At 40.4% G+C, this 57,671-nt stretch carries 48 protein-coding genes (2 of these 48 only partly in view); 35 read left to right on the top strand and 13 right to left on the bottom strand.

What is annotated here, in order from left to right; genetic code table 11:
* The 3 genes in view from H5186_RS01190 to H5186_RS01200 are tightly spaced (at most 14 nt apart) and all read left to right on the top strand, a layout consistent with a single transcriptional unit that may run on beyond the window.
* Window positions 1-467, top strand: the end of a protein-coding gene (locus tag H5186_RS01190; protein WP_182767642.1) for a RimK family protein. 928 nt of this gene lie to the left of the window's left edge; 467 of the gene's 1,395 nt are visible here — the last part of the coding sequence; its start codon lies beyond the left edge, outside the window; it ends in the stop codon at window positions 465-467.
* Window positions 467-1,573 (top strand): ribosomal protein S18-alanine N-acetyltransferase, encoded by a 1,107-nt coding sequence (gene rimI / locus H5186_RS01195; protein WP_149982527.1) that lies wholly within the window; start codon window positions 467-469, stop codon window positions 1,571-1,573. Before H5186_RS01190 ends, rimI begins: the two co-directional genes overlap by 1 nt.
* 14 nt (window positions 1,574-1,587) lie before the next feature.
* Entirely contained in the window at window positions 1,588-2,100 is a 513-nt protein-coding gene (locus tag H5186_RS01200; RefSeq protein ID WP_145233140.1) for an MgtC/SapB family protein, read from the top strand.
* Window positions 2,101-2,111: 11 nt separating this feature from the next.
* On the opposite strand, the gene H5186_RS01205 is transcribed toward H5186_RS01200, so the two are convergent.
* On the bottom strand, window positions 2,112-3,344 hold the full coding sequence (locus H5186_RS01205) for an EAL domain-containing protein (protein WP_182794021.1): 1,233 nt from the start codon (window positions 3,342-3,344) through the stop codon (window positions 2,112-2,114).
* Between the two features lie 358 nt (window positions 3,345-3,702).
* Between H5186_RS01205 and H5186_RS01210 the strand changes: the two genes are divergently transcribed.
* Complete coding sequence (locus H5186_RS01210; protein ID WP_182760903.1) at window positions 3,703-4,521, top strand: ABC transporter substrate-binding protein; 819 nt, start codon at window positions 3,703-3,705, stop codon at window positions 4,519-4,521.
* Between the two features lie 93 nt (window positions 4,522-4,614).
* Here the strand turns inward: H5186_RS01210 and H5186_RS01215 are convergent, their stop codons facing one another.
* Complete coding sequence (locus tag H5186_RS01215; RefSeq protein ID WP_182717418.1) at window positions 4,615-5,625, bottom strand: GlxA family transcriptional regulator; 1,011 nt, start codon at window positions 5,623-5,625, stop codon at window positions 4,615-4,617.
* A 126-nt stretch (window positions 5,626-5,751) separates the two neighbouring features.
* On the opposite strand from H5186_RS01215, the gene H5186_RS01220 reads away from it, so the two are divergent.
* The 8 genes from H5186_RS01220 to H5186_RS01255 all read left to right on the top strand — a co-directional run bounded on the left by H5186_RS01220 (window position 5,752) and on the right by H5186_RS01255 (window position 16,739).
* Complete coding sequence (locus tag H5186_RS01220) at window positions 5,752-7,659, top strand: beta-ketoacyl synthase (protein WP_182794022.1); 1,908 nt, start codon at window positions 5,752-5,754, stop codon at window positions 7,657-7,659.
* Between the two features lie 185 nt (window positions 7,660-7,844).
* Window positions 7,845-9,647, top strand: a complete 1,803-nt coding sequence (locus tag H5186_RS01225) for a M14 family metallopeptidase (protein ID WP_182794023.1) — start codon at window positions 7,845-7,847, stop codon at window positions 9,645-9,647.
* A gap of 3 nt (window positions 9,648-9,650) precedes the next feature.
* Window positions 9,651-10,292: an MBL fold metallo-hydrolase gene (locus H5186_RS01230; RefSeq protein ID WP_145233146.1), complete on the top strand. Its 642-nt coding sequence runs from the start codon at window positions 9,651-9,653 to the stop codon at window positions 10,290-10,292.
* A gap of 89 nt (window positions 10,293-10,381) precedes the next feature.
* On the top strand, window positions 10,382-10,840 hold the full coding sequence (locus H5186_RS01235) for an Lrp/AsnC family transcriptional regulator (RefSeq protein WP_016707271.1): 459 nt from the start codon (window positions 10,382-10,384) through the stop codon (window positions 10,838-10,840).
* A 123-nt stretch (window positions 10,841-10,963) separates the two neighbouring features.
* On the top strand, window positions 10,964-12,520 hold the full coding sequence (locus H5186_RS01240) for a SulP family inorganic anion transporter (RefSeq protein WP_145233147.1): 1,557 nt from the start codon (window positions 10,964-10,966) through the stop codon (window positions 12,518-12,520).
* A 268-nt stretch (window positions 12,521-12,788) separates the two neighbouring features.
* Entirely contained in the window at window positions 12,789-14,402 is a 1,614-nt protein-coding gene (locus tag H5186_RS01245; RefSeq protein WP_145233148.1) for an ABC-F family ATPase, read from the top strand.
* A 222-nt stretch (window positions 14,403-14,624) separates the two neighbouring features.
* Window positions 14,625-16,136, top strand: a complete 1,512-nt coding sequence (locus tag H5186_RS01250; protein ID WP_246175591.1) for a BCCT family transporter — start codon at window positions 14,625-14,627, stop codon at window positions 16,134-16,136.
* Between the two features lie 219 nt (window positions 16,137-16,355).
* Window positions 16,356-16,739, top strand: coding sequence for a hypothetical protein (locus tag H5186_RS01255; protein WP_182794024.1), 384 nt, complete (start codon window positions 16,356-16,358; stop codon window positions 16,737-16,739).
* Here H5186_RS01255 and fghA read toward each other — a convergent pair.
* Together fghA and H5186_RS01265 are read right to left on the bottom strand one after the other, a co-directional pair.
* Window positions 16,693-17,535 (bottom strand): S-formylglutathione hydrolase, encoded by an 843-nt coding sequence (gene fghA, locus H5186_RS01260; RefSeq protein WP_182794025.1) that lies wholly within the window; start codon window positions 17,533-17,535, stop codon window positions 16,693-16,695. The two genes, H5186_RS01255 and fghA, sit on opposite strands and share 47 nt — an antisense overlap.
* 59 nt (window positions 17,536-17,594) lie before the next feature.
* On the bottom strand, window positions 17,595-18,716 hold the full coding sequence (locus H5186_RS01265; protein WP_182739613.1) for an S-(hydroxymethyl)glutathione dehydrogenase/class III alcohol dehydrogenase: 1,122 nt from the start codon (window positions 18,714-18,716) through the stop codon (window positions 17,595-17,597).
* 117 nt (window positions 18,717-18,833) lie between these two features.
* On the opposite strand from H5186_RS01265, the gene H5186_RS01270 reads away from it, so the two are divergent.
* The 5 genes from H5186_RS01270 to H5186_RS01290 all read left to right on the top strand — a co-directional run bounded on the left by H5186_RS01270 (window position 18,834) and on the right by H5186_RS01290 (window position 23,526).
* On the top strand, window positions 18,834-19,703 hold the full coding sequence (locus H5186_RS01270; RefSeq protein ID WP_182739612.1) for a LysR family transcriptional regulator: 870 nt from the start codon (window positions 18,834-18,836) through the stop codon (window positions 19,701-19,703).
* 137 nt (window positions 19,704-19,840) lie between these two features.
* Window positions 19,841-21,058, top strand: coding sequence for a lipoprotein-releasing ABC transporter permease subunit (locus tag H5186_RS01275; protein ID WP_145233153.1), 1,218 nt, complete (start codon window positions 19,841-19,843; stop codon window positions 21,056-21,058).
* Window positions 21,051-21,749: a lipoprotein-releasing ABC transporter ATP-binding protein LolD gene (lolD, locus tag H5186_RS01280; RefSeq protein WP_182794026.1), complete on the top strand. Its 699-nt coding sequence runs from the start codon at window positions 21,051-21,053 to the stop codon at window positions 21,747-21,749. Before H5186_RS01275 ends, lolD begins: the two co-directional genes overlap by 8 nt.
* The gene (locus H5186_RS01285) at window positions 21,739-22,983 is read left to right on the top strand and encodes a lipoprotein-releasing ABC transporter permease subunit (protein WP_182730617.1); all 1,245 of its coding nucleotides are present in this window, start codon (window positions 21,739-21,741) and stop codon (window positions 22,981-22,983) included. Before lolD ends, H5186_RS01285 begins: the two co-directional genes overlap by 11 nt.
* Before the next feature lie 9 nt (window positions 22,984-22,992).
* A complete protein-coding gene (locus tag H5186_RS01290; protein ID WP_182717426.1) occupies window positions 22,993-23,526 on the top strand; it encodes a DUF924 family protein in 534 nt (177 codons plus the stop codon).
* Here the strand turns inward: H5186_RS01290 and H5186_RS01295 are convergent.
* A complete protein-coding gene (locus H5186_RS01295; protein WP_182794027.1) occupies window positions 23,523-24,287 on the bottom strand; it encodes a spermidine synthase in 765 nt (254 codons plus the stop codon). The genes H5186_RS01290 and H5186_RS01295 overlap by 4 nt on opposite strands.
* Window positions 24,288-24,422: 135 nt before the next feature.
* Here H5186_RS01295 and H5186_RS01300 point away from each other — a divergent pair, with 135 nt between their 5' ends.
* The 5 genes from H5186_RS01300 (at window position 24,423) to H5186_RS01320 (ending at window position 29,313) form a co-directional block, all read left to right on the top strand.
* Window positions 24,423-24,896, top strand: a complete 474-nt coding sequence (locus tag H5186_RS01300) for a DUF1456 family protein (RefSeq protein WP_182783613.1) — start codon at window positions 24,423-24,425, stop codon at window positions 24,894-24,896.
* Between the two features lie 334 nt (window positions 24,897-25,230).
* Window positions 25,231-26,583: an NADP-specific glutamate dehydrogenase gene (gene gdhA / locus H5186_RS01305; RefSeq protein WP_182794028.1), complete on the top strand. Its 1,353-nt coding sequence runs from the start codon at window positions 25,231-25,233 to the stop codon at window positions 26,581-26,583.
* Window positions 26,584-26,786: 203 nt separating this feature from the next.
* Entirely contained in the window at window positions 26,787-28,184 is a 1,398-nt protein-coding gene (locus tag H5186_RS01310) for a M28 family peptidase (RefSeq protein WP_182760911.1), read from the top strand.
* A gap of 216 nt (window positions 28,185-28,400) precedes the next feature.
* Entirely contained in the window at window positions 28,401-28,703 is a 303-nt protein-coding gene (locus H5186_RS01315) for a hypothetical protein (protein WP_310736219.1), read from the top strand.
* A 139-nt stretch (window positions 28,704-28,842) separates the two neighbouring features.
* Window positions 28,843-29,313 (top strand): hypothetical protein, encoded by a 471-nt coding sequence (locus H5186_RS01320; protein ID WP_182717431.1) that lies wholly within the window; start codon window positions 28,843-28,845, stop codon window positions 29,311-29,313.
* A gap of 147 nt (window positions 29,314-29,460) precedes the next feature.
* Here H5186_RS01320 and H5186_RS01325 read toward each other — a convergent pair whose 3' ends face one another.
* Entirely contained in the window at window positions 29,461-30,636 is a 1,176-nt protein-coding gene (locus tag H5186_RS01325) for a putative zinc-binding metallopeptidase (RefSeq protein ID WP_182739607.1), read from the bottom strand.
* A gap of 129 nt (window positions 30,637-30,765) precedes the next feature.
* The gene (locus tag H5186_RS01330; RefSeq protein ID WP_182717432.1) at window positions 30,766-31,566 is read right to left on the bottom strand and encodes an SHOCT domain-containing protein; all 801 of its coding nucleotides are present in this window, start codon (window positions 31,564-31,566) and stop codon (window positions 30,766-30,768) included.
* Between the two features lie 575 nt (window positions 31,567-32,141).
* On the opposite strand from H5186_RS01330, the gene H5186_RS01335 reads away from it, so the two are divergent.
* The 5 genes from H5186_RS01335 to H5186_RS01355 all read left to right on the top strand — a co-directional run bounded on the left by H5186_RS01335 (window position 32,142) and on the right by H5186_RS01355 (window position 41,423).
* A complete protein-coding gene (locus tag H5186_RS01335) occupies window positions 32,142-35,453 on the top strand; it encodes a DUF2126 domain-containing protein (protein ID WP_145233164.1) in 3,312 nt (1,103 codons plus the stop codon).
* Between the two features lie 146 nt (window positions 35,454-35,599).
* Window positions 35,600-38,119 carry a circularly permuted type 2 ATP-grasp protein gene (locus H5186_RS01340; RefSeq protein WP_182717434.1) on the top strand — a complete coding sequence of 840 codons (2,520 nt, stop codon included), beginning with the start codon at window positions 35,600-35,602 and terminating at the stop codon, window positions 38,117-38,119.
* On the top strand, window positions 38,116-38,994 hold the full coding sequence (locus H5186_RS01345) for a transglutaminase family protein (RefSeq protein WP_145233166.1): 879 nt from the start codon (window positions 38,116-38,118) through the stop codon (window positions 38,992-38,994). The genes H5186_RS01340 and H5186_RS01345 overlap by 4 nt, the downstream gene beginning before the upstream one ends.
* A 43-nt stretch (window positions 38,995-39,037) precedes the next feature.
* Entirely contained in the window at window positions 39,038-40,492 is a 1,455-nt protein-coding gene (locus H5186_RS01350) for a circularly permuted type 2 ATP-grasp protein (protein ID WP_182717435.1), read from the top strand.
* 1 nt (window position 40,493) lies between these two features.
* Window positions 40,494-41,423, top strand: a complete 930-nt coding sequence (locus H5186_RS01355) for an alpha-E domain-containing protein (RefSeq protein WP_145233168.1) — start codon at window positions 40,494-40,496, stop codon at window positions 41,421-41,423.
* 82 nt (window positions 41,424-41,505) lie between these two features.
* On the opposite strand, the gene H5186_RS01360 is transcribed toward H5186_RS01355, so the two are convergent.
* The 3 genes from H5186_RS01360 to H5186_RS01370 all read right to left on the bottom strand — a co-directional run bounded on the left by H5186_RS01360 (window position 41,506) and on the right by H5186_RS01370 (window position 44,979).
* Entirely contained in the window at window positions 41,506-43,251 is a 1,746-nt protein-coding gene (locus H5186_RS01360) for an AMP-binding protein (protein WP_182794029.1), read from the bottom strand.
* Window positions 43,252-43,452: 201 nt separating this feature from the next.
* Window positions 43,453-43,899 (bottom strand): DUF3010 family protein, encoded by a 447-nt coding sequence (locus H5186_RS01365; protein ID WP_145233170.1) that lies wholly within the window; start codon window positions 43,897-43,899, stop codon window positions 43,453-43,455.
* Window positions 43,900-43,965: 66 nt separating this feature from the next.
* On the bottom strand, window positions 43,966-44,979 hold the full coding sequence (locus H5186_RS01370; protein ID WP_182794030.1) for an endonuclease/exonuclease/phosphatase family protein: 1,014 nt from the start codon (window positions 44,977-44,979) through the stop codon (window positions 43,966-43,968).
* Between the two features lie 258 nt (window positions 44,980-45,237).
* On the opposite strand from H5186_RS01370, the gene thrS reads away from it, so the two are divergent.
* From thrS to H5186_RS01400, 6 genes are all read left to right on the top strand, one after another.
* The gene (gene thrS / locus H5186_RS01375; protein ID WP_145233174.1) at window positions 45,238-47,148 is read left to right on the top strand and encodes a threonine--tRNA ligase; all 1,911 of its coding nucleotides are present in this window, start codon (window positions 45,238-45,240) and stop codon (window positions 47,146-47,148) included.
* A 59-nt stretch (window positions 47,149-47,207) separates the two neighbouring features.
* The gene (gene infC, locus H5186_RS01380; RefSeq protein ID WP_145233176.1) at window positions 47,208-47,771 is read left to right on the top strand and encodes a translation initiation factor IF-3; all 564 of its coding nucleotides are present in this window, start codon (window positions 47,208-47,210) and stop codon (window positions 47,769-47,771) included.
* Between the two features lie 208 nt (window positions 47,772-47,979).
* Complete coding sequence (gene rpmI / locus H5186_RS01385) at window positions 47,980-48,180, top strand: 50S ribosomal protein L35 (RefSeq protein ID WP_004587840.1); 201 nt, start codon at window positions 47,980-47,982, stop codon at window positions 48,178-48,180.
* 15 nt (window positions 48,181-48,195) lie between these two features.
* Entirely contained in the window at window positions 48,196-48,558 is a 363-nt protein-coding gene (gene rplT / locus H5186_RS01390; RefSeq protein WP_008110477.1) for a 50S ribosomal protein L20, read from the top strand.
* 173 nt (window positions 48,559-48,731) lie between these two features.
* Window positions 48,732-49,805 (top strand): sensor histidine kinase, encoded by a 1,074-nt coding sequence (locus tag H5186_RS01395; RefSeq protein WP_145233178.1) that lies wholly within the window; start codon window positions 48,732-48,734, stop codon window positions 49,803-49,805.
* Complete coding sequence (locus tag H5186_RS01400) at window positions 49,802-50,626, top strand: LytTR family DNA-binding domain-containing protein (protein WP_145233180.1); 825 nt, start codon at window positions 49,802-49,804, stop codon at window positions 50,624-50,626. The genes H5186_RS01395 and H5186_RS01400 overlap by 4 nt, the downstream gene beginning before the upstream one ends.
* 105 nt (window positions 50,627-50,731) lie before the next feature.
* On the opposite strand, the gene pyk is transcribed toward H5186_RS01400, so the two are convergent.
* Window positions 50,732-52,168, bottom strand: coding sequence for a pyruvate kinase (gene pyk, locus H5186_RS01405; protein WP_182730606.1), 1,437 nt, complete (start codon window positions 52,166-52,168; stop codon window positions 50,732-50,734).
* A 404-nt stretch (window positions 52,169-52,572) separates the two neighbouring features.
* Here pyk and gndA point away from each other — a divergent pair, with 404 nt between their 5' ends.
* The gene (gene gndA / locus H5186_RS01410; RefSeq protein WP_182717440.1) at window positions 52,573-53,946 is read left to right on the top strand and encodes an NADP-dependent phosphogluconate dehydrogenase; all 1,374 of its coding nucleotides are present in this window, start codon (window positions 52,573-52,575) and stop codon (window positions 53,944-53,946) included.
* A gap of 84 nt (window positions 53,947-54,030) precedes the next feature.
* On the opposite strand, the gene ansA is transcribed toward gndA, so the two are convergent.
* Together ansA and sppA are read right to left on the bottom strand one after the other, a co-directional pair.
* Window positions 54,031-55,041, bottom strand: coding sequence for an asparaginase (gene ansA, locus H5186_RS01415; RefSeq protein ID WP_149982498.1), 1,011 nt, complete (start codon window positions 55,039-55,041; stop codon window positions 54,031-54,033).
* 70 nt (window positions 55,042-55,111) lie between these two features.
* Window positions 55,112-56,977 carry a signal peptide peptidase SppA gene (gene sppA, locus H5186_RS01420; RefSeq protein WP_182794031.1) on the bottom strand — a complete coding sequence of 622 codons (1,866 nt, stop codon included), beginning with the start codon at window positions 56,975-56,977 and terminating at the stop codon, window positions 55,112-55,114.
* A gap of 218 nt (window positions 56,978-57,195) precedes the next feature.
* Between sppA and H5186_RS01425 the strand changes: the two genes are divergently transcribed.
* A protein-coding gene (locus H5186_RS01425) for an FAD-dependent oxidoreductase (protein WP_145233192.1) crosses the window boundary here: on the top strand, window positions 57,196-57,671 show its start. It continues 1,486 nt past the right edge of the window; 476 of the gene's 1,962 nt are visible here — the first part of the coding sequence; its start codon is at window positions 57,196-57,198; the stop codon falls past the right edge of the window.

The following is a 57,671-nucleotide window of genomic DNA, read 5'->3' on the forward strand; positions in this document are numbered from 1 at the left end:
GTGTCTACAAAGTAACTGATCGCAATGAGCTGGCAGCAAAATTGGCTGAGCTATTTGAATTTAGCGCTTTAGTTCTAGCCCAAGAATATATGTACACAGAATACGATTGGCGAGTAGGGGTACTAAATGGTCGTGCTATCTATGCATGCCGTTATTTAATGGCTCGCAATCATTGGCAAATTTATAATCATGATGCAAAACGGTTTTTCTCTGGTGGTTTTGAAACACTGCCTACTTTTGAGTTGCCAAAAGCAGTTTTAGATGCGGCATTAAAAGCATGTAAAACTGTAGGCAAAGGGCTCTATGGTGTGGATGTTAAAGAACACCAAGGCCGTGCATATGTGCTTGAAGTAAACGATAACCCAAGTATTGACCATAAAGTAGAAGATGGTTACTTAGGTGATGAACTCTATATGATCATTATGGAAGAATTTAAACAACGCCTCGAAGCACGAGGCCGGAGTTAATGACCGAGCATAGTGTGGCAGTTCGCGCTGCCACAGATAGCGATTTAAAAGCGTTACTTGAGATAGAGCAGCAAAGTTTTAATCAAGATAGATTAAGTGCGCGTAGCTTGAAGCGCTGGATTGCAGCCAAACATGGTATTTTAATGGTTGCAGAGTTAGATCAACAGATACTCGGCTATGGCTTAGTGTGGTGTCATAAAGGCACTCGTTTAGCACGTTTATATTCGCTAGCAGTTGCACCAAATGCACAAGGCAAAGGCATTGCTCAGCAGCTTTTGAAAGCACTAGAAAGAGCAACGGCTGAACGCGGGCGGTTATTTATGCGTCTTGAAGTGGCGGTAAATAATAAAGCTGCAATCGCACTTTATGAAAAGCTTGGCTATCGGGTATTTGGGCAATACAGTGACTATTATGATGATCATAGTGATGCCTTGCGGATGCAAAAAAACATTCGTAAAACTAATGAGCTTGAGTTTTCGCGTGTAACGCCTTGGTATCAACAAACAACCGAATTTACTTGCGGGCCAGCGGCATTATTAATGGCAATGTCATCAATAAAAAAAGCGATTATTTCACAAGTGAATGAGCTTGATATTTGGCGTGAAGCAACCACTATTTTTATGACCTCTGGTCATGGTGGTTGTCATCCATTAGGACTTGCTTTAGCTGCCAATAAACGCGGTTTTACAGCCGATGTGATTATTAATACACGTGATACATTGTTTGTTGATGGCGTAAGAAGTGACAAGAAGAAAGCGATTTTACATACGGTTCATAATCAATTTGTGGTTGAGGCAATTAATCACAAACTAGATGTGAAGTATCAAGACTTAACCCTTGAGCACATAGAGCGCTGGTTAGCAGCCAAAATGGCCGTGGTGCTATTGATCAGTACGTATCGCTTTGATGGTAAAAAGTCACCGCATTGGGTGTGTGTAACGCATTTAGATGAGCATTGTCTATATGTTCATGACCCTTTTTGTGAAAGCGATAAACAGCTGGCGATTGATTGTCAACACGTACCCATCGCTAAGAGTGATTTTTTAAAAATGGCCAGTTTCGGTAGTTCTCGTTTGAGTACGGCACTGGCTATACACATGCAGTAATTTTAGGATTTTGAGTGACTTTTTTTGAATTAGTAGATATCGCCCCCTATTCGTGGTCGGCAATAGGCAGTGCTGCATTTTGTGGCGCTTTGATTGGTATGGAACGCCAGTTACGGGGCAAACCAGTAGGAATAAGAACCTCAGTACTGATTATATTAGGTACTTATTTGTTTTTAGCCACGGCGTTTATGCTCCATGGTGATGTGATTGACCACTCGCGCGTGGTTGGTCAAATTATTACTGGCATCGGCTTTTTAGGTGCTGGAGTTATGCTCGCTAAAGATGGTGCTGTGGTTGGGGTAACATCGGCGGCAACTATCTGGGTTTTGGCATCTATTGGTGTAGTGATTGCAACCGATAATTTATTGGCAGCTATTAAACTATCCATTTTAGTGGTGGGTATTTTATATGGTGTAGATGTCCTTGAAGCTAAGTTTAAAAGCTTAAGTAAAGGTGTACACGCTAAAGTTAAAAGTTATCACAAACGATACTATCGAAAAGAAATTAACGAGTCAGAACGTCACTAAGAGTGGCGTTTTTATGTTGATAAAGTAATGCTTTGATAGCTCAATGCATCTTCAATAGGAGCAGGGCGGCCAATAAAGTAACCTTGCACATTATCAACATTTAATTTTCTTAATGCGTTAAGCTCTGCTTGCGTTTCAATGCCTTCGGCAACAATCGTACAGTCTATTGCTTTAGCAAAGCCACACAGTGCCTTGGCCAGTAAAAACTTACGATTGTCTTTATTTATATTTTGAGTAAGGCTGATATCTAATTTAATAATGTCGGCTTCTAGTTCTAAAATATGTTGAAACGACGAAAAGCCAGCACCTACATCATCAATAGCCAAACGTAGCCCTTTTTTTCGCAGTGGCGCTAATGCAGCTCGCATTACTGTATAGTCTGATATTGGTGAATGTTCAGTTATTTCTAATACCAACCTTGAACAATCGGCTCCTTGCAGAGTATATTCAAGTGCACCCGAAAGTATATGGGATGGTGAACAATTAATGGCGATATAAGTGGTGTCATTAAATTGTGCAATATAGGCGAGGCTGTTTTTTATTGCCAGCATTTCCAGAGATTCCCCTAGGCCCACATCTGTTGCCTCTTTAAACCAGAGATCAGGTGTTTTATAAGGTTTGGTAAAAAAGCGTGACAGTGATTCAAAGCCCGCAATTTTATTACTAAATAGATTAAAAATAGGCTGAAAATAAATACTTATATTGTTGCTTGCAATAACCTCTTCAATTGCTAATTTGGTTTGGCCATGCAATGCAGTGTTATGCAGGTTTTTTTCAATTAATCCAGTTGCAATTTCAGAGATTATGTTTAAAAAAGACAAGTCCCGCTCGTTTAAGCTTTCATCATGATGCGATTTGTAACAACAAAATGTACCATATAATTTACCATTTGAAAGATTGATAGGCACACCAATATAAGCGCCTATGTTTAACTTGTCGGTTACTGGCATTATTTGAGTAATTGGATTTGTTTTTGAATTGGTAATAATAGGGCTAAGCTGTTTCTCACTGATTTTATGGCAATATGTTTCATTAATAGGATCGGAATTGCCCACTTTAACCGTTTTATTCGCTGATGGATTATCGACAACTTTGAAAACGCGCTCATCGTTAATAAACTCTGAAATAAAAGCAACATCCATATTTAAATGTTTGCGCACCAATCCCAGCAAATTTGTCAATTTAGCATCGATTGTTGAATTATCTTTTTGATCCAAAAGCACATCGCTAAAATTTGCCGTCATGGCGCCTCCATGTAATTTTTAGCACTTTTAATGCTATTACTATAATTTATATAGATATAAACGTCTAATTAGCGTTTGATTTTATTTGCTGCTTAGTTCGGTTTTCTCTATCTATGATCGAGGGACTAGCTCGTTTAAAGATTTACAGTCCAGCGCGATTAAATCGGTCGTTAATGGCCTAGAAAGTCCGGCACTTAGATAGTCCTTGTCGTACGCTTATCGTAATAATAAGAGTAAGCCTTATGCTTTTGTTATTTTAGCGTTTGAGTAGGTATAATATTTGGGGATGGTAAGATTTGTAAAAAATATGAATCTGACTACGCTAATAACCAGTGATTATTTATTTAGGTGTTGTTTAATGGAATCGAGTTGGCAAATAATACAGTGGAATGGGCCGAAAAGAATTGCATTACTGCTGTTTGCTTTCTTTTTTACAATACCGGTAGTGGCCAAACCAAGCTATCGTGTTGTGATATTAGTCGATGATAGTTATCCCCCATATTCTTACCTTAAAGACGGTGAGTTAGTGGGCTTATATGTTGATGTAGTTCGTCAAGCTGCCGATTTGATCAGTGAAAAATATATTATAGAGTTGCAACCAGTACCTTGGAAGCGCGGTGTTGACGCACTTAGACGAGGAGAGGACTTTGCCTTACTACCTCCTTATAAAAATGTGCAAGGGCGCAGTTTTATTTGGCCTTACTCAGAGCCGCTGCATGAAGAAGTAATACAAGCTTTTTGTAATCCAAACTCAAGCTTACTCAAGATTGAAAACACAGAATATCCATTAAAGCCGATTAATGTTGGTATCAATGCAGGGTATCTCTTATTCGATCAAGCATTGAACACTGCCCTCGAGCAAAACAAAATAAAAATATGGGAAAACAAAGATACATTATCAAATATTTTGAAGCTGGCTAAAAATAGAATCGACTGTTATATCAATGACAAGTGGGCCATCTTATCAGGTATTAAAGCACTTAAGCAAAGCCATCCATTTGTTGATTTGAGTCAACTTCAGCAAGACAGAATTATTTTCAAGCGAACTGCTCACATTGGTTATTTGAAAGCGCCATCAGAAAAATTTCCATTTAAGGATGACTTTATTAAAGAAATGGACGCAGCATTGAAGTTAGTATTTGAAAGGCGTACTCAAATCGACAGCGATGGTAAATGATGCGCGTTAAACGTCGATACTCATGTTTAACCCGCACTGTATATTTTGCTATCTAAAAGGTTTAACTGTTTAAAAATAACACCCCGCAACTTATTAACCAAATAACTTTCTTCTAACCACTTTTCGATACTCGCTAGGCGTTTGCGAGAGCACTTTCTTAAACACGCGGGTTAAATGACCTTGATCATTGTAACCCACCTCTAAAGCAACCTCCTGAATTGATAAGTTAGATGATGCAAGTAGCTCTTTGGCTGTTTGTACGCGTAATTGCTGCCAATATTCAATGGGGCTTTGGTTGGTCGCAATGCGAAAACGGCGGGTAAAAGAGCGGTAACTCAAACTAAATAGTTGAGCGACCTCTGTTAAACTTTGTTCTGTGGTTAAGTTGTTTTTTAACCAAAATTGAATTTGCGCGATGAGTTCATCTGGATGCCGATCAACGGCGCCTTCAAGGTAGCGCTGATCTTCGTAAGGTTTCCTAATTTCGTGAGAAAAGTTGCGCTCAACATGCTGAGCGGCGGCCTGTCCGTAGTATTGGCTAATAATATGCACGATCACATCTGCTAAGGCATTTAGACTTGCCACACTGTATAAGCGCTCAGATTGAGTGATAAAAAAATCAGGCTTGAGCAGTACTTGTGGGTAGTCGCGTTTAAATTGTTCTGCATAATGCCAATGAGTGGTAGCGGGGTGACCATTTAATAACTTAGCTTCAGCGACTAAGCAATTGCCAGTACCCACGCCAATGATTGAGCTACCCGTTTGCCAGCTGCTGGCAAGCCACTGAACTAACCCAGAGTTTGCTCTGACAACAGGGCGAGGATTGCGCCAAATACCGGGCACAATAATCAAGTCACTGTAAGGTGCTGTGCCGTAAGTGTGATCCGGTAATATTGCTAAGCCGCTGCGATTTTTGATAGGTTCGCTGTCCTCAGCGATTAAATTAATCGTTAATGGCCGAAAAATTTTGCTGTTTAGATGCCCCTTGGCGTACGCCTCACCGGCTCTGAGCATTTCAATTGGCAAGGTGACACTGGTGATCAATAAGTGCTGGTATACCAAAATACTTATTTGCAAAGGGCTAAGTACCAAGTTGTTGTCCATTTAATTGCTCCGACCAGTTTGATTTGGCCTCATAGGCTCATTATTTGGCTATTTAAGCACAATGTTGATAATTAAATCCATCTAAACTGCAAGCTTCTCCTATAACACGTTTTCTCAAGGTAAATTATGACAGCATTACCCGTTATTATCGGCATGGGTGGAATTAACGCCGCAGGCCGTACTTCTTTTCATCAAGGTTATCGTCGTATCGTGTTAAATAACTTAGATACTCAAGCCCGGCAAGAAACATTTTTAGGCCTCGCCACGTTAATGAATTTAGTGAGTCTTGTGAATGGGCAACTGCAAGATTTAAAAGGCAATACTGTTGAGCAAAGCGACATAGAAGCACGCTTTGGTGAGCAAATTATTGCCGGTACGTTAATTCGCAAAATTGAAAAAGAGCATTTTGATGTCGATGCAACACCATGGCAGCAAAAAATGACGTTAACCGCGTCAGATGAAAGCGCCATTGTGTTTGAAACACGTCGTCGAGATTTACCTTCGCCGGTCCCTACAAGTTGGCAAGTAGAAGAGCTTGAAAATAAAAAAGTAAAAGTAACCATTGCGGCTCAGTTTGATATTAAACATGATTCTACTCGCGATAATCCGATTAAATCGGCTGGGCAACTACCAACAGGGTTTGATCCATCTATTATGTACAACAGTCGCTACCAGCCACGTGGTTTACAAGCCACTATTTTTGCTGCTACTGACGCGATTAAATCAACCGGACTTGATTGGCAACACATTATGAATAGTGTTGAGCCTGATAAAATTGGCACTTATTCAGCGTCGGTTATTGGTCAAATGGATGACAAGGGCTTAGGTGGTTTAGTAAAAGCGCGCCAGCAAGGTGATCGCGTCAGCACCAAGCAGTTAGCGCTTGGCTTAAATACAATGTCGACCGATTTTATTAATGCCTATGTGACGGGCAATGTAGGCACTACGTTTTCAACTTCAGGCGCGTGTGCAACATTTTTATATAACTTGCGCGCTGCAGTAAACGATATACAAGCAGGGCGTACACGTGTTGCTATTGTGGCAAGTGTTGAATGCGCAATTACCCCTGAAGTTGTTGAAGGCTTTGGTAATATGAGTGCGCTGGCGAATATTGAAGGTTTACGACGCTTGGATAACTTAAGCAATGATGATGAGCCTGATTATCGTAAAAGTAGCCGCCCATTTGGCGAAAATTGTGGCTTTACTTTAGGTGAAGGCGCACAAGTAGCGATTCTAATGGATGATGCGTTAGCACTGGAGTTGGGGGCAGACATTCTAGGCAGCGTGCCTGATGTATTTGTAAATGCTGATGGCGTTAAAAAATCAATTACATCACCGGGACCGGGTAATTATATAACCATGGCGAAGTCGGCGGCATTAGCCACGAGCTTATTAGGTAAAGAAGCATTACAACAACGTAGCTTTATTTTAGCGCATGGTTCAAGCACACCGCAAAACCGCGTAACAGAGTCATTAATTTATCATAAGGTGGCACAAACGTTTGCCATTGATAATTGGAAAGTAGCAGCACCAAAAGCGTATGTAGGGCACACAATTGCGCCAGCTAGTGGCGACCAATTAGCGATGGCGCTGGGTGTCTTTGCACATAATATTATGCCGGGTATTACCACCATAGATAAAGTGGCCAAGGATGTGCATAACCAGTATTTAGATATTCGTACTGAGCATTATCAATGCGAAGACATGGATATTGCTTTTATTAATTCAAAAGGCTTTGGCGGAAATAATGCCACCGCCACTGTTTTGTCACCCATGGTGACCATGAAAATGTTAGCAAAACGCCATGGTAGTGCGGTGATGGATGCATATGCATTGAGCAATCAAACCGTTACAGCTGCTCAGACTAATTATCAGCAACAAGCTGACTTAGGACAATATGAGCTAATCTATCGCTTTGGTGATGGCATGATTGATGAAGATGAAATTGTCATTTCTGATACCGACATGCATATTCCCGGTTTTGATAAAGCCATTGCATTTAGTAAAACGAATCCTTATCAAGATATGTTTTAAGCACATTATTCTTGAGTGGCAAGGCGCTTTTATAGCGCCTTTTTTAATGCGTGAAAATTAGCCCTATAAAATTTTTAAATTGTCATTGGCTGCATTTTTTTGTTGAATCACCGCAGTTTACGCGATCTGTCATTTATCCTTGTTATAATTTCAAGCTATTAAAGAGGCCAACGTTTGAGAGTCCTATGATCGCCAGTTTATTATTGTTAAGTGCCAGTGTTACATTAGATAGCCATTTACCGCCATTGTTGCCATGGCAAGGTCAAAGTTTGGCACTGATACAACAAAAAGGCCCATTAACCACTGATTTCGAACTAAGCGAAGGGCTAAAGTCACCAAATTATCAGCAAACTATGGCCTTTGTAGATCGTCTTGTTGCAGCAAACCCTACCCAATTCCAAGTGCAAACTATTGCACATAGTGCCAGTGGCCGTGCGATCAACATGATGGTAGCAAGCGAAGATGGTGCATTTACACCTTCGCAGTTAATGCAAAACGCCAAGCCGACTATTTTTATTCAAGCGGGAATTCATGCCGGCGAAATTGACGGTAAAGATGCGATGTTTATGTTGCTACGCGATATTGCAACCGGTAAACGTCGAGATATTTTAAGCCAAGTGAACATCTTATTTATTCCTATTTTAAATGTTGATGGCCATGAGCGTAGTAGTCAGTTTAATCGCATAAACCAGCGTGGGCCAGTTGAAATGGGCTTTAGAACCAATGCTAATAATTTAAATTTGAATCGTGATTTCACCAAACTAGATACGCCGGAAGTACGTGGTGTATTAAAGGTGATCAAGCAGTTTAACCCAGATTTATATATCGATGTGCATGTGACTGACGGTGCAGATTATCAATACGATGTAACTTACGGGTACAACCCCGTATTTGCCAGTGAATCGCCAAGTGTGTCAGATGCGCTCAATAATTATTTTAAACCTATCATCGACACAAAACTACAAGAGCAAGGCCATATACCTGGGCCGCTGGTATTTGTAATGGATAAGCGCGAGTTTAAAAAAGGCTTAGCGGGCTGGGTTGCCACGCCTCGTTATTCGAATGGTTGGGGGGATTTAAGATCGTTACCCACAATTCTTGTCGAAAATCATTCATTAAAACCGTATAAACAACGTGTACTTGGCACCTATGTATTTTTAGATGGGGCTATTTCAGCATTGGCGCAACATCATCAACAATTAACCGAAGCGGTTGAAAAAGAACGTACTTTTGTGCCAAGCCAGCTTATTGTTGAACGCGGTTATGCAAAAGAGCCAAACACTATCGCATTTGCAGGGATCAAGTATTCGCGCAGTAAAAGCGCCTTGAGTGGCCAGATGGAAGTAAAGTATTTAGGCGAAAAACAGCACTATGATGCGTTGCCCATTTACTGGCAGAAGGACGCAAAAACCGTGATCACCGTGCCAAGTACATTTTATATTCCACCTGCGTATCCACACATTGTCGAAAAACTCAAATTACATGGTATTACAGTAGAAAACGTGAGCAGTGATGAGCTGGTAACTAATCTAAAAGTCGCGGTAGTAACAAAGCATGAATTTGATAAAGCACCGTTTGAAGGACGCTTTCGAGTAAACGCAGATTTTGATTTTGTTGATGTACCAGAAAAGTCTTTGACCGGTTGGTATAAAGTTGAAACTGCTCAACCTTTCGGTGAGTTAGTTGCCCATCTTTTACACCCCAAAGCACCGGATTCATTTTTTGCGTGGGGTGAGTTTAATACGATTTTTCAACGTACTGAGTACATGGAAAACTATGCATTAGCGCCGTATGCTCGCCATATGCTCAAAGATAAACCGGCACTTGCACTTGAGTTTGATAAAAAAATTCGTGAGGATGCCGCTTTTGCTAAAGATGCACAAGCACGATTAAACTGGCTCTATGAGCATACGCCATTTTATGATCAAGCTTATTTAAAGTATCCTGTGCTGATGACATTTGACACTAAACCGCAAATAAAGAATTAACATATGGAAATAATTACCGTACCGGTGACCGCTTTTGCACAAAATTGCCGAGTGGTTATTTGTAAACAAACACGCCACGCAGCGGTTATCGACCCGGGTGGCGACGCTGATAAAATCATTACTGAGCTTGCCAAGCATCAGTTAAGCTTGCAGTGTATTTTACTCACCCATGGCCATCTTGATCATGTCGGTGCGGCAAAAGTACTTGCTGAGCATTTTTCTGTTGATATTGTCGGGCCACAAAAAGACGAATTGTTTTGGTTTGATGCATTACCTATGCAAGCGCAAATGTTTGGCTTTGCACCAATTGCGCCTTTTCATCCTCAGCATTGGTTAAGTCATGGCGATACGTTTACATTGGGTCAATTGCGATTTGACATTCGTCATTGTCCGGGCCACACGCCTGGGCATATTGTATTTTATGAAGCAACACATCAGTTAGTGATAGTGGGTGATGTTATTTTTAAAGGCTCAGTAGGGCGTACAGACTTCCCTAAAGGGGATGCCCAGCAGTTACTTGACTCGATTAAAAATCAAATTTTGACACTGCCTGATGAAACGCGAATTCTATCTGGGCATGGACCTGACACTAAAGTGCTGACTGAGCGCATATCGAATCCATTTATAAGTGGTAAATTTGGTTAGTTGCGCATAATAAATGCATAAAAGTACAAGACTCAACCTATAAACCAATGTATAATTTAACCAATTTAGTAAAATAAATAAGAAATAAAATGTCTCTAAATCATGTTGACCGCCAAATTTTGGCACTGTTACAGCAAGATGCAAGTCTTTCGACCGCTGATATTGCTGATAAAGTCGGTTTATCTCAATCACCTTGTTGGCGTCGTATTGCTAAGCTTGAGCAAGATGGTTACATCAAAGGCAAAGTTGCCTTATTGGATGAGAAAAAGCTCGGCTTTGATATGCTAGTGTACGCTCATGTTCGTTTATCAAATCATGGCCGTACAAATTTAGCTGAGTTTGAACGACTTATCCTAAGTTATGATGAAGTAACAGAATGTTACAGTATGGCTGGCACTATGGACTTTATGTTGCGGATCATTTCTAAAGGCATTGAAGGCTATGAACAGTTTGTTCGTGATAATTTATTGAATCTTGAATTTGTTCAAGAAGTTCACTCAAACGTCACTATGACTTGTGTCAAACGCAGTACATCGCTGCCACTTTAATCGTATCTAATCATGCTAGCGCTATAAAGGCGTTAGCTTGTTCCTCTTACTGCAATTGTTAACCTTAGCTTAATTTGTTAGAATTCAGCGCTTTTTTGATCCCACACCCCGAAGAGGAATTCAATGTTTAACTTATTAAGCAAGGCGCCGAGCTCTGCTAAAAACGATATCTTATCAGGTATAACGGTTGCCCTAGCGCTCGTTCCTGAAGCTGTTGCATTTGCGTTTGTTGCAAATGTAGAGCCTTTAGTTGGTTTATATGCAGCATTTATTGTTGGCTTGATCACCGCTATTTTTGGCGGCCGCCCAGGTATGATCTCCGGTGCAACCGGTGCACTTGCCGTTGTTATGGTAAGTTTAGTGCTAGATCATGGGGTTGAGTATCTCTTTGCGACTGTATTACTGATGGGGATACTGCAAATACTAGCAGGGGTGTTTAAGCTCGGTAAGTTTATTCGTATGGTTCCGCATCCGGTGATGCTCGGGTTTGTAAATGGTTTAGCGATTGTTATCTTCTTAGCGCAACTAGGGCAATTTAAGGTGTCCGATGGTCAAGGTGGCATGCAGTGGATGACCGGCACGCCGATGATGATCATGCTAGGATTAGTCGCCTTAACGATGGCTATTATTCACTTTTTGCCAAAGTTGACTACAGCTGTGCCATCAACATTAGTCGCTATTGTTACTGTAACCGCCATTGTTATCGGATTTGATTTAGAAGCGCGTACAGTACTTGATTTCTTAAAAGATATGACCGGTGACAGTGCGGCAACTATTGCTGGTGGTTTACCACAATTTCACATTCCAATGGTGCCATTTACCTTTGAAACACTGAAAATTATTTTACCTTATGCACTTATTTTAGCGGCAATTGGTTTGATTGAATCATTATTAACCCTTAGCCTAATTGATGAAATCACAGAAACCCGTGGTCACAGCAATAAAGAATGCATTGGTCAAGGCGCTGCAAACGTTACCTGTGGTTTCTTTGGTGCGATGGGGGGCTGCGCGATGATTGGTCAATCAATGATCAACATTAACTCAGGTGGTCGTTCGCGTTTATCTGGTATTACAGCAGCATTAATGCTCCTAGCATTCATTATTTTTGCCGCCAGTTTGATTGAAATGGTGCCGCTGGCAGCATTGGTTGGCGTGATGTTTATGGTGGTATTAGGCACCTTTGAATGGGCGAGTTTCAAAATGATGAAACGCGTCCCAAAATCAGATGCTTTTGTCATTGTATTAGTATCGGGTGTAACGGTGATAACTGACTTAGCAATTGCAGTATGTGTGGGTGTGATTGTGTCAGCCTTAGTATTTGCATGGCAACATGCTAAACATATTTTTACTACAAACTACATTGATGAAGAAGGTTCTAAAGTCTACGAACTACACGGCCCATTATTTTTTGGCTCAGTGAAAAAGTTCGCGGAGTTGTTTGATGTGAAAAATGACCCTAAAGACGTTATCATCGAATTTAAATACAGCCGAGTGGCAGATCACAGTGCCATTGAAGCAATTGATACTTTAGCTGATAAATACACCAAGGCAGGTAAGCAGTTGCATTTACGCCACTTGAGCCCAGACTGTATACAGTTATTACATAAAGCGCGCGACTTAGTCGAAGTTAATGTAATAGAAGATCCAACTTATAAAGTTGCTTCAGACAAGCTTGCTTAAACGAGACGTTTGATAAAAAAGCGAAGGCACTGCCTTCGCTTTTTTGTTGCTATCGAACAAATCATTGGCTGAAACCGTAGATGACATTAAAATTTATTTAAGTCACATAAAAACCAGTGCTCGGTGAGTCAATTATTGAGACTAAGCTCGACTAGTGCAGCTAGTGCCTGTATAATTCGCGGCCTCTTTATACCGTCTTATTGCCTGTATTAACTTTTCCTTATTCAGCGAACAGTGTACTTGTCAGTATTTGCTTAGGAAATTCATTTTGATCTCTACCGCTAATATCACCATGCAGTTTGGTGCCGAACCCTTGTTCGAAAATATCTCCGCTAAATTTAGTAACGGTAATCGTTATGGCTTAATTGGCGCCAATGGATGCGGTAAGTCAACCTTCATGAAAATCCTCAATGGCTCATTAGTGCCAACATCAGGTAACGTATCAATTGGCCCAGGACTGAAAGTCGGTAACTTAAGCCAAGATCAGTTTGCATTTGAGCAATACTCAGTGGTTGATACTGTGATCATGGGTGACGTTGCATTATGGAAAATAAAGCAAGAACGTGAACGTATTTATTCACTGCCAGAAATGAGTGAAGAAGATGGTATGAAAGTCGCTGAGCTTGAAAGCGTTTTTGCTGAAATGGATGGTTACAGTGCAGAAAGCCGCGCGGGTGATATTTTATTAAAAGCGGGTATTGAAGAAGAATTTCATTTTGGTCTAATGTCACAAGTAGCCCCTGGCTGGAAGCTGCGCGTCTTACTTGCGCAAGCCTTGTTTGCTAACCCTGATATTTTATTACTGGATGAGCCAACCAATAACTTGGATATTCATACCATTAGCTGGTTAGAGCACGAACTTAACCAGCGTAAATGTACCATGATCATTATTTCTCATGACCGCTATTTTCTTAATGCGGTATGTACTCATATGGCTGATATTGACTACGGTGAGCTGCGTATTTACCCAGGTAACTACGAAAAATACATTGAAGCATCAACACTTATTCGTGATCAATTACTTGCTGGTAATGCTAAAAAGCAATCTGAAATTGAAGAGTTACAAGATTTCGTTAACCGCTTTGGTGCTAATGCGTCAAAAGCAAAACAAGCGAGTTCACGTGCTAAACGCATGGATAAAATCAGCTTAGATGAAGTGAAGTCGTCAAGCCGAATGGCGCCGTCATTGTATTTTGATGAAGGTAAAAAGATGCACCGCCAAGCATTGATCTTAGAAGACTTTGGCCATGGTTTTGACGGTGAAGTATTGTTTGAAGGCGGCGAGCTGATTTTAGAAGCAGGTTCAAAACTTGCGATTATTGGTGAAAACGGTGTTGGTAAATCAACCTTTATTCGCTGTTTAGTGGGTGAACTTGAAGCTAATCACGGTGTTGTAAAATGGTCAGAAAATGCATCGATTGGCTATTGTCCGCAAGATAGTAGTAAAGACTTTGATAACGATTTAACCTTGTTTGATTGGATGTCACAGTGGCGTACAGCCAAGCATAACGATTTAATGGTGCGTGGCATGTTAGGTCGGTTATTGTTTACTGCGGATGATGCGAATAAAAAAGCTAAAAACTGCTCAGGTGGTGAGAAAAATCGCCTATTGTTTGGCAAATTAATGATGCAAGACGTAAATGTTTTGGTGATGGACGAACCGACAAACCACATGGATATGGAAGCCATTGAAGCGCTTAATAATGCATTAAAAGGCTTTGAAGGTACGCTGATTTTTGTCAGCCATGACCGTGAGTTTGTTTCATCATTGGCAACTCGTATTATTGATATTCGTGACAAAGAAGTGGTTAATTTCCACGGCACCTTTAACGAATTTATGGCAAGCCAACAAGAGCAAGCGAAGCTTTTGGCTGCAAAGTAAAGTTTATTGATCTCAGTTTTATTAAATGCATGATCATGCAAGCGAGTTCAAGAGCTCTGTAAATCAATATAATTGGTATTAAGTATCAGAAAACCGGCTGCGGCCGGTTTTTTTATGTCTAAATTATGTAAAATTAAAAAGTTGCTTTGGTGTAGCTTTAAAGCGTCGTAACGTTAGCGCTGATAAAACCGATTTAATTAGTATAATTTTTAAGGTATCTATGTGGTAATTAAAGCTCGTATTACTAAATTAGTGTCGAATCTTGAAAAACTAGCGCTCACCTTGTGTGTGCTATTTGTTAGCGGGGCTCTATTATTTCCTGATATGCTCACCGCGCATATTCAACCACTGATCATTAATGCATTATCAGTGTTGGGTGGACCATTTTTTCTGTTAGTTAATTTTTTATTGATAAGCGTTATTGTGCTGGCTATTAGCCCACTCGGACAACGTAAAATAGGTGGAGAGCATACATCTGTCGAGTTTTCAACTTTTGGTTGGTTGTCAATGTTATTTGCTGCAGGAATGGGATCGGGTTTAATTTTTTGGGGCGTAGCAGAGCCTGCCATGCACGTATTGCAACCGCCATTAAAGCAAAGTCTTTACCCTGATAGACAAGGTGCTGCATTGGCTATTACGTTAGTAAACTGGGGCGCTCATGCATGGGCACTCTACGCAGTATTTGGCTTAGTCTTAGGTGGTTTGAGCCATAACAGTGGCAAAGCGGGAGATATAAGTGCTCCGGTGTTGAGTGTAACAACTTCATTTTTAAGTCGCGCAGGGCAGCTAAAGTGTAAATACGTGATCCAGTTAGTGGCCATTTTAGCTATTTTTTTTGGTGTAGTTGGCACGATTGCAAATTCAACATTATTACTACGAAAAGGGATTGAGCTTGAGCTTGGCATTAACTCGCCTTGGTTAGTTGGTTTGATTATTATTATGTTATTAGCGCTGTTGTTTAGCTTATCTGCGCGCTTAGGATTAAAAAAGGGTATTCAAACACTCAGTCAATTTAATGTTTTTTTAGCATTTGGAGTACTTATTTGGCTCATCATGATGGTACCACTACAACCGATTATAGATGTGGCGATCAGTGGCGTTAAATTTTATAGCCACTTATTAGTGACAGGGACATGGCAATTATCAAGTCAACTAAATGATCCTGCTTGGGCTAATAGTTGGACGTATAATTATTATTTTTGGTGGCTAGCGTGGGGACCTTTTGTTGGGGTTTTTTTAGCTAAAATAAGTCAAGGTCGGCCAGTTTGGCAATACATTGTTGGCGTAGTAATTGTGCCAACTTTCGTCACTTTAATTTGGTTTAGTGTTTTTTCGGGATCTGCTATTGCTTGGGATAGCGGCCATAGTAGTGGCATTATGGCCGCTATTAAAACTGATTATACACAAGGCTTATTTGTATTTTTTAAGCAGTTAGGTTGGCAAGGAGGTGTGCTTATTTGGTCGAGCTTATTATTATTACTGATCTTTGTTGCTACTTCGGCAGATTCTGCAATTTTAGTGATCCGTAATTTAGCGGGGACAAAAAGCAGTCATCGATTTAGTTTGTATGTGTGGTCTTTTACTTTAGCTCTAAGTAGCTGGGTATTGTTATTACAAAATAATGAATTACTTAACCGAAGTATTGCAATTATTGGTGCAGTGCCATTTTTGTTTATTTTTATTTTGCAGCTGATAGGATTTGTAAAAGAGTTTATGAAGGAGTTACAAGTGTAGTTAAACCTATTACTGTTGCTATGCTCGAGCTAGTTTATAGTTTAATTACTTTATTGTCATTCACTTACAGTTTTTTACAGTGTTTTATACTCGTTCGTTTATAGTGAGTATTACAGATACAACCACTAAGCAATACTAATGCTATTAAAAACTGGCTCATTCGAGGTAGTTAAATAATAACTTACGCATTTAAGCAATGGGATATAAAGGATTAAATTTATGTTCAAGCACTTTATTACTGTTTTACTTGTCAGCCAATTACTAAGCGCATGCACTGTAGCGGGTGTATTAGTTGATGGAGTTATTTATTCAAAAGCGGATACAAATTATGATGCTGATTTAGCGCAGGCCCCCGCACATGTATCGCCTCAAGATAATACTTACTTTAGTCATGAACAGACTTTGTCATTTGCGGACTTAGGCATCGAAGTAGATCGTTTTTTAGTGGGGTTAGTGCAAGAAAGCTCAGAGCCTACTCTGGTATGCAAAAGAATAACTAAATCAATACAACAATGTGAGGAAGTAACGACTGACAACCTCACAGTAGAGGATACAATTAACGCTGAAGATACAGTTGATGAAATGATAAGTGTTCGTCGATAAAGCTGCTGATAAAAAAGTAACTATGATCGTAGCCTGCGTGCATATTCAACGTTAGCGGGTAATTAACTTGCTTTGCTACTGCAGTTAGGTTGTCTGGTTTTAGTTGCTCGACTAAAAAATTATCGGCATCACCTTGGTCAATACGCATTGGTAAAAATTCGTTACTGTGTGCCTTTTTCATTAGTTCACAGCTATCGTAATTGGCCCATTGTGATTGATCATCTCCTAAGTACTGACTAAACGCTTTTTGCCCCCAAGGACAGTCAATAGGGTTAGTGATTGGGCTAAAAGCAGAAACACTGGTGTAACTTTTTGGATTGCGCAATGCAATCATCAACGCACCGTGCCCCCCCATAGAATGCCCGCTAATCGCTTTTTTATCAGTCACGGGAAAGTGCTGTTCAATTAGCGAAGGCAATTCATTTACCACATAGTCATACATATTATAGTGCGTGTTATAGGGGGCTTGGGTGGCGTTTAAATAAAACCCCGCGCCTTGGCCAAAATCATAACTGTCTTGGTCTGGCACAGTGTCGCCACGAGGACTGGTATCAGGTGCAACGATAGCAATACCAAGCGCTGCCGCTTTTTTAAATGCACCTGCTTTTTGCATAAAATTTTCATCCGTACAGGTTAAGCCTGATAACCAATACAGCACCGGTACTTTATTAGTTTGGCTGGCACCGGGTGGCAAGAAAATAGCAAACCGCATTGGGCAATGGGTGCTTGAAGATGTATGGCTGTATTGCTTGTGCCAGCCACCGCTAACTTTTGTGGCGCTTAAATTATCTAACATGAATTCCTCGCTAAAATACCACATAGCTTACACCCTATGTGGTATCTGTATTTTTAAAATTAGTAGTGGATCACAGTACGAATACTTTTGCCTTCATGCATTAAATCAAACGCGTCGTTTATGTCTTCAAGACCCATGGTATGAGTGATAAAGTCATTTAATGCAAATTCGCCAGCCATGTAACGTTCAACAATCTCAGGTAGTTGTGAACGACCTTTAACCCCACCAAATGCGCTACCACGCCAGACACGGCCAGTGACTAGCTGAAATGGGCGAGTTGAAATTTCTTGTCCTGCACCAGCAACACCAATGATCACCGATTCCCCCCAACCTTTATGACAACATTCAAGGGCTGAGCGCATGACATCAACATTACCTATACACTCAAATGAGAAATCAACGCCACCATCGGTCATCTCGACAATAACTTCTTGAATAGGCTTGTCGAAATCTTTTGGATTGATCAAGTCTGTGGCACCTAATTTAGTGGCTAGATCAAACTTAGACGTGTTGATATCAATACCGATAATACGCGAGGCACCAGCCATTTTCGCGCCGATAATTGCTGACAAACCTATACCACCTAAACCAAAGATAGCAACGGTATCGCCTGCTTGAACTTTTGCAGTGTTTGTGACCGCGCCCATACCAGTTGTAACACCACAGCCTAGTAAGCAAATTTCTTCAAGTGATGCTGCTTTGTTTACTTTAGCCAGTGAGATCTCTGGCAGTACCGTATATTCAGAAAAGGTTGATGTGCCCATGTAGTGATAAATTGGTTGGCCATCTTTGAAAAAGCGAGTCGTGCCGTCTGGCATTAAGCCTTTACCTTGCGTTTCACGTACAGCGGAACACAAGTTTGTTTTGCCTGAAGTACACATTTTACATACACCGCATTCTGCAGTATATAAAGGAATAACATGATCGCCTACAGCAACACTGGTTACGTCTTCGCCGATAGCATAAACAACACCGGCGCCTTCATGCCCTAAAATGGCTGGGAAAATCCCTTCAGGATCGGCACCTGATAATGTAAATGCATCGGTGTGACATACGCCCGTAGCAGTAATTTTTACCATTACTTCGCCTTTTTTAGGCATCATTACATCCACTTCTTCTACAGATAGTGGTTGATTTGGACCCCAAGCAATTGCGGCTTTTGATTTTATAAATTCAGACATAGTAACTCTCTTGCTGGTTAAATACGAAGATGACTTGAAAACAATAACGCTATTTTATTTGTTTCTCAAACAATGTTAATCTTCATTTTAATAAAACACTTTTACAGTATGGTAATAATGAGTCGTTGGTTAGGCATAGACGAATTTATCGCAGTCGGTGAAGAAGGCAGCTTTACCCGCGCTGCAACCGCATTAGGGGTATCCGTTGCACACATAAGCCGCCATGTAACGCAATTAGAGCAGCGCTTAAATACCCAATTATTAACGCGTACTACCCGTAAAGTTGTACTGACTAAAGAAGGCGAAGTCTTTTTACATCAAACAAAACATTTACAGCATGCAATGGACGACGCCACCGCGTTATTAGCACAACAGCAAAATGCTCCTAAAGGTAAAATTAAACTCACAGCTCCGGTTATGTATGGCGAAAGCTTCGTGATGCCAGCAGTGCATACTTTTATGCAACTGCACCCTGATGTAGAAGTGGTGATGGCGCTGAGCAATGAACAAGAAAATTTACTTGAGGGCGGCTTTGACTTAGCTATTCGCCTTGGTCATTTAAAAGACTCTAGCTTAAAAGCACGACGTTTAAGTGCACGTCATTTTGTAATTTGCTGCTCAAAAGCCTATTTAGCCCGTTTTGGCGAACCTCACACATTAGCTGAATTACAGCACCATCAATGCTTAGTCGGCAACAGCAGTTATTGGCGGGTGTGCGAGCAAGGGCGTGATAAACATATCAAAATTGCGGGGCGGTTACAGTGTAATAGTGGCTGGGCGTTAGCTGATGCAGCTAAAAAGGGTCTTGGCATCATACAAGTGCCAAACTACTACATTGAGAGTGATTTAGCCACGGGTGATTTAGTGCCTATTTTAACCAATAATCAGCCAAAACCAGAAGGTGTATGGGGAGTGTATCCTCCGCGACAATTTGTTGCGACCAATGTCAGAGCATTACTCGATCACCTTATTAAATCTCTAAACTAAAAGTTTAAATAAAGCGGCTTAATTTTGATACAGCAGTTGATTTGTCATGAATTTTTACACTTTTGCGCATACCCAATGGCACTTTATTTATGCTAGTATGAGCGCTGAATTGGCATTAAATGTGACCATAAATAATTATGTTTCAACCTGTTAGCCTGTTTATCGGGCTGAGATACAGTCGCTCCTCGAAAGGGAACGCATTTATCTCTTTTATTTCGTTTTTCTCCATTGCCGGTATCGCCATTGGTTTAATGGCATTATTTACTGTCAGCTCAGTGATGAATGGTTTTGAAAATAACCTTAAAACCAATATGTTGGGCCTCATTCCTCATGTTGAAATTGCGTCTGATGGACAAACTCAAGCACAAATGATCCAGCTGCAAGATACCATTGTTGCGTCCAAATTTGTGAAAAGAGCGAGTTTGTATCGCCATGGTGAAGCCATTTTACAAACCAATCGCGATTTACATGGCGTGCTATTGCAAGGTTTGTACGACGATAACGCATCGCTTTATAAAATCAGCGATAAAGTTATTCAAGGTAATTGGCAAACAGTCATGACATCGCGCTATCACATTGCGGTTAGTCGTTATTTAACACGTAAACTGGGAATTGGTTTAGGTGATAAAGTGCGCGTGATCATGCCTAATGCGTCAACCTATACACCTTTAGGTCGCGTACCAAGCCAACGTTTGTTCACCGTTGCTGCCATTTATGAAACAGGTTCTGAAATTGATATGGGACTTGCTTTTACTAGCGGCGAATCGCTACAACGGGTATTAAAGTTGCCACAAACTAGTGCTCCTAATTTGAGTATTTCACTGAACGATCCTTTTCAACTAGATGCCTTTAGCGCTTCAGCTAGTGCAATTTTAAGTCAACATACAGTCACCGATTGGCGCCAGTCACAAGGTACTTTGTTTGCAGCAGTCGCAATGGAAAAACGCATTATGTCGATGCTGCTGGCGCTGATTGTATTAGTTGCGGTATTTAATATTGTCTCTGCGTTGACCATGATGGTGAGCGAAAAACAAAGTGAAGTGGCTATTTTACAAACGCTTGGCTTAACGCCGGCTCAAGTGCAGCAAGTCTTTATGATCCAAGGTTTGTACAATGGTTTGATTGGTACCAGTATCGGTGCAGCCCTTGGCTTATTACTCAGTGCTTATATCAACGAAGTGCTGGCAGGCATAGGTTTAAACTTGTTAACAGGGATTGCCTTACCAGTAAAATTTGACGTAATGAGCTTATCGCTGATTGCCGTAGGCAGTATTACCATGAGCTTTTTAGCCACTTTATATCCGGCGCGTAAAGCTGCCAATGTTAGCCCAGCAGAGGTATTGCGCTATGAATGATTTAGTTATCCAATGTGAACAGTTAAGTAAAGTGTATCAAGATGGTGAAAATCACGTTGAGGTTTTAAAAGGGGTTGATTTAACCTTACAACAAGGTGAGATGCTGGCTATTGTTGGCAGCTCTGGTTCTGGTAAAAGTACTTTACTGCACATTTTGGGGACTTTGGATTCACAAAGTGCCGGTGTGGCAAAAATTAAAGGTCAACAAGTTGCTAAACTATCACGTGCTGAGCAAGCGAAATTTCGTAATGAGCATTTAGGGTTTATTTATCAGTTCCATCATTTATTAATGGAGTTTAACGCGTTAGAAAATGTTGCGATGCCGCTGTTGATCAAAGGTCTCAGCGCTAAAAAAGCCAAAGCTAAAGCCCTCGTAATGCTCGATAAAGTAGGGCTATCGCACCGTAGTAGCCATAAACCATCAATGCTCTCTGGTGGCGAGCGTCAACGGGTGGCAATTGCGCGGGCATTGGTGAGCGAACCTGATTTAGTATTGGCCGATGAGCCAACAGGTAACTTAGACAAACAAAATGCGATTAAAATTTACGATTTGATCAAAGAGCTTAATAGCAGTTTGAATACCAGTTTTGTGGTGGTGACGCACGACCTAGAATTAGCCGATAAGCTGGGTAAAATTGCTTACCTTGATGCTGGGAAATTGGCAATTAAAGAGGCCAGCCATGTTGCTTAGTGCCTATTTAAGTAAACGTTTTAGAGCAAGCTCCGGCAGCAGCGATGAAAAAAATGGCTTTGTTAGTTTTATTGCCAAAGCGTCAACCATTGGTATTTTACTCGGCGTTGCAGTGTTAATTGTTGCTTTGTCGGTGATCAATGGCTTTGAACAACAACTAGTACATCGCTTATTAAGCGTTGTGCCACAAGTTGAATATGTTGCGCCTAATCGTCCAATTGATAACTGGCCGGATAAAGTTCAAAAGCTCTCAGAGCAACGTGGCGTAACCGGTGCAGCACCTTTTATTAGTGTCAATGGCATGGCGCAATATAAAAGTGAACTAAAAGCGGTTGAAGTGCGAGGGGTTGATCCTGCTCTAGAAAGTGACGTATCGGCGGTTAATCAGTTTACCCATGGCAAGTTGGTCAGCCAAATAAGCGAAGACGAAATTATTTTAGGCCAACAAATTGTTAAACAATTAGGTGTTAAGCAAGGGGAGTTAATTACCTTATTGATCCCGCAAGTTAACGAGATAAGTACTGAGATTTTAGCACCCAAAAGGGTCACTTTAACCCTTGCGGGTATTATTGAAATGGGGGGCCCTATTGATAGTTCTGCTGCCTTCATCCATCTCAGTAAGGCGCAATCAGTACTTGGTTATGAACCACTGCAAGTAACAGGGCTTCGCTTAGCAGTAACCGATGTTTTTCAAGCGCACCAAATTGCGCTACGGGTTGGCCAAACAATTGATGATTATGTTTATATCTCTAGCTGGTTTAGAACCCAAGGTAGCTTATACCAAGATATACAAATGGTCAGAACCATTGTTTATATTGTGGTGTTTTTAATCATTGCGGTGGCAAGTTTTAATATTGTTTCGTCATTAGTGATGGAAGTACGTGAAAAACAGGCCAACATAGCGATATTAAAAACCATGGGCGCTAAAGACAGTACGATATTAGCGACCTTTATTTTACAAGGACTTAGCCAAGCATTTATTGGCGTGGTACTGGGCTCATTTATAGGTGTGATACTGGCGCTGAACATCAGTGAGCTTTTTACCCTACTGAGTCAGTTGTTAGGCTCAAACCCGCTGGAAGGGGTGTATTTTATTGAGTTTTTACCCAGTAAGCTGGTATGGCAAGATATTGTGATCACTGTTATTGTAACTTTTGTGTTGGCAGTATTAGCCACTATTTACCCTGCATGGCAGGCAACAACAGTGGATCCAGCCAAGGTATTAGGCAACTAAGGGGAATTTATGTTTAGTTATCAAGTAGTAATAGATTATTGGTTTGATGAACTCGGTCCATCTGGTTGGTATAAAAAATCTGATGCTACAGATATTAAGATACGAGATACATTTAGTGATCTGTTGATAGCTATTACAAAAGGCGAGTATGCGTCTTGGCGAGTGACTGCCTTAGGTGCATTAGCTGAAGTGATTGTGCTTGATCAGTTTTCTCGTAATATTTATCGGGATACCCCTCACGCGTTTAGTCAAGATCCGCAAGCGTTAACATTGGCACAGTTGGCAATCGAAAAAGGCTTTGATCAATTATTACCTGTTGAGCAGCGGGTGTTTTTTTATATGCCGTTTATGCACAGCGAATCGAGCTTTATACACCAACAGGCGATGGTATTATTTAAAGGTTTGAGTAATGAAGATTATGAACTTGCCCATAAAAATATTATCGATCAGTTTGGTCGCTACCCACACCGAAATACTATTTTAGGGCGTCAGTCCAGCGCCGAGGAAGTTGCGTTTTTAGCTCAACCAGGCTCGCAATTTTAATCAAGCTTAGGTATATAAAATAATTGTTTAATTTCAGCAGCTAAATCAGGCGAGCTAAAATTGTTGTGCTGTTTTATCTGTTCAATATTAATAGCATCAAGGCGTTGCTCACTGGCGATCAGCACAATATTTTTATATTGGTTAAATTCAATCACCACAATATGACTGAATAGACTTCGAAGTGTCGTTAGTAGAGCGATTAATTGTTGTTTATTTTTTGCAGTAAAGTTGATGCAGATCTTACCGTATGTGCTAAGTCGAGCATGACAGTCGCACAAAAATGCCTGCTTTTGTAAAAACGCTGGCTGCGATTTACCACTAAAAACATCAATTAAAATCACATCAAATTTGCGGCTACTTTGAGCAATAAATTGTTCAGCGCATTGCGCTACAATATGATTGTTGTCATTGAGGAAAAAATACTGCTTAGCTGCTTTAATTACATTCGGATTAATTTCGACAGTCGTTAATTCAAATCCGGCTTTATTAGTCACTGCTCGTTCAAAACAACCGCTGCCTAAACCTAAATTTAATATCTGTGAGGAGGGTTCGCTACAAAGCAAAAATAGCAGCATAGCTTGATTTACCGGATTACATACTTGCTGCGGTTGTGATTTTTCCATTACACCTTGTAAAGTTAGCTTATCCCCGAGTGTAAGCCAACGATAATCAGCATTTTCAAAAATCTTTAGCGTGTCTTGCTTACTTTGGATTGTTGCTACTAGGTATGCATCGGTAGTAAATGGCGTTAAATCAATCATGCCGTTCCTTCATAATGGGGATGTTGAGCAAAACAAAAAATCAATAGGGTGGCCTTGTTAACTCTGCTAAACTGTATGGCTACTCATAAGCCTGCAATACCTGCTTGGTTGTCTTATCTTACTCTGGAATTTACTTTGACTAATAATGATATTTTACGCCGCCTTCGCTATACCTTTAATTTAGCTGATACTACCATGATTGAAATTTTTGCTGCAGCAGATCATGACGTGACTCAACAACAAGTGATTGGTTGGCTAACCAGAGAAGGGGAAGAGGGTTACGTAGATCCAAGTGATACTGAGTTTGCCATTTTTCTAAATGGTTTTATTAATACAAAGCGCGGTAAGCGCGACGGTGAGCAACCAGCGCCAGAAAGTAAATTAAATAATAATATTATTTTAATGAAATTACGTATCGCATTAAATATGAAAACGGAAGACGTGATCGATGTCTTTGCCTTAACTGATTTTAGTTTGAGTAAGCATGAGTTAAGTGCATTTTCTCGTAAAGCCGATAACAAGCATTATCGTGTATGTAATGACCAAATATTACGTAACTTTTTAACTGGTTTACAGCTACAACTTCGTCCAGAGGCAAGCGGCGAATAATTTACGTGTTCATATCCGTATTTATATCGTACGGGTATGATTTTTAACCCCACTTTAAGCATCGGTGTTTTAAGCAGCCCTCTGCGTTAGTATTTAAATCTTTATTTATTCACATTTCATAAATTTATATTCTTTTTTAATGAGCGTTAATTGTTGCTCTTGCGTATGAACTCAAAAATAATTCACGTTATCGAACGTTAAATATATAGGTTTATCATGTTACAGTGTTAAAAATATTACAATTTTTAAGGCTCTTAACTAGATGACCCATAAACTTGATCACGTCTATTTTAACATCTGAGACAAGCATAACTTTTAACACGGAAGAATAATTATGAATTATATCCATGATACCATTGCACATTTAAAACAAACTAGCCCAGCACAATGCGAATTTTATCAAGCCGTTGAAGAAGTGCTTGAATCACTTGAACCTATTCTTGAAAACTCAGCCGACTATCAAAAGAATGCGATTATTCAACGTCTAGTTGAACCTGAACGTCAAATTATGTTTAGAGTCCCTTGGGTTGATGATGACGGTAACATTCATGTCAATAAAGGCTATCGAATTGAATTTAACTCAAGCTTAGGTCCATACAAAGGTGGTTTACGTTTCCATCCAAGTGTAAATGCCAGCATCATAAAATTTTTAGGGTTTGAGCAAATTTTTAAAAATGCGTTAACTGGCTTACCGATTGGTGGTGGTAAAGGCGGCGCAAACTTTGATCCTAAGGGCCGCTCTGACAGCGAAATAATGCGTTTTTGCCAATCATTTATCAACGAGCTGTATCGTCATATCGGCCCAACCACCGATGTACCTGCGGGTGATATTGGCGTTGGGGCACGCGAAATAGGCTATATGTTTGGTCAATACAAACGGTTGACCGGACGTTACGACGGTGCGTTTACCGGCAAAAGTTTATTGTGGGGTGGATCATTGGCTCGAAAAGAAGCGACAGGATATGGCGCTGTTTATTTTGCCAATTACATGTTGCAAGACAATGATGACTCACTTAAAGGTAAGCGCTGTTTAGTTTCTGGTGCCGGGAACGTGGCAATTTACGCGATGGAAAAACTTTATCAATTAGAGGCAACACCTATCACTTGCAGTGATTCAAGCGGTACGCTGTATCATGAATCAGGTATTGATGTTGCACTTGTTAAAAAGCTTAAAGAAGGTGCGCGTGAAAGTTTAGCTGTCTATTTAGAAACCCACAGCGATGCGAAGTATATTGCTTGTGCAGATTACCCAAGTGATGGACATGCGGTATGGCGTTTTGTTGCTGATGCCGCTTTTCCCTGTGCGACGCAAAATGAGTTAACTGAAGCTGATGCGCGAACGTTAATAAGCAATGGCTGTATATTAGTTTGTGAAGGCGCAAATATGCCAAGTACTAAAGAAGCGATCGATGTGTTGCTTGCTGCTAAAATAGCCTATGGTCCTGGCAAAGCAGCTAATGCGGGTGGTGTTGCGACGAGCCAATTAGAAATGGCGCAAAATGCCAGTATGCAAATGTGGACGTTCGAAGAGGTCGATACGAAGCTGCAACAAATAATGAAAAATATCTTTGATACTGCAAGTAATACAGCCGCTGAATTTGATCAACCTGGTAATTTAGTGTTAGGTGCTAATATTGCTGCTTTTCGTCGTGTAGCAGATGCTATGATTGAGCAAGGTGTTGTTTAACATACGATAGTTTTACTATGCATAAGCCCACTATATTGGTGGGTTTTTTATTGACGTATATTTGTTCATACCGCGATTATTATCCCGTTTATCTAACCAATCAGTGATTGAACGAGTTAAACTGGTGTTGGTCTCAAAATTATTTGCAGCAGGTAACTGCTCACGTATTGTATATTTATCAAATAATAAAGAGCATCAACACTATGTCTGATCATAAAACCTATCAGCTATCGACCCTCAAGCCCGCAATTTTAATAACTACATTGTTTATTTCAACAAGCACCTTGGCCGCTGAGCTAAATTATCAAGATCAAACCAAGCTTCATGATATTGCCGCTGATGTTTCAGCAACACGTATTGGCAGTGATATTCAAACACTTGTTGATTTTGGCACTCGTCATACGTTATCAGAAACGAAATCAAACACCCGAGGAATTGGTGCAGCTCGGCGTTGGATCAAGGCTGAGTTTGAGAAAATTTCTCAGCAATGCGGTGGCTGTTTAGAAGTAATAGAAGTTAAAGATACCATTTCTGGCGAAAAGCGTATTCCAAATCCTGTTGAAGTGGTGAATATTATTGCTATTCAACGCGGTACTGATCAGCCAAACCGGATGGTGATGATGTCGGGCGATATTGATTCACGGGTCAGCGATGTAATGGATTTTACCAGCGACGCACCAGGGGCGAATGATAATGCATCGGGTGTTGCTGGGGTGATTGAATCAGCTCGCGTGTTATCTAAATATAAATTTAATGGCTCAATTGTTTATGCCGCGCTTTCAGGCGAAGAGCAAGGACTTTTTGGTGGTAAAATTTTAGCCGACTATGCACAAAAGCAAGGCTGGCAAGTACACGGTGTACTCAATAATGACATGATTGGTAATATTACGGGTATTAATGGCGTTACTGATAACACGACTGCACGTATTTTCTCTGAAGGTACGCGGGTTATCGAAACCAAAGAGCAAGCGCATAAACGCCGTTTTACCGGTGGCGAGGTCGATTCAGCTAGTCGTAATTTAGCCCGTTATATCGATACCATTGCCGATCGCTATATTCCCAATCTTGACACATTGCTAGTTTATCGACTCGATCGCTTTGGTCGAGGAGGGCATCATCGCCCGTTTAACGACATGGGTTATGCTGCTGTAAGAGTAATGGAAACGAACGAAAATTATAACCATCAACATCAAGACTTACGCACTGAGGATGGTATTGTTTATGGTGATACCATTGATGGCGTTGATTTTGATTATACCGCAAAATTAACAGCGCTTAATGCGGTAAGTTTAGCGTCAATGGCATGGGCACCGGCACCACCTAATAACGTTGAAATATCAGGTGCTGTGCAACCTAGTACGACCTTAAAATGGCAAAAAAATAATGATAAAACGACCACGGGGTACAGACTCTATTGGCGTTATACCAGTGAACCACAATGGCAGTTTAGCCGCTATGTGGGTGATGTAAGTGAAGCGACTCTTAAAAATGTAGTCATTGATAATTATTATTTTGGGGTTGCTGCGGTTAATAAAGACGGTATTGAATCACCGGTGGTTTTCCCTGGCGATGTAGGTGCGTTTGAGCAAACACTAAAGTAATGTGTAGCGTCTGATATTCAAGCGTAATTACAGTTGCGCTTGAATATCAGGCAAGACAATTTAGTAGCGGACTTCGCAATTGAACAGCAATAGTTGTATTTTATGTTGACCTTAGTTTATGAATGTACACTTTTCATACAATAATTTCAGTGAATACTTGAAGTTAATGGCTTTTTCGTATTATGGTGGAGTTAAATGTGAATTAGTTGACAGTGTATGAATCTATTTTTGCTGATTGCAGGCAGCTTAAGTGCTTTAGCCGCACTCGCTCACCTTGGTTGTATTGTTTTTGGTGCGCCGTGGTATCGCTTTTTCGGTGCTGGTGAGCACATGGCAATGCTCGCAGAGCAGGGTAAGTTGACGCCTTCGCTGATCACTTTCTTCATCGCTTTTGTATTAAGCGTTTGGTCGTTATATGCTTTTTCAGCCGCGGGTTTGTTCAAACAGCTACCTTTCATACGCTTTGTGTTAGTTGTGGTAACTGCGATTTATTTCGCGGTATTGCAGGATTATATTTAATGACTAATCCGCTAGGACGCAGTGAGATGTTTTGGCTTTGGAGCTCGATCATTTGTTTACTGATTGGCGGCTTTCATTTTATAGGATTAAAACAACAATGGCTGGTTTTATCAGTTAAATATTAGCAAGGAAGGAAGCAATGTCTTTATTTGTATCGACGGATTTTAACCCCCCAGAAGCGCTGCAGACAACTGCGTTTTATTTTACCCCATTAAATGAGCAGGTAGTCGAGCTTGATTTTACTGCTGTAATGTCAAGTGTGCCGCAGCTAAAAGGTATATTCGCCCCCAAGCCTGATTGGCCAAAAGCCGATATGACCCTTGAAGAGAATCGTCAAAGCTTAGCTCAACATGCCGCAGAGTTTAACGAAAAAAAAGCATTTGCTTATGCAATATTAAACCCGAAAAAAACACGCTGCCTAGGCTCAGTGTATATCGATCCTGGGGTAAACAATGAATTCGATAGTGAGATTACTTTTTGGCTACGTAATGATAGTCAGGAATTAAATAATACCTTACGGTTATGCATCTTACATTGGCTCGCTGAGCATTGGCCATTTGAACGAGTACGATTAATTTCAACTAAGTATCAGGCAAGCTTTAGTTTGTAATACCAAAAGTTTATAACGCAATGCAGGTCATACTCATTAGCGGATGTGTTGTGTTAGCTGGCTGATAACATACTGCGGTTTGTTATCTGTGTCAGTGCTGCTAATCCGGGTAGCGCATTTGCCAAAATTACATTATCAAGGCTGTTGTTATGTGTCCTCAGCTGTTGTATTTAAATCAGGCATAAGGTTAAGTCTGTTATGGATCGCGTGATGAACGAACGAAAGCTTAGTGCGTACCGCCTGCGTTAAAACAAATGGATAAGCATCAGCTAAGCCCATGCTGCGATTTAACGAATTTAAAATAATCGAAAATTCCATCCAGCTATCCAACATTACTGAGATTGATGTTTGGCTATTAAAGTAATACGAGTTTTGCGGTAGCCTTAACTCATCAGTGTCCTCAACTTCAAATTCATTACCGAGTGTAGAACCGGTAATAGAGAAATTTTTTGCTGTCTCTAAAGTATCAATAATATGCATGTAGTGCGCCCAAGTTTCTGCCCAGTCTTCAAAAGGGTGCATGGTGGCGTATTCACTAATATAGTTTTCATGCCAATTAGCAGGAGCGCCATTTTTATAATGGGCATCAATCGCTTGTTGGTAATCTAAAGAATCATCGCCAAAATATTGTTTACATAGAGCATGTTTATGCGGTGAATTTGCAATTAACTGGTCAAAATAATAATGTCCTAACTCATGACGAAAATGACCAAGCAAAGTGCGATAGCGCTCACCCATAGCATGCTTTGTTTGTGAGCGAGCGACATCATCAGCTTCAGCCAAATTGATAGTAATATGGCCGCAGTTATGGCCAGTAAAAACATTTTCTTGACCTGCTAATTTAGTCACAAAATGGTCATTAACACTGCGGTCGGTTATAAAATCAAAACTAAGGCCACCTTCGGCATCTTGGCTGAGGTTGTTTAATGGTAAAGAAAGCGCTTTAAGCGTATACAATGCTCGGCGTTTTGCTGTTTCCATTTTGGTCCAAAGTGGAATGTGTTGATTAATACTTAGATCTGGGATTGTTTCATTAAACCGACATGCGAAACACAGCACTTCTTCTGTGTCTGGGGCTGGTACAAAACTGTTGATATCAACCATGCCATTGCATGCCTTATAGTGTGCATTGTTATCACATTTCTGATAAGGCACGTCAGGGGCTGACGTTTTGTAATATAAGCCCGTTGTGTCATTAAATTCGTAGGGTTCTACAAGGTTAAAATTATCATCAATACCAACAGTTTTGCCACAGGCAAGGCAGTGACTACTTTCAAAAAACAATATTTGATTATCTTTGCAGTTACATTTAAACGTTTTCATATTTTCTTACCGTATCCGTTGATAAATACAATGACAAATTATTCAGTGAACAGACTTACATTAGCTATATTGCTAACAAATTATATAGTTAGCAAATTATAAAATTAATAAGCCTGAGATTACTTGCCGTTAAATTCGTTGCAATAAATCTGATTTTTTTTCATTAAACTCAGCATCAGTGAGTGCGCCTAAATCACGTAATTGTGCTAATTTTTCAATAATGTCGAGGGTTTCATTCACTGAGTATTGCGAAGCATTAATAGCTGTCGACTCGCTACTCATCATTTTATCATTTAAGCCTGTCTCAGGGGGAGATTGCTGTTGTTTTGCAAAGTCTGTTGATTGGGCAAAGTTGGTATTGTGACTTGAATGTGTCTGAGTGAAGCTATCATCAGCAATCACTGGCAAACTATTTACGCTAATGTTTCCCCACTGGCTACTAAAGGTAAGCGATATATCGTTGCCTTGTTGCTGGCTTACCCCCCCGATCTGGTGATCGAGTGTATCATAGACTGTGACCTGACCATTTTTTTCAATGGCTAAGCGATTAGGGAAGACAGCATATCGGGTGTTGTTTTGTGAACCGGTACTCGATGGATTACCTAAATTAACTGGCCACCACTGGTTGCTTCCTAAAGTACCTGCAGGAATGACGGGGAAAACTTGGTTGTTTGCTAAAATAGTGGCAAGTTCGTTACATAAGTTATCAACGGTGTTTTTCAAGCCATTATTGAACATGTCTCCTACCATTGTCATTCCACCGCGCATCCATTGACCTGAGCCGCCAAGTTCTGGGCAATTAAACTGCGCCATTGAACCGCCGCCATTATTTACTGCAACTAACATATGTACTACTGCCCCATAACTTAAACCATAGCGGGCAGATATCCCTTTAACCAAGTTGTCACCAATGTTTGTTAATGTTTGCATAAATAGCGTCCTTAATATGGAGATAGGCGGGATGTGTATTACGTCATGATCTAACTGTGAACAATCTACCTTAAGCATTGATGCTAATCATAAATTAGCAAAATAAAATGCCAACATTGCTTGTTTAAAGACACTAAGCTTGCTAGTTTGGCTTTCAGGGCGATTAAAAATCAAACTACTATAACACTGTTAAGAAGCTTAATCGTGGTTTTATTGTGAACTATTTTTTAAGTTCGTTTTAGCGAAGCATTTAACTGGTGTTGTGATTAATTGGGACTTTTTTCTATTTAATCGCTAGAAAAAACAGGCATGCTTTATTGGTGAATTACATAAAATAATAAGCGCTGTGTGATTTTTAATACCTAGCTTTGTGCTAATTTGGTGCGGATGTCGCACCAAATAATTCTTCACAGCGCTCGCTCTTTGATTCTAAACAGTCAATAGTGACCAATATATAGGCTAACAGCCTAATTTTATTATGTAATCTATATGGAATGTATATTGCTTAAATAGCAGGCAGGTAGTAGTAAGTTATACTTAAATGGCTATACAAAAAATTAAAGAGGGATTAATCGATGACAATTACTGTTGGTATAGCGCACCATACTCAATACAAGTACGACCGCCCAGTAAATATGGGGCCGCATATTTTCCGCTTACGTCCAGCACCGCATAGCCGAACTAAAATTAAAAGCTATTCATTAAAAATAGTGCCGGAAGATCATTACATCAATTGGCAGCAAGACCCTTTTGGTAATTATCAGGCAAGAGTGGTATTTAATAGCCCCACAACTGAGTTTAGTTTTACTGTTGATTTAGTGGCTGAAATGACGGTAATTAATCCGTTTGATTTCTTTTTAGAAGAATATGCTGAAGAGTTTCCATTTGAATACGATAAAGTCGCAAAGGCTGAGCTTAATCCCTATTTAAAAAAACGTAAGGCGAGTCCTAAGTTTTTAGAATTGATTGATTCGTTACGTCCGGAAAAACCAATCAGAAGTGTTGATTTTTTAGTTGCGGTCAATCAGTCAATTTATAATCTTGTTGGCTACGGCATTCGTTTAGAGCCTGGAGTTCAAACGGCGAACGAAACCATCACAAAAAAAACCGGTTCATGTCGAGATTCTGCGTGGTTGTTAGTACAACTGTTTCGTCATTTAGGTTTGGCTGCTCGTTTTGTATCTGGTTATTTAATCCAACTTACATCAGATCAAAAATCACTTGATGGCCCAAGTGGTCCTGATGAAGATTTTACTGATTTACACGCATGGACGGAAGTATATATTCCAGGCGCAGGTTGGATCGGGCTTGATCCTACCTCCGGCTTATTTGCTGGCGAAGGCCATATTCCGCTTGCGTGCACTCCTGAACCTAGCTCAGCAGCACCTGTCTCTGGTGGCATAGATAAGTGCGAATCAGAATTTAGTTTTTATAACAAAGTAACGCGCGTACATGAAGACCCTCGCGTTACAAAGCCGTATTCAGAAACACAATGGGCTGCAATAAACCGCTTGGGTCAGCAAGTTGATGATGTATATGTTAAGGAAGGTGTTCATTTAACAATGGGCGGTGAGCCGACGTTTATTTCTATTGATGATATGGAACATCCCCAATGGAACACAGAAGCCGACGGTAAAGAAAAACGAGTGCTAGCACAAAGCTTATTTATTGCGATGAACAAAGCATATACCAAAGGTGGCTTTACACATTATGGGCAAGGTAAATGGTATCCGGGAGAGTCACTGCCTCGCTGGCAATATGCATGTTATTGGCGAAAAGACGGTGAAGCTTTGTGGCAAGATGCCAGTTTATTAGCTGATCCGAATAAAGATTATAAATTAGACCACACAGATACCAAGCGTTTTACAGAACAGCTATGTGCAGAAATAGGCCTTGAAACCAAGGCTATCACTACAGCCTATGAAGATATTTTATATCATTTATGGCAAGAGGCATCGTTACCCAAAGAGGTGGGGCCTAAACAGCCTGAACTTCTTAGTGCAATGAGCCGTAAAGGCTTTTTAGCTAAAATGGAACAAGGTATTGAAAAGCCTGTTGGTTATGCATTGCCGCTGCAGTTTAATCAAGCGAAACATTGCTGGCAGTCATGCAAATGGGAATTTAAACGCGAATACTGTTTTTTATTACCAGGTGAATCACCCCTTGGTTATAGATTACCGCTTGATAGCCTTGAGTGGACAAGCAACATTATTGAGCGAGATCCGTTTGATATTCCAGATAACTTTACAAAAGCTAAAAAACTGCAAAAAGGCTTTATTGGTCAACAGATGATCAAAACCGCAATGGCATTGGAAGTAAGAGAAGGGCGGTTGTATATCTTTATGCCCCCAACGAGCCATTTTGAACATTATATGTCGCTGTTAAATGCGATTGAAAGCACCGCAAAAGCCCTGCAAATCCCGGTAGTTATTGAAGGCTATAGCCCGCCTAAAGATAGTCGTGTAGAAAAATACGCCGTGACACCTGATCCAGGTGTCATTGAAGTGAACATCCACCCATCTTCGTCATGGCAGCAATTAGTTGATAGAACAACGACACTTTACGATCTAGCCAAACAAGCACGCTTAGGAACAGATAAGTTTATGGCGGACGGTCGTCATACCGGCACCGGGGGTGGTAATCATGTCACTTTAGGTGGTGAAACACCGCAGCAAAGCCCGTTCTTACGACGCCCAGATATTTTAAGAAGTTTTATTACTTATTGGCAGCACCATCCTGGATTATCTTATTTATTTTCAGGTTTATTTATTGGCCCTACAAGCCAAGCACCTCGTGTGGATGAAGCACGTGATGAGTTGCTCTATGAGCTTGAAATCGCATTTTCACATATGCCTGAAGGGGAAGTACCTGAGCCATGGCTCGTTGATCGTTTGTTACGCAACTTACTTGTTGATTTAACAGGTAATACACACAGGGCGGAGTTTTGTATTGATAAGCTATATTCACCCGATTCAGCAACAGGACGACTAGGTATTGTCGAGTTTAGGGGGTTTGAAATGCCACCTCACTCACAAATGAGCTTAGTGCAAATGTTGTTATTACGGACTTTATTAGCTTGGTTTTGGAAAAAGCCTTATCACAAACCGTTGATCCGTTGGGGCACCGAATTACATGATAAATTTTTATTACCTCAGTATGTTGAAAATGATTTAGCTGAGGTTGTTAGAGATCTGCAGCAAGCTGGTTTTGCATTCCAAGTAAGTTGGCTAAACCCATTTTTTGAGTTTAGGTTCCCTGTTTGCGGCACCCGAGAACTCGATGATGTGACGTTAGAGCTTAGAACCGCGATTGAACCGTGGCATGTACTGGGTGAAGAAGCCAGTGCATCTGGTACTGCTCGGTATGTTGATTCGTCATTAGAACGCGTGCAAATCAAAGTAATTGGCACAATGAGTGACCGCTATATCGTTACATGTAATGGCCGACGCGTGCCGCTTAAAATTGTTAAAGGCAAAGCGAAAGATGAAATGGTTGCCGGGATCCGTTACCGTGCATGGCAGCCACCAACAGCGCTGCATCCTACAATTGGTGTACATGCACCGTTAGTATTTGATCTGATCGATACCTGGGAAGGCCGCTCAATGGGTGGTTTTGTCTACCATGTTAGTCATGCTGGTGGGCGAAATCCAGAAACATTACCCGTTAATGCATTTGAAGCTGAAGGGCGAAGGGTTGCACGATTTTGGGAGCATGGTCACACACCATCATTATTAGCATCTGATCAGCCTAGTTGGAGCCCATCGGCTGCGACACGAAGCTTTGAATCAGCACAATCGGTGAGTGAATTTGTTGTTCCCGATGAAGAAAATACTAATTCAGATTACCCTAATACGCTCGATTTAAGGAGACAACCTAAGTTCAAATAAATCATCTTTTTGGGTTGTTCATTGTATGACTCCACTTTGACATTACGCAAAGTAGAGTCATTATTTAACAGACGCTTTTGTTAATACAATTACCAACAAATTGAACTAGAATGATAGTTTACTTTCTATAGCGGAGCGCTTTTAGCTTGTACATTAATAATAATACGATGCCAGAGCTGCCTAATTGGTTGTCTTTATACCTTGATAAACGCCACGGTCATGATGAATTGGCGGATCACAGTGGCTTAAACCCTGAGCATTGGGATACTTTATTTAATCGTTTAGCAAGTTTAACCGCTGAAGATGTAAGTAGTCGTGCCATTGAAATTACGCAACTTTTGCAAAATGGCAATATTAAAAGTGAGAGTAATCAACAGTGGCACTTCGATCCACTGCCTTTTATGTTTTCTCGAGCAGATTGGAATACGTTAGAGCAAGGCATAAAACAGCGAACTTTATTACTTAATAAGATCCAACAAGATGTTTATTCTGAGCAAAAGCTACTTTTGAGTGGGCAAATATCACCGCAGCAGCTGTACCAAGATAGTCATTACTTACGTGAAGGATTTAGCTTACCAAGTGATGAGCTAAAACTTTTTTTTACAGCGGTTGATGTGTATCGCGCACCATCGGGTGAATTTAAAGTCTTAGCTGATCATTGCCAATGTCCGTTAGGTCTAGGGCTATTGCTTAAAAACCGCATTATAGCTAGGCGCGTTATGGCTGAAGAGTTTGCTGAATGCAACGTGCAACAAATTAAAGAGTTTTTAAATTTGTTTCAAGAAGGCATTAACGAGTTTATTCATTATATGGATGATCCTCGTATTGTTATTTTAACTCAAGGGATCGATGATCCAAATTATAACGAGCATGCGTTTCTATCTACTTACTTTGGCTATACTTTAGTGCAAAGCGCTGATTTAACAGTGCGTAATGGCGAAGTGTGTTTAAAGTCATTACAAGGGTTGGGGAAAATCAATGTGATTTTACGTTGGATCCCAGATCAAAGTATCGATTCACTTGAACAAACACAATACTCGTTACATGGTATTCCAGGCTTATTACAAGCTGTACGTGAGGGCTCAGTAAAAGTATTAAATCCTTTTGGAAGCGGGGTACTCTCATCACCGGCAATACAATGTAATTTAGCCCAGCTATCAGAGCAACTTTTACAACAACCATTATTACTAGATTGCCCTAAGTACCACAGCATTGAAGATGTTAAATCATCGGATTGGTCACAGTTAGTGTTTGGTAGTTATAAAGATCCTAAACTAACACTTGATGGCCATTTAGACGCGGATAAAATTAAACAACTTATAACTAAGCAACCTAGCGATTATTATTTTCAAGATAAACCCGCATTTAGTAGCGCACCATTTTGGGATGACGGTAAGTTAATTGCAAAACCTGTGGTATTTAGGTGTTATGTATTAACCACAGAAAATGGCATCGAAGTACTGCCATCGGCACTGTGTTTCTCTTATCAAAATAGTGCTAACGCTAAGGGCGCTGGTTGGCTCAAAGATACTTGGATAAATACCAGTAAAGATATTGATTTAACTGAGCAAAGTGTACCAACACCAATTAAAAAAAGAATGGATGTAAGCTTACTTGAAGGGGTTATATCAAGTCGTACTGCAGAACATTTATTTTGGCTCGGTCGTTATTTAGAGCGCTGTGAAAATACCATAAGAATATTACGTATCTTTATTGATCGTTACACTGAGTTGGCTATTTATCCAGATTTAATACGCCGCAGTACTGTTGCTCGTTTGTTGGCTGCTATCAGCGCTCAGCATATTGTCTACCCTTATGTAGAGCAAGCTATCAAGCTTGAAGAATTTGATAGCGCAGTGTCTAAGCAAACAGCGTTTGCTTTACTCGCTGATGAGCTACGCGCGGGTAGTATAATAAATACGTTACATTATTTAGCGAATGCATCAGTACAGATCCAAGAATTATTGTCCCATGATAGTCGTCGTATTATTGATGAAATCAATGAACAAGTTAAAGTGCTAAAGCATATCAATATCAATATTTCATCACGTGCGATGCAAAGTATTTTAGATAAAGTGATTGGTTTGATCATGGCCTTTAATGGCTCGTTAGTGGATTGTATGCCAAACAGCAATGGCTGGTTTTTACTTGAGATGGGTCGCAGGATTGAGCGCAGCTTACAAATCACCTCATTAACAGGGGCTTTATTAACGCAAGAACTCGAGCAAGCTGAAGAGCTTGGTTTACTCGAAGCGGTTTTGAGTAGTCAAGTTAGCTTAGTGACCCATAAACGTCGCTATAGAATGTATCAAAGTATAGGTACTGGGCTTGAGCTATTATTACTTGATGCAGAATACCCTCGCTCATTACTTTTTCAGTTAGAGCAAATAAACCAGTTATGCAAGCATTTACCGACTAAACGCAGACAGGGAGTGATAGCAGCACATGAAAAAGCAATTTTACTTTCTAAAACGAGTTGCTATGTCACAGAAAAAGACTACTTGCAAAGGACGGACGCTGGAGTTCGTAAACAGTTAATCGAGTTTAACCATAATATTCGCCTGAACTTAAATACCTTTTGTGATGTATTATTATTGCAGTATTTTTCTCATACACAAACGGCGAATAAATTGAATTGGACTAATATTGAGCAAGCTCAATCGTGAAATATAAAATAAAGCATTCCACAACTTACAGTTATGCCGATTTTGTTAGCTTGTGTCAAAACCAAGCACGGTTAACACCAAAAACAAATCGTGCCCAGATATGCCACAGTAGTCGCATAGATATTGAGCCGCCGGCAAATTATCTACAAGAATTTACGGATTATTTTGATAATAAAGTGACCGCGTTTGAAATAGCCACTCAGCATAAAAAACTGAAAGTGACTATGACCAGTGAAGTGGAACTTTTATTAAGTGCAAATATTAACCTCGTCGACACTGATATGCCTTGGCAAGAGGCTCGCGATATCGTCGCAAAGCCAAATACATATCAGCTGTTAAAAACATCGGAGTTTATTTTGCCATCTCAATATACTCCTTTTGTACAGGGTATAAAGGAATACGCTTTAACGTCGTTTTTAGCTGATATTAGCTTGATTTGCGGCTGTAAAGATCTCATGGCACGGATTTTTCATGAGTTTCAGTATGATCCCGGTTTTACTACGATTAGTACGCCTTTGAGTGTTGTTTTTGCACAAAAAAGGGGCGTTTGCCAAGATTTTGCACATTTTGCGATAGCGTGCTTACGCAGTATTGGTTTAGCAGCACGTTATGTTAGCGGGTATATAGAAACAATGCCTCCCGAGGGGGAAGAAAAGTTAGCTGGTGCAGATGCGACCCATGCATGGTTTTCTGTGTTTGTGCCAAGGTTTGGTTGGGTAGACTTTGATCCAACAAACAATGTTATGCCTAATGAGCAGCATATAACACTTGCTGTTGGCCGTGATTTTTCTGATGTCACTCCTTTGAAAGGCGTGGTTTTTGGTGGCGGTACACAATTGCTTGATGTAGCGGTTGATATGATTCGATTGGAGTGATTAAAACAACTCAATATTAATAATGGATAAGGCGGAAGGATGTATGAAAATTGACTGGAAAGCATATCAAACAAATGGCTTTTTTGATGAATTAATAGACGCACAAGGAAATATTCGAACGCATGGTAAACAGTTAGCACAGTTTTTTTCTAGCTTATCAAAAGAAGAATTAGTTAAAGCCAGAGCTGTTGCCGATCTAGCCATAAAAGAAATGGGCATTACTTTTACAGTTTATAATGAAGGCAATATGATCGATAGAGCGTGGCCGTTTGACATTATTCCGCGCACTATTGGTAAAAAAGAATGGCAAACTGTTGAGGTAGGTTTAAAACAGCGTGTTGAAGCGTTGAATCTGTTTATAAATGATTTATACCATGATCAAAAAATAATAAAAGACGGTATTTTTCCAAAAGGCTTACTCGAAAAATCAGTTAACTTTCGCTCTCAATGTGTTGGAATTACTCCGCCAAATAATATATGGGCGCATATCTGCGGCTCCGATTTAGTGCGCGATGGAAATGGCACTATGTTTGTACTCGAAGATAACTTACGGGTGCCGTCTGGGGTGTCTTATATGCTTGAGAACCGCTCAGTGATGAAACGTGTTTTCCCTGAGTTATTCGAACAAGTGTCGATTTTACCAGTTGATGATTATCCTTCACAACTGTTTGATATGTTGGCAGCAATGTCACCTCGTCCAGACGATAAGCCTGAAGTAGTGGTATTAACACCCGGTGTATTTAACTCCGCCTATTTTGAACATTGTTACCTTGCTCAAGAGATGGGCTGTGAATTAGTAGAGGGGCGTGATTTAGTAGTCGAAAAAGACGACTGTGTCTATATGCGCACAATTACAGGCTTGCAACGCGTTGATGTAATTTATCGACGCATCGACGATTTATTCTTAGATCCCGACGCTTTTTTACCTGAATCACAATTAGGTGTACCCGGTTTAATGCGAGCATGGTCGAAAGGTAATGTGGCGTTAGTCAATGCACCCGGTGCAGGGGTTGCGGATGATAAGGTGGTTTATGCCTATGTACCTGACATCATAAAATATTACTTGGATGAAGAACCCAAGATCGAAAATGTGCCAACCTATAAGTGTTTAGATCCTAAAGAATGTGATTATGTTATTAAAAATATCGATAAACTAGTTGTCAAACCTGCAAACGAGTCGGGTGGCTATGGTTTATTGATTGGTCCTAAATCGACTAAAAAAGAGCAACAAGCAACCATTGCACAAATAAAAGCCGATCCACGGAATTGGGTAGCGCAACCAACTCTTGATTTGTCTACGGTTCCCACCCTTGACGGGACAGAGCCTGATGGACGTCACGTTGACTTGAGACCGTTTATATTATCGTCAGGTAAAGACACACAGATCACTACTGGTGGCCTTACTCGTGTTGCGATGGTGAAAGGTTCATTAGTGGTAAATTCATCTCAAGGCGGTGGTAGTAAAGATACCTGGATTGTTGACGAAGAGGCTAAATAATATGTTATCAAGAGTAGGTGAAACTTTATATTGGGTAGCTCGTTACGTTGAACGTGCAGAAAATGTTGCACGGTTAATTAATGTCAACAACATGCTGATGTTGGATTTACCTAAAGGCGTATGTACAGGCTGGGAGCCATTAATAGATATTATTGGCGCACGTCAGGCGTATGAAGATAAACACGCTGATTACACAGAGCAAAAAGCGCTGCGTTATTTACTTGTAGGTAGTGATAATGGCTCGTCTATTTTAAATTCTATTATCTATGCTAGAGAGAGCGCTCGGACGATCCGAGACGTAATGCCTCGCGATGTATGGGAAGAAATTAACTCCCTTTATTACTATGTAAAAGATAATCAAAAAGAAGGGCTTGCTAAGCGTGGCCGATTTGCTTATCTAAAGAAAATCATCGAATCAGCCCATCAAATATTTGGTGCTTTAGATGCGACTATTAACCATGATCATGGTTTTACGTTTATCCGCTTTGGGTCGTTAATAGAACGTGCTGATATGACGTCACGGATATTAGACATTCGTTCAGAGACGTTGATCACCAGCGATGAAGCAAAACCTTATGAAAATATTCAGTGGATCAGCTTATTGCGCTCGCTTAGTGCTTATCAAATGTATCGACAAGAGATGAGCGTACGGGTGCAACGTGCTGATGTATTAGAATTCGTGATGCACAGTGAAGTATTTCCACGGTCAATTTTGTTTTGCTTAATAGAGCTGAAAACGCTGATTTCACCTTTGCCAAACTCTACAGAGATTATAAATTTAATAGATGCAGTGGTAAAACAATTGAAAGCTGAAGATGTAAGAGCGCTTAAAAATGGCCACTTACACAATTATATGGATCAAATCCAAATTGAATTAGCGGGCATTCATAATGCATTAGCGCAAACGTATTTTTTAAAACCGCCAGAATAGGCCTGTTAAGCTATTAATCTTATAATACGCCCAAGGTTTTAAATTACATTGGGCGTTATTAACTAACGTGAGCTTTGGCTAATTATGAAAACGCGTTGTCTTTTAATTGTGCTTGCATTTGTTCGCGCATTTTAAACTTTTGTAGTTTTCCGGTAACCGTCATAGGGTAACTTTCAACAAATTGAATATGTTTTGGTATTTTAAAATAAGCTAATTTATCTTTTAAGAAGCTGCGAATTTCTTGCTCTGTTAACACGGCATCATCTTTAGGCTGCACCCAAGCACATACTTCTTCGCCGTACTTGTCGTCACTGATGCCAAAAATAGCAGCATCTTGCACGCCAGGGTAAGTGTAAAGTACTTCTTCAATTTCGCGCGGGTAGATATTTTCGCCACCACGAATGATCATATCTTTAATTCTGCCCACTATTGCAACAAAACCTTCCGCATCCATTACACCTAAATCACCGGAGTGTAGCCAACCTTCTTTATCGATAGTTGCGGCGGTTTTTTCTTCATCATTCCAATAGCAACGCATAATACCCGCACCACGGCTGCATACTTCGCCAGCAAGCCCTATTTTTTGTATATTACCCACTTCGTCAATAATTTTTACTTCTGTATGCGCCAGCGCGCGACCGACGGTAGTAACTTGTTTTTCAATGGATGAGTCAATCTCCGTGGCATTATTGATGGGACTACATTCCGTTTGACCGTAACCGATAACAACTTCATTCATATGCATCAGCGATTGTACTTTACGCATTACTTGCTCAGGACACGTCGAGCCTGCCATGATACCCGTACGTAAACTGGATAAGTCAAAACGAGCAAAATCTTTTAGTTCCAGTTCAGCAATAAACATAGTAGGTACGCCATGCAGTGCAGTACAGCGTTCTTTTTCAACCACCTCAAGCGTGATTGTTGGATCAAAAGAATCTCCCGGAAATACTGCCGTAGCTCCTTTACTTATACACACTAAATTACCTAATACCATTCCAAAACAGTGATATAACGGTACTGGAATACACAGCTTATCATCTGCAGTTAAGCGCATTGCATTAGCCATAAGAAAACCATTATTTAAAATGTTTTTATGGGAGAGCGTAGCGCCTTTGGGATTGCCTGTTGTGCCGGAGGTAAACTGAATGTTGATGTCTTGATCTGGTTGCAAAGTTGCACCAATGGCGTTGAGCTCAACGCGGTGGGCGGCCGTTGGCATTGTCATAACTTGACTAAAACTAAACATGCCTGCGGCAGGCTCATCACCAATACGAATAATATTTTTTAAATAGGGGAGGTTTTTTGCCTGCAGTTGCCCAGCTTTTGCAGCGGCAAGTTCGGGCAGTAATTCATTAAGCATGCCTAGGTAATTACTGGCTTTGAAACTTGAAGCGGTTATAAGAGTTGAACACTCGACTGAATTTAGTGCAAATTGTAGTTCGTTTGGACGATACGCTGGGTTAATACAGACCATGATCGCGCCAATTTTGGCGGTCGCAAATTGGGTTAAGCACCACTCAAGGTTGTTTGGTGACCAGATACCAACACGATCACCTGGTTTTACACCTAAAGCCAGTAACCCCATTGCCAGCTGGTTGATCTGCTGCTGATATTCTTTATAGCTTAAACGAATGTTTTGATGATGCAGCACTATTGCAGTGTGGTCTGGGTTATTGTCGACAATAGAGTCGAAATAATCACCTATGGTTTTATTGATCAATGCTGGGCTTTGTGCTCCTTTAAAGTAGCTATGCTCTAAGCCTGCTGCATCTTTGACTGTTTTATTCGCATCGGTTGCAGTTGTATTATTGTTACTTATTTGCATGTACGGTCTCCGTGTCAATGTTGTGAGAGTCTACTTAGTTAGAAAAACACAGATTGTCGACAAATGAAAGCGCTATACGACCAATGTAGTAATAAAAATGATAAATATTAGGCAATAAAAAACGCTAGCTGTAGCTACAACAAAAACATTGCAGTACACACTAGCGCAGTATCTGATTATAAATTGAACTTTAATTGAAAATTAAAGTTCTTCGCTGCGGTAGGTTTTTTTCATTAAATGTACATATGCATTTACAAACGCATTTTCTTGGTACTTTTTAAGCCCCGTTTCAGCGAAATCAATAGGAATAGGATTACGTTTTAATTGCTCTTTGATCTCGGTTGTACTGAATAAATAAACACTCAGCTCAGGGATCAATTGAATTGCAGTTTCCATTTTGAAACCGTTCGCACTACCGGCAAATTTACCTTTAGGCGCACGTTGACGAATAGCAACTGAGTCAATTTGATAGTCCTGCATAAGTTTCGCAAAATCAAATTGGAATTTACGCATTACTTCAGTGTCATTACCATTACCTAAGGTAAAGCGAGTTTGGCGAATATCTCGTATATCAAATACATCGTTATCTTTTGTTAAAATACACAGTAGTACGTCACTACCGGTAATTTCTACACCGCATGTTCTCATTGTCATTCTCTAAATAACTAATTTGGGCAGCATTATATCAATTAAACGCCTTAAAAACAGTGCATTTTAAAAACCGATTTCAATCCCAATGCCACTGTGGTCGCTTACGCAGATATCTTCATCAATTTGGTTTGGATTTAAGTGTTTATCAAAGCTTAGATAGTGCAACGATTTTATCCGCGATAATGCACAATCAGTATTAAAGTGTCCTGAGGTCAAAATATAATCAAGCACATTGCCACGACCTTGATAGTAATGTGTTGCTGGTTTTACTTTACCATTTGCCGATTCACTGCTTAATTCAAACGAATCAGTTAATCCTACAATGGGTTGTTCAAGCTCTAAACAGGGCTCGCAACGAGTAGGGTGAAATCCTTGGGTCATGAATGACAGCGCAGGGCTGTCAATATTGTCGTTAAAATCCCCCATTACTAATGTTGCACAGTTTTTTTCACGCTGGGTTTTTAGCGCATCATAATAAACAATCGAAGCTTCCAGTGAGCGTGATATTTGCGATTGCATCATGCCAACGGTTTGTTGTAATAGATTTAATAAGGGATCGTCTTGATTATGAATGTTTAAAATATGCGCCATTGAATGCACCCGTTGTGATTTAAAGTGCACCACATAGCAGGTTAAATCACCAAATTCAGGTACATCAAAACTGCATTTAATAGGTGTGCGATTAAATTTAAATTCATTTTGATTATTTAAGTACTCAAGTAGTTCTGGGCAAGGGGTGAGTTCGTGGCATGCTTGAAAAGGGATTTTCGCGGCAATCGCCACCACAGGGTTAAATAATACCTGTGGATAGAGATGATCACTGCGTGGACTGGCAACAGTAGCAAAATAGTCATAGCCTTGCTCTTTACACAAAATGGCTAATTCTTTAGGGCTAAACACCTCTTGGAAAGCAACAACCGTTGCTTGACTTTGCTGTAGAAAGTCAGTGATAAAGTGCTGTTTTTGCCGCCATTGCGTTGCGTTGTAACGTTCATGTAATTGATAAAAAGAATAAGGTGGCGCCGTAAAATTAAGTAAATTTAAAGTGGCAAAACGGATGCGATTAGACGTCGTCATTAGGTTATCCAACAGCTGAAATTAAATTAAGTATGAAATGGGAGGGTTATTTGTCAATTTGTCTGGCTAAATACTTGTATTTAGTGGCTCCAAACGCGACAATAACCGCTTGTGTTTGCTAAGACTCAACAAATACATTAACCAAATACGGTTAAAATTAACAATGCTTATTCGTAAAAGCGTTGTCGAGTTATTCATTTTAATTTAATAAATACATGTGATGCATTGTAGGCGTCACCACTGTAGTAAGGACTTATAATGCCAGTTATTACTCTTCCTGACGGCAGTCAGCGTAGTTTTGAAAACCCTGTAAGTACACTTGATGTAGCCAATGATATCGGCCCAGGCTTAGCAAAAGCCACTATCGCTGGTCGTGTTAATGGCACTCGTGTTGATGCCTGTGATTTAATTTCTGACGATTCTCGTCTTGAAATCATCACCGCAAAAGATGATGACGGCTTAGAAATAATTCGTCACTCATGTGCTCACTTGATAGGTCATGCAGTTAAGCAACTGTTTCCTGATGCAAAAATGGCAATTGGTCCAACGATTGATAATGGTTTTTACTATGATATCGATATGGAACATTCATTAAGTCAAGATGACTTAGAAGCTATTGAAAAGCGCATGTTGCAACTTGCTAAAACAAACTACGACGTGGTTAAGAAAACCGTAAGCTGGCAAGAAGCCCGTGATGCATTTGCAGCGCGCGGCGAAATGTACAAAATTCAAATCCTTGACGAAAACATCGCTAAAGATGACCGTCCAGGATTATATCACCACGAAGAATACATCGATATGTGTCGTGGTCCACACGTACCGAACATGCGTTTTTGCCAACATTTCAAAATAATGAAAGTAGCCGGTGCCTACTGGCGTGGCGATTCAGATAATAAAATGTTGCAGCGTATTTATGGCACTGCATGGGGCGATAAAAAGCAACTTAAAGCCTACTTACAACGTTTAGAAGAAGCCGAAAAACGTGATCACCGTCGTATTGGTAAAGCACTTGATTTATGGCATTGGCAAGAAGAAGCGCCAGGCATGGTGTTTTGGCACAACGATGGGTGGAGCATTTACCGTGAACTTGAAGAGTTTGTGCGTGAAAAGTTACGCGAGTACCAGTACGAAGAAGTAAAAGGTCCAATGATGATGGATCGTTCTTTATGGGAAAAATCAGGTCACTGGGAAAAGTATTCAGAAGCAATGTTTACCACTGAATCTGAAAAGCGTGAATACGCAATCAAACCAATGAACTGCCCAGGTCACGTACAGATCTTTAATCAAGGTTTAAAATCGTACCGTGATCTTCCACTGCGTATGGCTGAATTTGGTTGTTGTCATCGCAACGAGCCGTCAGGCGCACTTCATGGTCTAATGCGCGTACGTGGGTTTACTCAGGATGATGCCCATATCTTCTGTACTGAAGAGCAAATCATGGATGAAGTATCAGCGTGTATCCAAATGGTTTACGATACGTACGAAACATTCGGCTTTGAAAAAATTGTGGTGAAGCTGTCAACACGCCCTGAACAGCGTATTGGCGAAGATCATATGTGGGACAAAGCAGAGCTTGCATTAGCTGATGCACTGAAAGCAAATAACATCGAATTTGATTATTTACCGGGTGAAGGTGCTTTCTATGGTCCAAAAATTGAATTTACTTTGTACGATTGCTTAGACAGAGCGTGGCAGTGTGGTACAGTGCAACTAGATTTTGCATTACCAGGGCGTTTAGGGGCAACTTATGTTGCTGAAAACAACGAACGTCGTACACCTGTTATGATACACCGTGCAATATTGGGCTCTATCGAGCGCTTTATCGGTATTCTTACAGAAGAGTACGCGGGTTTATTCCCGACTTGGCTTGCACCAAAGCAAGTAGTGATTATGAATATCACTGATAAACAAGCTGCTTATGTGCAGGAAATTGTACAAAAATTAAATAAACTTGGAATTAGAGCCGCTGCTGACTTGAGAAATGAGAAGATTGGCTTTAAAATCCGTGAACACACATTAAAACGTATCCCATATTTACTTGTTGTTGGTGATAAAGAAGTTGAACAACAAGAAGTAGCTGTACGTACCCGCACAGGTGAAGACTTGGGCAAATTTAATGTTGATGAATTTGTCGCTAAAATTAGCGAAGAAATTAAAAATCGACTATAAAAACTCTGCGTGTAGGGCATACATTTAATTGCGAACTACACGCTTATTATTTGATATTCTTGGAGGAACGTACTATTAGAGGCGGCAAGAAAGGGCAACAAACAGCCCAAAAAAATCGTATTAACGAAGAAATTACAGCTCAAGAAGTTCGCTTAATTGACATTGAAGGCGAGCAAGCTGGAATTCAGTCATTAAAAGACGCGCAAACTATGGCTGATGCCGCTGGTGTTGATCTAGTAGAGATTAGCCCAAATGCTGAGCCGCCTGTTTGTAGAATCATGGACTACGGTAAGTTCATCTTTGAAAAAAGCAAAGAACTAAAAGAGCAGAAGAAGAAGCAAAAGCAAATCCAGATAAAAGAAATCAAATTCCGTCCTGGCACGGATGAAGGTGATTATCAGGTTAAGCTTCGCAACTTACGTAAGTTCTTAGAAGGTGGCGATAAAGCTAAGATTACCATCCGCTTCCGTGGTCGTGAAATGGCCCACCAAGAAATTGGTATAGAATTATTAAACCGTATCAAAGGCGATTTGGAAGAGCTTGCAGTTGTTGAGTCTTTCCCTAATCGTGTTGAAGGTCGCCAAATGGTTATGATGATGGCGCCTGTTGCTAAAAAGCAATAAACAAGCTAAGATACGCAGCGAATTTAGCTCAGGTCACCAAGTAATATGCAAATATTCACCTGTGCTAACCGGTAATAAAGTAAAACTGCAGCATTTATGTTGGGTTTTCACCGGAATATGGCAGTAAGTTAGGCCTAAAAGTGGAGCTATAGCAATATATCTCACGCCTGCTTACTAATTTTAAAGCAATACATTTGGAGTTATTGCAATGGCTTATAAGCTAAAAAGTCACAGAGGCGCGGCTAAGCGTTTCAAAAAGACTGCTTCTGGCGGTTTCAAGCGTAAACAAGCGCATCTTCGTCACATTCTGACTAAGAAAACTTCTAAGCGTAAGTTACACCTACGTCCTAAGATGATGGTTCATAAGAACGACCATGGTCTAGTTTCACGTATGTTACCATTCGCTTAATAGGGGTTTTTAGAAATGGCAAGAGTTAAACGCGGCGTTGTCGCACGTGCACGTCACAAAAAAGTTTTAAAACAAGCAAAAGGTTACTACGGAGCACGTTCACGTGTTTACCGCGTAGCTTTCCAGGCTGTTACTAAAGCGGGTCAATACGCTTACCGTGACCGTCGTGCGAAGAAACGTACTTTCCGTCAATTATGGATTGCACGTATCAATGCTGCTTCACGTCAAAATGGTCTGTCTTACAGCCGTTTTATCAATGGTCTTAAAAAGACATCTGTAGAAATCGATCGTAAGATCCTTGCAGATATCGCTGTTTATGACCAAGTTGCATTCGCAGCGCTTGTTGCAAAAGCTAAAGAAGGCCTAGCGGCAGCTTAAGCTTTTAAAATAAGTATTAAAAAGGAGCCTATGGCTCCTTTTTTTGTGGCTAAAATAAAGTTTTCACCAACAGTTATTTGCGGTAAGGCTCGTGAAAAGCGAGATAGTCGGTAGTGATCCCAACTGTGCTAACGCTATATAATAATTACAAATAAATGAGGTAATTAACTATTTTGAATTGGCAATCCTTAGTTGATAACCGCCAACGCTTTTTCTGGGTATTACAGATTGCGGGTTGGATCGGTTATGCACTTGTTAACTACATTGGCTCAAAAGTCTTTGAGATGCGCGATATTTATGTATTTGTGATCGTACTCAATGCTTACGCCGGGTGTTTAATGACTGTGCCATTGCGCTATATGTATCGCAAAGCCTGGAATGCATCTCCTTGGGTTTTAATGTTAGTAGTGTTCGGCGCTTCGTACATTACAGGCACTTTATGGGCGGTAATACAGAAATTTAATTTATGGGAGATTTATCGCCATGGTTATCGTCCTACAGAATGGTTTTACTATCTGCAACAAGGCTTAGATTCGGTTTATATTATTCTTTGTTGGAGTGGTTTGTACTTTGGCATTAAATATTATCAACTACTGCAAAGTGAGCGCCAAAAAGCCCTTAAAGCAACAACGATGGCGCATGAAGCACAACTGAAAATGCTACGTTATCAATTAAATCCTCATTTTTTGTTTAATACTCTTAATGCTATATCTACGTTGATTTTGGTAAAAGAGAATAAAGATGCTAATTTAATGGTGTCAAAGTTGAGCGACTTTTTACGTTATACACTTAATACCGATCCGATAAAAAAAGTCCCACTTGAACAAGAGTTGCATGCACTGATGCTTTATCTTGAAATAGAGCGAGTACGCTTTGATGAACGGTTGCAAGTGAATGTGCAAATCAGTGATGAAGCAAAAAATGCATTAGTGCCGAGTTTAATATTGCAACCGATCATCGAAAATGCGATTAAATATGCAATAGCTCATCTTAGCGAAGGGGGAGTAATTGATATTAAAGCACAAGTTTTTGCTAATGAACTATTATTGGAAGTAGGCGATAATGGCCCCGGTACTGAATTACTTAATGGCCAATTAGTTAATTCACAAGGGGTAGGGGTGGCAAATACGAAAGACCGCCTGAAAACTTTGTATGAAAATAACTATTCGTTTGTGTTATCACATAATACGCCAAGTGGATTGAAAGTGAATCTGCGCGTTCCGTTTGAGAAGGCTGTGAAGAAATGAGCAAGATTAAGACCCTGATTGTCGATGATGAACCATTAGCCCGTAGAGGGTTAGCGGTAAGATTAGAGGAGTTTGATGATATCGAAGTCATTAAGTTATGTAACTCTGGTCAAGAGGCTATCGATGCATGCCAAGCAGGGAAAATAGATTTAGTTTTTTTAGATATTCAAATGCCTGGAATGAATGGGTTTGAGGTTGCCAGAGCACTCAGTGAAAGTGTCAGAGCGTTACCTGCTATTGTATTCGTAACCGCATTTGATCAGTTCGCAGTCAAAGCATTTGAGATCCATGCTTTAGATTACATCCTTAAACCAGTCGACGACAACAGACTAAAACAGGCGGTAGAAAAAGTGCATACCTACTTGAAGACGCAACAAGACAACGCCCATAAAAAGAAATTGGCGAGTTTTGTAGCTGGAATTACTGGTAATAATTGTGAAGAGATTTTGAAAAAACTGGCAACTGGCGATACATTAACAGATCGCCGTTACCCAGAATCTTTAGCGGTGAAAGAGCAGGGTGAAATAATCCGTGTACCTGTAGCGACAATTCAATGGGTTGATGCCGCTGGTGACTATATGTGTTTACATTGCCAAGATGGTCAAACGCATATTTTACGAAAAACTATGAAAGAACTAGAACAGGAACTTGATCCTCAGCTATTTGTACGTGTCCATCGCAGTGCGATTGTAAATACTAAACAAATTAGCAAGCTTGTAACTCAGGTAAGTGGTGAGTATTTATTAGTGCTTGAGAACGGCCAAGAATTAAAAGTAAGCCGTAGTTATCGCGATAAAGTAAAAGCTGCGTTAGCAAGTTAACTTAGAAACGGGCTCAATAGCTGTTATATAACGAAGTAAATTAAACCATGTGTTTTAAATAAAAAAACGCGAGCCTTGGCTCGCGTTTTTTTATAACTGCGTTAATTAAGCAACAGTAACAATTTTCATAGTATTGGTTGCACCAATCGTTTCCATAGCATCACCATGAGTGATGATCACAGTATCGCCAGATTGTAATGAACCCGCATTCACAAGTGTGTTAAGGGCATCTTTTACCATGTTATCTTTTTCACATTGTGTTGAGTCAAAGAATACCGGGTAAACACCACGATATAATGCTGTTTGACCAAGTGTACTGGCATGACGAGACAATGAATAAATAGGTAAGCCAGAGCTGATACGTGACATCAATTTTGCTGTGCTACCTGATTCAGTTAAAGTAATAATCGCTTTTACTGAATCTAAATGGTTTGCCGCATACATAGCTGACAATGCAATTGATTCTGCATTAGAAGAGAAACGACTATCTAAGCGATGCTTAGAAACGTGAGTTTCTTTTTGTGATTCTGCCCCTAAACAAACGCGCGCCATGGTTGCCACGGTTTCTTCTGGGTAATCGCCTGCCGCTGTTTCAGCTGAAAGCATTACCGCATCAGTGCCATCAAGGACTGCGTTGGCAACATCCATAACTTCTGCACGGGTAGGCATTGGGTTATCGATCATTGATTCCATCATTTGTGTTGCTGTGATCACGGTACGGTTAAGTGAGCGAGCACGACGGATAATGAGTTTTTGTTTACCCATTAAGGCAGCATCACCAATTTCAACACCTAAGTCACCACGAGCAACCATCACCGCATCTGAAGCAAGGATAATATCATCAACTGCTTCTACCGTTTCAACGGCTTCAGCACGCTCAATTTTAGCTAAAAGCTGTGCTTTAGAGCCTGCAGCTTCAGCTAGTGAACGCACATAACGCATATCGTCGCCACTGCGTGGGAATGATACTGCGATATAATCAACATCAATTTCTGCTGCAGTTAATAAATCTTCTTTATCTTTATCAGTGAAGGCTGGAGCAGTTAAACCACCACCTAAGCGGTTGATGCCTTTATTGTTAGATAACACGCCACCAACAGTTACTGTGGTATGCACTAAATGACCTTCAACATTTACTACTGTTAATTGAATTAAACCATCGTTTAAAAGTAGTAAGTCACCAGGGGCAACATCTTGTGGTAATTCTTTATAATCAATACCTACGGCGTTGATATCGCCTAGGCCTTTTTCCATTTTTGCATCAAGAATAAATTTTGCACCAACAGGTAGCGTTACTTTGCCATCTTTAAATGTCGATACACGAATTTTTGGGCCTTGTAGATCGGCTAAAATAGCAATGTGCTTGCCTAGTTTTTTGGCAATGTCACGCACTGCTTGGGCACGGTCTTTGTGATCTTGTGCAATGCCGTGTGAGAAATTCAAACGCACTACGTTTGCACCAGCACGGATTATTTTTTCTAAGTTGTTATCTCGATCGGTTGCAGGTCCAAGGGTCGCGACTATTTTTGTGCGTCTAAGCATCAAATTCTCCTGTAGGCTTACAATGTTGTAAGCAGGTTGACGGTTTTTCGTTATTTATAGGTGTTAGTTTAACTGACACGCATAATACAGTTTTTACTGACAGCAAATAGCGCGTTGACATCAAGGTAACGTGTAAAGCTGTCATTATTTTATACAAAAAAATTATGACCACATTATGACACCGGTGTCAGGTCTCGTCAATGCTCGACTCAGAAATCCATATCAGGAAAATTTATCGCCCCGAGGCAACGGTTGTTTGATATAATCACTGTATCTTGCGTGTTTGTCTTGCGCAAAGCGTTGTATCTGTTGTCTAGGCTCGCAATTTTAAGTGGCTTGGGTATATAATGCGCGCGGTATTATTTCATTTACTAACCAATAGTTGTTACCGAGGAGGACACTAAATGCAAGTTGCATTAGTAGGGTTAGGCGTTATGGGTAAAAATCTTGCTCTCAACTTGATTGAACAAGGGATGACGCTAGTAGCTTATGATAAAAACCCAGACGCGGGCGAAGAGCTATTAAGCTGTGCTAAATTACAAGGCATGGCAGATCGTCTGCACATTGTGTCTGATTTAGGTGATATGGTAAAACGGTTAACGCCGCCTCGCTCAATTTTGTTATTAGTGCCAGCGGGTGAGTTAGTCGATAAAGTTTGCAGCGATTTAGTTGATGCAGGCGTTGATTGTGACGATATTATCGTCGATTGTGGCAATAGTAATTATAAAGACGGTATTACTCGTAAACTTAAATATCAAAATAAATTTGAATTTGCCACTATGGGTATTTCTGGCGGTGCCGAAGGCGCGCGTCATGGTCCTGCGATGATGGCAAGTGGTTCAGAAGGCGGCTGGGAACGCGTTGAGCCATGGTTTGAAAAAGTAGCAGCAAGCTACAAAGGTGAATCGTGTTTTGCCCGTGTTGGTCAATCAGCCAGTGGTCACTTTGTAAAAATGGTGCACAACGGAATTGAATATGCATTGATGCAACTAATCGCAGAAATGTATCAATTATTACGCTTAGGCACTAACCGCACTCCACATGAAGTTGCAGAGATTTTTAATCAATGGTCTGAAGGCACACTCAATAGCTATTTATTATCTATCTCAAGTCATATTTTATCGTTAGAAACCGATGCGGGTGAAGCGTTAGTTGATTTGATTGATAATAAAGTTGGCGCGAAAGGCACGGGTTTGTGGACGGCACAAAATGCATTAGAACTGGGTATAGCCGTTCCTTCATTGGTTGCAGCTGTGCAAGCGCGTCACTTAACCAATACTGGTGACACACATGCAGCGAAAGAAATGACCTATGCAGCTAAATCAACTTCACAGGTTGAATTAGATTTAGATGAACTTAAAGATGCCTTCTTGTTTGCAAGTTTACTGGCTTATCGTCAAGGCCTTGCGCTGATCAAAGGTGCATCACGTGCACATCAATGGAAAGTCGATTTATCTAAAACACTGCAAACGTGGCGTGCTGGTTGTATTATCCGTGCTGATTACTTAGATAACATCGCTGAAGGTGTTGAGTTTATCGACACTTTAGAAAAAGAGTCATTAGCGCTGCGTAAGATAGCAGGTCAAGCAATGATGACTGGATTAGCATTTCCGGTACTTAGCTCAACGCAAACGTATTTTGCGACGTTGACGACACCAAGCAATGGTCATCTCGTACAAGCACAGCGAGATTATTTTGGTGAGCATGGCATTAAAACTCATAGTGGTGAGGTATGTCATTTAACTGATTTAGTAGAGATTGACGCGAAAGTACGTTAATTAGACCAATAGGTTTAAATGAAAGGCACGCTAATTAGCGTGCCTTTTTAATTTAAAAAATAGTTTTATTATAAAGCGCTCAGCTTATCTACTTAACTCACCACGTAAGTTGTCTTGCATTAAATGGCGAATAGTTTCAATTTCAAGCTTTTGGCTAAATAAGTAATGTAATTTAGTTAAGCATGCCTCTAAGGTCATATCGTAACCGCTGATCACACCAATGTTAAGTAATGCGTTACCAGTTGCATAGCCGCCCATATTTACATGCCCTTTTAAGCACTGGGTTAAATTGACGATAACCATTCCGCGCTTACTTGCGCTGGAGAGGATCTCTAAAAAGTCTGGATCTTGTGGCGCATTGCCCACACCAAAGCTCAATAATACGAGGGCTTTGATATTGTCGTTTACCAGACTTTTAACTACAGCATGACTGATCCCTGGATACAAGTATAAAACACCAATAGGTTGCGGCGTGATGTTGGTGACTTGTAGCTCATTTTCAACATACGGGCTTAACTGGCCTTTTAATAATTGAATATTAATACCTGATAGTGCTAATGGATCTAGGTTAGGGGATGCAAAGGCATCAAAGCCATCGGCATGCGCTTTAGTCGCACGATTGCCGCGAAATAATTGATTATTAAAAAATAAACTAACCTCAGCAATCGGATAATTAGCCGCTAAATACATCGCATTAAGTAAATTTACTTGGCCATCAGAGCGCAATTGCGACAGTGGAATTTGCGAGCCTGTCACTATCACTGGCTTTGTTAAGTTTTCAAACATAAAGGACAAAGCAGATGCGGTATACGCCATGGTATCTGTGCCATGAAGCACGACAAAGCCATCATAATCTTGGTATTTACTTTTAATATCATCTGCGATTAGTTGCCAATGAGCAGGGGACATGTCTGATGAGTCAATCAGCGGGCAATACTCGTGAATATCGAATAAGGGCATTTCATCACGATTAAATTCGGCATTGTTTTCTACGGTTTGTGTTAAAAAACCTTCAGCGGGAATATAGCCTCGACTCGATTTTTTCATCCCAATCGTACCGCCAGTATATGCGATATAAATACGTTTACGTTTCATAAAAAAAGCCCAGTAAAAAAACTGGGCTTAGTATAACGGTTAGTTGCTGCGATTACAGCCTATACACTATTTATTGCGAAATATTACACACTAAGCAGCGGGCATAAATGCCTTGCGGATCGTTGTAATCTTTTAGACCTTCAACCTCAGTTGTTAATTGCTTAACTAAACCATTGATAGATGCTTGGTTTGAGAGTGCGTTTTGTAGCGTACTTTGTGAGCCAATTAGCGATCTAATCGATGCATTTCCAAAAATATCCTGCATTAATTTCTCTTCCGCCGATAGACTCTGCTTAATGGTTTTAACTTCATAAAAATCAAGCTTAGCCAGTTCAGCTGCCGCTTTGATAGCGTCTTGCTTATTGCCTAATTTGTCAACTAAGCCAAGCTCTTGCGCTTGACTTGCAATCCAAACACGGCCTTGTGCAATAGAGTCAACTTGCTCAGGGGTCATATTTCGTGCTTCACCAACAACCTCTAAGAAGCGTTGATAAGCATCTTCTACACTTAGTTGAATAACCTGTGCCATTTTTTCATTAAGCGGGCGAGCGATTGATAGACCAGCCATTTCAGTTGTGGCAACGCCATCTGAATAAACACCTAATTTAGCCATGGTGTTTTCAAAGGTCATAAAGTTACCAAATACACCAATTGAGCCGGTAATTGTGCTCGGCGCTGCCCAAATTTCGTTGGCAGCAGAGGCAATCCAGTAGCCGCCAGAAGCTGCTACTGAGCTCATTGAAGCAACCACTGGTTTACCAGCTGCTTTAAGAGCAAGCACTTCAGCACGAATAACTTCAGAGGCAAACATACTGCCACCGCCAGAATCAATACGCAGTACAACCGCTTTTACTTTATCATCTAAGCGTGCTTTACGTAGTAAAGCCGCTGTAGAGTCACCACCAATTTCACCGGCTTTACGTTCGCCGTCAGAGATAGTACCGCGTGCAACCACAACGGCGACTTTTTCTGTCATTGGGTTATCAAACTCAATCGGCGGTTTAACCAATGAGAGATATTCTTTAAATGATACTTGGTTGAAGGTTTTGCCCGTTTCTTCAGTGCCTACTAAGGCAATTAATTGTTGACGCATTTGTTGATTGGTTTTTAAAGAATCAACCCATTGATGTTCAAGGGCATATTTACCTGAATCGCCATTAACTGCTTGCATTTTAGCCAGAAAAACGTCCATTGTTTCATCAAAGTTTGCTTCATCAAATGGGCGCACAACGGCAACGTCTTGTTTGTATTCTTGCCACAATGCACCTAGCCATACATTATTAGCTTCTTTTGCTGCATCTGACATATCGTTACGAATAAACGGTTCAACAGCCGATTTAAATGTACCAACACGGAAAATATGCTGAGTGATACCGAGTTTTTCAAGCGCATCTTTAAAATACAATGGGTACATGCCAAAGCCTTGGATCTCTACACCGCCATAAGGGTGCATCGATATTTCATCAGCGTGCGCAGCAATGTAATATTGTGCTTGTGAGTAATAATAACCAGAGGCAATTACTTTTTTGCCGCTCGCTTTAAACCGCTCTAACGCTTGAGTGATTTGTTTTAATTTATTTAAATGCGCATTAGGCATTTTTTGTAAATCCAGCAAAATCACACTAATGCGTTTATCTTCAGTGGCTTGATCAATTACTTCGATAATATCATCAAGTAAAATTTCAGCCGGCTCGTCGTTGCCCTGTGTTGCATCATTGATGGCAGCTTCAATTGGATCAACGTAAACTTTTTCTTCTACGATTGGACCATTGAGGTTTAGCCTGAGCACCGATGTGTTAGCAACATTGATTTCATTGTCATCGCTTGCGATTGAAACAATGAAAAGAATAACGAGTAACACAAATAAAAAATTGAGGACTAAACGACGAGAAAAGTTAATTCCTGCCCACAGTCCTTTAAATAGCTTTGCAATCAAAATAAATCCTTAGTCTGGTACAACTTATATCTGTCACCATCTTAGCTCAGAATAAAAATTAATTTAACTGTTAAATCGTAACTAAGTATTTATGAGCGAGGTTTTAACCGTGAGAATGTGAACATATTAACTAATTTATCGCTTTTGTTGCTTATTGCTTGCCAATCGAGCAAAATTGGCTAATGTATAGAGGTTAGACCAGTTCATTGGGGCAGAGGATGTTAGAACAACAATTACAATTGAAACACACACAGCTACGTAACCGTTTGGTAATGGGCTCAATGCACACGGGGCTTGAAGAGGGATGGCATAATCGAAAACGCCTGCGTGCTTTTTATGAAGCGCGCGCTAAAGGTGGTACTGCGATGCTCATTACGGGGGGCTACAGTCCTAATTTGCGTGGCAAATTAACCCCAATCTCATCGTCTTTTAATAGCTATTATGATGTGTTTAAGCACCGTGCATACACTGATGTTGTCCATCAACACGGCGGTAAGATTTGCTTACAATTATTACATGCTGGACGTTATGCGTATCATCCATTTAATCAAGCACCAAGTGCAATTAAAGCACCTATTAACCCATATCAACCCAAAGCAATGTCGCTCAGTGCAATAAAAAAAACCATCAAAGACTTTGCTCATTCCGCCTATTTAGCACAAAAGGCTGGCTACGATGGCGTTGAAGTGATGGG

Source organism: Pseudoalteromonas sp. SG41-2 (assembly GCF_014164535.1).
Taxonomy (GTDB): Bacteria; Pseudomonadota; Gammaproteobacteria; order Enterobacterales; family Alteromonadaceae; genus Pseudoalteromonas; species Pseudoalteromonas rhizosphaerae.

Coding starts and splice junctions, on each gene's coding strand:
- H5186_RS01265 (WP_182739613.1), bottom strand. CDS start 18,716: ATGTCTGAATTTATAAAATCAAAAGCCGCAATTGCTTGGGGTCCAAAT.
- H5186_RS01270 (WP_182739612.1), top strand. CDS start 18,834: ATGAGTCGTTGGTTAGGCATAGACGAATTTATCGCAGTCGGTGAAGAA.
- H5186_RS01335 (WP_145233164.1), top strand. CDS start 32,142: ATGACAATTACTGTTGGTATAGCGCACCATACTCAATACAAGTACGAC.
- H5186_RS01255 (WP_182794024.1), top strand. CDS start 16,356: ATGTTCAAGCACTTTATTACTGTTTTACTTGTCAGCCAATTACTAAGC.
- H5186_RS01205 (WP_182794021.1), bottom strand. CDS start 3,344: ATGACGGCAAATTTTAGCGATGTGCTTTTGGATCAAAAAGATAATTCA.
- H5186_RS01400 (WP_145233180.1), top strand. CDS start 49,802: ATGAGCAAGATTAAGACCCTGATTGTCGATGATGAACCATTAGCCCGT.
- rplT (WP_008110477.1), top strand. CDS start 48,196: ATGGCAAGAGTTAAACGCGGCGTTGTCGCACGTGCACGTCACAAAAAA.
- gdhA (WP_182794028.1), top strand. CDS start 25,231: ATGAATTATATCCATGATACCATTGCACATTTAAAACAAACTAGCCCA.
- H5186_RS01330 (WP_182717432.1), bottom strand. CDS start 31,566: ATGCAAACATTAACAAACATTGGTGACAACTTGGTTAAAGGGATATCT.
- H5186_RS01210 (WP_182760903.1), top strand. CDS start 3,703: ATGGAATCGAGTTGGCAAATAATACAGTGGAATGGGCCGAAAAGAATT.
- pyk (WP_182730606.1), bottom strand. CDS start 52,168: ATGCTTAGACGCACAAAAATAGTCGCGACCCTTGGACCTGCAACCGAT.
- H5186_RS01240 (WP_145233147.1), top strand. CDS start 10,964: ATGTTTAACTTATTAAGCAAGGCGCCGAGCTCTGCTAAAAACGATATC.
- lolD (WP_182794026.1), top strand. CDS start 21,051: ATGAATGATTTAGTTATCCAATGTGAACAGTTAAGTAAAGTGTATCAA.
- rpmI (WP_004587840.1), top strand. CDS start 47,980: ATGGCTTATAAGCTAAAAAGTCACAGAGGCGCGGCTAAGCGTTTCAAA.
- H5186_RS01365 (WP_145233170.1), bottom strand. CDS start 43,899: ATGAGAACATGCGGTGTAGAAATTACCGGTAGTGACGTACTACTGTGT.
- H5186_RS01225 (WP_182794023.1), top strand. CDS start 7,845: ATGATCGCCAGTTTATTATTGTTAAGTGCCAGTGTTACATTAGATAGC.
- gndA (WP_182717440.1), top strand. CDS start 52,573: ATGCAAGTTGCATTAGTAGGGTTAGGCGTTATGGGTAAAAATCTTGCT.
- H5186_RS01230 (WP_145233146.1), top strand. CDS start 9,651: ATGGAAATAATTACCGTACCGGTGACCGCTTTTGCACAAAATTGCCGA.
- H5186_RS01325 (WP_182739607.1), bottom strand. CDS start 30,636: ATGAAAACGTTTAAATGTAACTGCAAAGATAATCAAATATTGTTTTTT.
- H5186_RS01295 (WP_182794027.1), bottom strand. CDS start 24,287: ATGATTGATTTAACGCCATTTACTACCGATGCATACCTAGTAGCAACA.
- H5186_RS01290 (WP_182717426.1), top strand. CDS start 22,993: ATGTTTAGTTATCAAGTAGTAATAGATTATTGGTTTGATGAACTCGGT.
- H5186_RS01350 (WP_182717435.1), top strand. CDS start 39,038: ATGAAAATTGACTGGAAAGCATATCAAACAAATGGCTTTTTTGATGAA.
- thrS (WP_145233174.1), top strand. CDS start 45,238: ATGCCAGTTATTACTCTTCCTGACGGCAGTCAGCGTAGTTTTGAAAAC.
- H5186_RS01315 (WP_310736219.1), top strand. CDS start 28,401: ATGAATCTATTTTTGCTGATTGCAGGCAGCTTAAGTGCTTTAGCCGCA.
- H5186_RS01320 (WP_182717431.1), top strand. CDS start 28,843: ATGTCTTTATTTGTATCGACGGATTTTAACCCCCCAGAAGCGCTGCAG.
- fghA (WP_182794025.1), bottom strand. CDS start 17,535: ATGTTAGATAATTTAAGCGCCACAAAAGTTAGCGGTGGCTGGCACAAG.
- H5186_RS01310 (WP_182760911.1), top strand. CDS start 26,787: ATGTCTGATCATAAAACCTATCAGCTATCGACCCTCAAGCCCGCAATT.
- H5186_RS01285 (WP_182730617.1), top strand. CDS start 21,739: ATGTTGCTTAGTGCCTATTTAAGTAAACGTTTTAGAGCAAGCTCCGGC.
- H5186_RS01360 (WP_182794029.1), bottom strand. CDS start 43,251: ATGCAAATAAGTAACAATAATACAACTGCAACCGATGCGAATAAAACA.
- H5186_RS01355 (WP_145233168.1), top strand. CDS start 40,494: ATGTTATCAAGAGTAGGTGAAACTTTATATTGGGTAGCTCGTTACGTT.
- ansA (WP_149982498.1), bottom strand. CDS start 55,041: ATGAAACGTAAACGTATTTATATCGCATATACTGGCGGTACGATTGGG.
- H5186_RS01235 (WP_016707271.1), top strand. CDS start 10,382: ATGTCTCTAAATCATGTTGACCGCCAAATTTTGGCACTGTTACAGCAA.
- H5186_RS01220 (WP_182794022.1), top strand. CDS start 5,752: ATGACAGCATTACCCGTTATTATCGGCATGGGTGGAATTAACGCCGCA.
- rimI (WP_149982527.1), top strand. CDS start 467: ATGACCGAGCATAGTGTGGCAGTTCGCGCTGCCACAGATAGCGATTTA.
- H5186_RS01215 (WP_182717418.1), bottom strand. CDS start 5,625: ATGGACAACAACTTGGTACTTAGCCCTTTGCAAATAAGTATTTTGGTA.
- H5186_RS01275 (WP_145233153.1), top strand. CDS start 19,841: ATGTTTCAACCTGTTAGCCTGTTTATCGGGCTGAGATACAGTCGCTCC.
- H5186_RS01370 (WP_182794030.1), bottom strand. CDS start 44,979: ATGACGACGTCTAATCGCATCCGTTTTGCCACTTTAAATTTACTTAAT.